We start from the raw sequence: 55860 nt of genomic DNA, 5'->3' as shown, positions 1-55860 counted from the left end.
ACCGCTACGCCGAGCGCGCGCTGGAAGAGCCCGGTTCCGGGCGGTAGTCAGACGCGCCGCGCCAGCTCGGTGGCCTTGCCGACGTAGCTGCCCGGGGTCATGGCGCAGCAGGCGGTCTTTTTCGGGCTGGGGAATGTCCAGGCTGCGGATGAGTTCGTGCAGCGCCTCGGCGGTCACGGTCTTGCCGCGCGTGACTTCCTTGAGTTTTTCGTAGGCGCCCGAGACGCCGTAGCGGCGCATCACGGTCTGGATCGGCTCGGCCAGCACTTCCCAGGACGCATCGAGGTCGGCGGCGATGGCTTCCTCGTTGAGTTCGAGCTTGCCCAGCCCCACACCCATCGAGTGGTAGGCCAGCACCGCGTAGCCCAGGGCCACGCCCATGTTGCGCAGCACGGTGGAGTCGGTCAGGTCGCGCTGCCAGCGGCTGATGGGCAGCTTCTCGGAGAGGTGGCGCAGCAGCGCGTTCGCCAGGCCCAGGTTGCCTTCGGCGTTCTCGAAGTCGATCGGGTTGACCTTGTGCGGCATGGTCGACGAGCCGATCTCGCCCGCCTTCAGGCGTTGTTTGAAATAGCCCAGGCTCACATAGCCCCAGATGTCGCGCGAGAGGTCGATCAGGATGGTGTTGGTGCGCGCGACCGCGTCGAACAGCTCGGCCATGTAGTCGTGCGGCTCGATCTGGATGCTGTAGGGCTGGAAGGTCAGGCCCAGACCGAGCGGCTCGGGCTGTTCGATCACGTTGCGGCTGAACGCCTCCCAGTCGAACTCGGGCCAGGCGCTCAGGTGGGCGTTGTAGTTGCCCACGGCGCCGTTCATCTTGCCCAGCAGCTTGACGCCGGCGATGCGGTCGCGTGCGGCGCTCAGGCGCACCACCACGTTGGCGATTTCCTTGCCCACGGTGGTGGGGCTGGCGGTCTGGCCGTGCGTGCGGCTGAGCATGGGCACGGCCGCGTAGGCGTGGGCCATTTCGCGCAGCTTGTCAATCACCGCGTCCAGCGCGGGCAGCAGCACGGCGTCGCGCCCGCCCTTGAGCTGCAGGGCGTGGCTGGTGTTGTTGATGTCTTCGCTGGTGCAGGCGAAGTGCACGAACTCGGCGGCCTTCTCCAGTTCAGGACGCGCTTCGAAGCGCGATTTGATCCAGTACTCGACCGCCTTCACGTCGTGGTTGGTGACCTTCTCGATGTCCTTGATGGCCTGGCCATCGGCTTCGCTGAAGTTCTTTACCAGGCCCAGCAGGTAGGTGCGCGCGCCGGGCGAGAGCGGCTTGAACTCGGCCAGGCCGGCGTCGGAGAGCGCAATGAACCAAGCGATCTCGACCTGCACGCGGCGGTGCATGTAGCCCTGCTCGCTCATGAAGGGGCGCAGGCTGGCCAGGCGGCCGGCGTAACGGCCGTCGAGCGGCGACAGGGCGGAAATGGCGCTGGGGGCGCCGGGGATGGTGTGGGCGGGCGTGGCGGAAGAAGAGGTGGTCGGGCGCATCCCACGATTGTAGGAGGCCCGTCCGGCGGCGGGCCCACCGCCGGGCGCCGTGTCCGCTGTCCGAGGGGGTGCCCCTGGCGCTGGCTAGAATCGTGTTCCCCAGTCCAACGACCATTCCATTCCCCATGAAACTCATCGGCGCCATCACCAGCCCCTACGTGCGAAAAGTGCGCGTTGTCATGGCCGAGAAAAAACTGGACTACCAGTTCATCCTGGAAGACGTGTGGTCCGCCGACACCACCATCATGACCTCCAACCCGCTGGGCAAGGTGCCCTGCCTGGTGATGGAAGGCGGCGAGGCCGTGTTCGACTCGCGCGTGATCGTGGAGTACCTCGACACCCTTTCACCGGTGGGCAAGCTGATTCCCACGCAAGGCCGAGAACGCGCCGAGGTCAAGACCTGGGAAGCCCTGGCCGATGGCCTGCTGGACGCCGCCGTGCTGGCCCGGCTCGAAGCCACCTGGCCCGGCCGTGGCGATGGCGAGCGCAGCGAGGCGTGGATCGAGCGCCAGCGCGCCAAGATCGACGCCAGCCTGAAGTCCATGAGCCAGGGCCTGGGCGAGAAGGCGTTCTGCTCGGGCATCCACTTCAGCCTGTCCGACGTGGCCGTGGGCTGCGCGCTGGGTTACCTGGACTTCCGCTTCGCCAGCATCGACTGGCGCTCGCCGTACCCCAACCTGGCCCGCCTGGCCGAGAAGCTCAACCTGCGCCAGAGCTTCGTCGACACGAGGCCGGCCTAACCCCCCGCGCCGCGCCTGCGGCGCGTCACCCCCCAGGGGGCGATGCCTGCGGCCTGGCAAAGCCAGTTCCGCGGCATCCTGGCCGAAAGCCGCTCACTCCTGCGCTTTCTTCTTCAGCCAGCGCATCAGCCCGCCCAGCACAGGCAGTTTTTCGTACAGCTCTTCCGCCGCGTCCCAATAGTCGCGGTGGTCGCTGACGCGGCCGTCGGGCGCGAGCCGCAGGTGCGAGCCGCCGCGCACCACCTGCTCGGTCACGGTGTCAAAGCGCTGAAAACGAAAGCGGAACTCCCACACCAGAAAACATTGCGCGCCGTCCACCAGCCGGCCCGTGACGATGAAGCGCGGCGCCGTGAGGCTGTCGAACATGTGTTCGAACACGCGTGTGATGGCCGGGATGCCCTGCACCTCGTTGAACGGGTCCTTGAAGCGCGCGTCCGGCGTGTAGAACTCGCCGAGCCGGGCGAGCGAGCCGGGGGAGAGCGACTCGAACCAGTCGCAGAGGTGGTCGATGGCGGCGCGGTGGTCGGTGGACATGAACGGGTTATAGCCCGGTGACGCGGCGCACCGCCGGAAAGTACGCGCGGTAGGGCAGCAGGCGCAACAGCTTCATCCAGCGCGTGAAGCGCTTGGGGTAGTGGATGTCGAACGCGCCCTGGCCCCAGCCGGCCAGCATGGCCTGGGCCGCCTGTGCAGGTGTGATCAGCGCGGGCATGGTGAAGCCGTTGCGGGCCGTCAGGGGGGTGCTCACGAAGCCGGGATGCACCACGCTCACGCCCAGGCCCAGGGGCTGCAGGTCCAGGTACAGCGTCTCGGCGAGGTGGGTGAGCGCGGCCTTGGTCGGGCCGTAGGCCAGGCTCTTGGGCAGGCCGCGAAAACCCGCCACGCTGCTGATCAGGCTGATGTGCCCATGGCCCCGCGCCGCCATCGCGGGCACGGCGGCGTCGAGCACGTGCAGCGCGCCGAGGTAGTTGATGTCGACGTGGCGCCGAAGGTCGGCGAGGTCCATGTCGGTGGCGCGCATCTCGCGGTAGTGGCCGGCGCAGTACAGCACCAGATCCAGCGGGCCTTGAGCGAGGATCTGGTCGGTGGTGCGCATGACCGCGGTGGCATCGGTCACGTCCAGCGGCCAGGCCTGCGCGGCCGGGTGCGCGGCCACGAAAGCGTTCAGCGCGGGCGCATTGCGAGCCGACAGCAGCACCTGCGCCCCGCGCGCGTGCAGGGCCGAGGCGGTGGCTTCGCCAATGCCGCTGGAAGCGCCGATCAGCCACACGCGCAGACCGCGCCAGTCGGTGATGCGGGGGTTCATGGGACCGAACAGCGAGAAGCCGCGCGCACCGCTCGCCGCCCGAGGGGGCGGCATGGGCGCATCGACGAAGGTCCTGGGGGTGCTCATGGCCGGCGCTTCACGAACGACAGCGTGACCTCGCCCAGGCGGATGCCGAACTTGCTCATCGTGGCCTTGTTGAGCATCACGCGGTCGTCCATCAGGTACATCCAGTCGTCGAACTGCACTTCGTAGGTCTTGCCGTCCACCGGTTGCCGCAGCGTGTAGCCCCATCGGAAGGCGTTGCCCTGCTGCTCACCGAGCGCGGTGCCCACCACGTCGTCGGCGGTGCCGCTGAAGCGGCCGTTGCCCAGGTGCTTCATGCGCCACACGCGCTTCTGTGTCGTGCCGTCCGAGTAGGTGAAGGCCTCGTCGAGCACGCCGTCGTCCCCGTTCCATTGGCAGCGCATGACCACGGTGAAGCGTTTGATCACCTCGCCCGAGCGGTCGGTGAAGACACCGTAGGCGTCGAGCGTGCCGTTGAAATAGCTGCGCAGGTCGAGCACCGGTTTTTCGCCCGCGTACTGCGCGATCTGCGGGCCTGCGCAGCCCGAGAGTGCGGCGGCGCCCGCGATGCCGGCGGCGAGCAAATGGCGTCGTTGCATGGCGGTCTTTCAGTTCGTGGACAGGGAGGGGCGCGGTGGCGCTAGCCTTTGCTCGGGCCGGATGATCAGCGCGTACAGCGTGCCTGCGGCCAGCAGCTTGAGCGCGCACGGCAGCAGGCAGTAGGCGATGGTCAGGGTTTGCAGCGCGGTGGGGTCGCGCGTGCCCGGGGCGTAGCCGAACCAGGCCAGCAGCGGCAGGGCGAGACCCGCGGCCAGCGCGAGGTTGAGCTTGGTGGCGAAGTTCCACCAGCCGAAGTACGCGCCCTCGCGTTGGCCGCGTTCACCCAGCCGGCCGATCAGGCCGGCGAGCATCGCGCCGGGCAGGGCGAGGTCGGTGCCCAGCGCCACGCCCGAGAGGGCGCACACGATCAGGAAGGGCAGCACGTCGCCCGCGCCGAGCAGGGCCGCCGAGACGAACACCGCCACCGCCACGCCCATGCCCGCGAGCCAGGTGCGCGCCAGACCGAGGCGGGCGACCAGCCGCACCCAGAGCGGCATGGACAGCGCGGCGCACAGGAAGTAGGTGGCGAGGAAGGCCGGCTCCACCGCCGCCGGTGCCTGCAGCCGGTCCTGCACGAAGAACAGCACCAGCGTGGCCGGCACGGCGCTGGCGGTGCCGTTGATCACGAACACCGCGAGCAGGCGCCGGAACGCGGGTTGCCGCAGCGGGGAGGGGCCACCCGCCGCGGTGGCATGGACCGGTCGAGCGGGCGCGTGGAGCGGCTCCAGGCCCACCAGCCCAGCGCCAGCAGCACGGCGAAGGCCGAGACCGTGGCGCCCAGTCCCAGCGTGGCGGGCAGCACGGCGGCGATCAGCACGCCCAGCAAGGCCAGGCCTTCGCGCCAGGCCACCACGCGGCTGCGCTGGGCCTCGTCGCCGCCCAGGCGCGCGCCCCAGGCCTGGTGCGCCACCGAGATCACGCTGTAGGCGATGTAGGTGAGGGCCATCAGCCCGCCCGCCCAGCCGAGCAGGGTCGCGCTGCCGGCCTCGCGCACGGCGGCCGGCGGAAACAGCAGACCCCACAGCCCGCCTGCGAGCACCAGCGCGGCCCCGGCCGCCGCGCCCAACACCGCCGCGATCGAGCGCGCGAAGAGGCGGTCGCACCAGCGCCCGATCCAGGGATCGAGCACGGCATCGATCAGCCGCGCGGCCAGCAGCACCGCCCCCAGGGCCGCCAACGGCGCGCCGAACGCGCGCGCGTAGTGGTTGGGCAGGATCACGTACAGCGGCAACGCGACGAAAGCCAGCGGCAGGCCCAGCAGGCCGTAGCGCAGCCCATGGCGCCAGGCGCCTGGCCCGATGAAGCGGGCGGCGGGTTCGCTCATGGCGCGCGCGGCGGACCGCCCAGGGACTGGATCAGGGCCTCGCGCAGGCGCGGCTGCGAGGTCCTGGGCGAGAGCCAGATGCCGAAGAACCGGCGCGAGAAGGCGTCGTCGGCGATCTCGCCGAGCCACTGGCCGTTGACGTAGAAGCGCGCGCCGCTGCCCGGCACGTGCACGCCGGTGAGGCGGTCGCCGCGCCGCACCTCGGGGAACAGGGCGCTCATCGCGGCTTGCCAGCGCTGGGCCTGCGCGGGGTCCAGCCGGGCCAGGCCTTTCATTTCCTCGATGGAGCGCTCGGCGATGTCGGCGCCCTTGAAGCCGCGCAGGTAGCTCAGTTCCAGGCCGAAGCGCTGGACTTCGAAGCGCTGGATGTCAAAGCCTGGCGCGACATACAGGCGCGCGTCGTAGACGTCGAACCCCCAGTACCGTAGGCGGGCGCTGCCGCTGAGCGTCTGGTCTTGCAGCGCCGCGCTCAGCATGGGGGCTGGCGCGGGCTGCGCGCTTGCGGGCCCCCCCACCAGCAGCGCGAGGGCCACGGACAGGTGAAGAGGGCGGGTGGGCATGGCGCGGGCCTCAGGCCGGCTTGCGCAGCGTGTACTGCACGACGTCCACGCTCTGCTGCTCGAACGCCGCCTCGCAATAAGCGAGGTAGAACTCCCAGATGCGCAGGAAGCGCTGGTCGAAGCCCAGTTGCAGCACGCGCTCCTGTTCGCGCAGGAAGTCCTCGCGCCAGATCGACAGCGTGCGCGCGTAGTCCTGGCCGAAGGCGAACTCGTCGACCACTTCCAGCCCCGCCTGCGCGGCCTGGGCGCGCAGCTCGCGTGGACAGGGAAGGCAACCGCCCGGGAAGATGTATTGCTGGATGAAGTCCGTGCCCTTGATGTAGCGGTCGAAATGCGCGTCGGCGATCACGATGCTCTGGATGCAGGCCCGGCCACCGGGCTTGAGCAGGCGGGCCACGGTCTGGAAGTAGGTCGGCCAATACGAGCGCCCCACCGCCTCGACCATCTCGATCGAGCAGATGGCGTCGAACGGCGCGTCGGGGATGTCGCGGTAGTCCTGCAGCCGCAGGTCGGCGCGATCCTGGCGGCCGATGGCCTGCAGGCGCTGTTTCGCGAAGGCCAGCTGTTCGGTCGACAGCGTCACACCGACCACCGAGGCATCGAACTCGGTGGTGGCCTTCTCGGCCAGGGCGCCCCAGCCACAGCCGATCTCCAGCACGCGGTCGCCCGGGCGCACACCGGCCAGGCGCAGCGCGCGGCGCACCTTGGCGTGCTGCGCCATCACCATCGGCTGGTCCGGCGTCTCGAACCAGGCCGACGAGTAGTTCATGGTCTCGTCCAGCCACAGGCAGTAGAACGCATTGCCCAGGTCGTAGTGCGCGTGGATGTTCTTGCGGCTGTTGGCCTTGGAGTTGCGGTTGAGCAGGTGCCGCACGCGGTAGGCCAGGCGGCCCAGCCAGGAGCCATAGACCATGTCCTCGACCTCGCGGCGGTTGCGCACCAGCAGCGAGAGCAGCGAGGTGAGGTGCGGCGTGCTCCAGTCGCCGGCGATGTAGGTTTCGGCGAAACCGATGTCGCCCGATTTCAGCGTGGCGCTGCACACGTTCCAGTTGTGCAGCCTCATGCTCGCGTGCGGTCCGTCGGACTGCCCGAAGCGCTGTACCGAGCCGTCGGGCAGCTGCAGCGTGAGGCTGCCGTGCACCAGGCGCTGCAGCAGTTGCAGGACGGTGCGCGCGGCGGCCGGCGTGTTGCGCGGCAGTTCGAAGTCCACGGGGCGGCGGGAGGCGGTGGTGCTGTTCATGGTTGGCGCGGCTCGGCGGTCACGGTGGGCGCCGAGGGCACGGCGGCGGTCACGAAGTCGCCCGGCGCGGGCGGCTGGCGGAAGAACGGGGCCTTCTGCCACCACAGGCGCAAGGCCTGCCAGTGGATGCGGGCGATCACGCCCAGGGTCATGGCGGGGTGGGACCACAGCGCGCGGCGCAGCGTGCGGGCATCGAGCGGCAGCAGTTCACCGCTCACGCTGGTGTTGAGCAGGGCCGCCTCACCCACGCCATCGAAGTAGTCGATGCGCGCCACGGTGCGGGCGGTGGGGCCTTGCGTGCGCATGAAGACGAAACGGTAGCGCCCGCGCACCGGGCAGAACGGCGAGACGTGGAACACCTTGGCGGTTTCGCAGGGTTCGCCATAGCGGGGCGCGTCGAGCAAATAGCAATGGCGTTCGCCAAAGGTGTTGTTCACCTCGGCGAGCACCGCGCGCAGCGAACCATCGGGGCGATGGCAGTACCAGAAACTCACCGGCTTGAAGCTGTAGCCCAGCATGCGCGGGTAGGTGTGCAGCCAGACCTCGCCCTGCGCGTCGTGGATGCCGTGCTGGTGCAGCACCTCGTCCAGCCAGCCCAGGCTGTCGGCGCGGCCATCGCCGTGGTCGGTGTCGTGAAAGCTCAGCGCGGCACTTCGGTTGCGCGCCAGCGCGCCGGGGCCGTGCGCGCGCAGGCTGCGCATGGGCAGCATCAGAAAGCAGGTGGCGTAGGCGAACGCGTGGTGCCGGGGCCGGTGGCGCGTGTGGCGCACCTGGCCGAAGCCCAGCTGCGCCACGGCCGCGTTCATGCGAACACCCCGGGAAGCGCGGCCCGGCGCAGCTCGCGCTCGTTGGCCAGCGGCACCAGGTGGTGCGCATCGATCAGGCCACGCGCGGCCTGCAGGCCCGACTTGAGCCCGTCCTCGTGAAAGCCATAGCCGGTCCAGGCACCGGCGAACCAGGTGTGGCGATGGCCCTGCAAGGCCGGCACGCCGGCCTGGGCGCGAATGGCACCGAGGTCGAACACCGGGTGCTCGTAGGCGTACTCGCCCAGCACTTGCGTGGGGTTGATCTCGCGCTGCGGATTGAGCGAGACCACCACCGGTTGCGGCACCGGTAGCGGCTGCAGGCGGTTGATCAGGTAATGCAGGCAGACGTTGGCCGATTCCTGATCGGCGCTGGGCGCGCGCTCGTAGTTCCAGGCCGCCCAGGCACGCGGGTTCTCCGGCAGCACCGAGGCATCGGTGTGCAGCACGGCGCGGTTGGGCTGGTAGCGGATGGCGCCGAGCAGCTCGCGTTCGGCCACCGAGGCCTGATCGCCGAGCAGGCGCAGCGCCTGGTCGCTGTGGCAGGCCATCACGATGGCGTCGAAGCGGTCCACATGGCCGGGTGAGACCACGCGCACGCCCTCGTCGTCGCGCAGCACCTGCTGCACCGGCGTGAGGAGGCGCAGGTCGCCCACCCCCCGCAGGATCTTGCTCACGTACTGGCGGGCGCCCCCCGCGACCGTGTGCCACTGCGGCCGGTTCCTGACCTGGATCAGGCCGTGGTTGTGGCAGAAGCGCACCATGGTGGCGACCGGGAAGGCCAGCATCTGGTCGGTCGGGCAGCTCCAGATGCAGCCCATCATGGGCAGGAAGTACCAGTCGCGGAATTCGGCCGAGAAGCGCTGTTCGCGCAGGAAATCGCCCAGTGGTTGCAGCAGGGGGCTGTCGGGCCGCAGGTCGTCGCCACGTTCGGCCAGGCGGGTGGTGACGCGGTTGAAGCGCGCGATGTCGGCCAGCATGCGCAGAAAGCGTGGGTTGGCCAGGTTGCGGCGCTGCGCGAACACGGAAGACAGGTCGCTGCCGCTCCATTCGAGCGCGTCGCCGCCGGGCCCGGCACCCGGCACCTGGACCGAGAACGACATGTCGGCGCGGGCGGTCGGCACCTCCAGCGCGGCGAGCAGGGCCAGCAGATTGGGGTACGTGCGCTCGTTGAGCACCAGAAAGCCGGTGTCGACGCCAAAGGTGGTGGGCACGCCATAGGCATCGGTCAGGGTCACGTCCACCGTGTGGGCATGGCCGCCGAAATGGTCGCCCGCCTCGTACAGCGTGACGTCAGCCAGGCCCTGCAAGGTGTGGGCGGCGGCCAGGCCGGCAATGCCCGAGCCGACGATCGCCACGCGCGAAGGCCGGGAGATGGCGGCGCGCGCAGGAGAGACGGAGGTGGGGAAGAGGCCCGGCTGCATGGACGGACCTCACGGCCGGTGGGCCGCGCACCGACGGGTGCGGCGGCCACGGAGGCCAATACAAAAGACTGCGAAGCGCCCCCAGACGAACAAGGGAGGGAGGGAGGAGGAGGAGAAGCGCCTCGGGATTGCAGCCGGATCACGCAGACCCGGAAGGCTTCGCAGTACAAAACGGAAATCGGCGGCCGGCACGCTGTCCGGCCTGCTGTTTACGACGCCCGGTGCGCGAGAAAAGTTCCATGCCCCGGTCGTCGGGCGCGCAGAGCGGGAATGGCTGGGCAGGGGCATGGTGGCAACTCGCGTTGAAATACTTGTTGGTTTTCATTGTGACTCATCAGTCACAATTTGGTCGATAGAAACTTTTCGATGTCCTTGACGAATGCGGGGTTTTTGGGGTCGACCCCGCTGGCGTAGCTGCGCACGGTCTGGCCGTCGCGCGCGATCAGGTATTTGTGGAAATTCCAGCGCGGGTGGTCGCCCGTCTTTTCAGCCAGCTGGCGGTACAGCGGGTTGGTGTCGCGCCCGACCACGCTGGTCTTGCTGAACATCGGGAATTTCACGCCGAAGGTGTTCTCGCAGAAGTCGGCGATGGCCTGGTTGCTGCCCGGCTCCTGGCTGCCGAAGTCGTTGGCCGGGAAGCCCAGCACCACCAGACCCTGGGACTGGTAGCGCGCGTAGAGCGCCTCCAGGCCTTCGTATTGCTTGGTGAAACCGCAGAAGCTCGCGGTGTTCACCACCAGCACCACCTTGCCGCTGTATTGGCACAGCGACTGGGGCTTTTCGTCCTGCAGGCGGTCGAAGCGGTGCTGCAGCAGCGCGGGGCAGCTGGCGCTCGTGGGCGCGGGCGTGGTCTGGGCCGCGGCGGGCGGCACCGTGGCGAATACCAGCGCGACGGACAGGGCCAGGGCCAGGCCCAGGAATTCAAGGTTCTTCATGCGGCAACTCCAGGGGGTCAAAAAAATTCATTCCAACATGGGCCTGTCGCAAACTCAAGCGCGTCTGATCTCCACTACGCAGGTGGCGGCTGGGTGGATTCAAACCGGTGCCATCGGAACTTTCCGAGGGGGCAAGTCCCGAACGATGGGGTGGTTTGTCATTGCCGTGAAAGCCCGCCGCATAGAATGTCCGCGTTAAGAAAGACCACCATGCTCTATCCTGAACTCTTCAAACAACTCGAATCCGTGCGTTGGGACATGGACAAGGACATCCCCTGGGACAAGTTCGACGCCAGCGCGTTGACCGATGAACAGGCGCAGACCATCAAGATGAATGCCATCACCGAGTGGGCCGCGTTGCCGGCCACCGAGATGTTCCTGCGCGACAACCGCGACGATTCCGATTTCTCGGCCTTCATGTCGATCTGGTTCTTTGAAGAGCAGAAGCACTCGCTGGTGCTGATGGAGTACCTGCGCCGCTTCCGCCCCGAGCTGGTGCCCACGGAGCAGGAGCTGCACGACATCCGCTTCGAGTTCGATCCGGCCCCGCCGCTGGAGACGCTGATGCTGCACTTCTGCGGCGAGATCCGCCTGAACCACTGGTACCGCCGCGCCAGCGAGTGGCACACCGAACCCGTGATCAAGCAGATCTACAGCACGCTCAGCCAGGACGAGGCCCGCCACGGCGGCGCCTACCTGCGCTACATGAAGCGCGCGATCGGCAAGTTCGGCAACGAGGCCCGCTCGGCCTTCGCCAAGGTGGGCGTGCTGATGGCCAGCGCGCGCCGCACCGCGCAGGCGCTGCACCCGACCAACCTGCACGTGAACAAGAACCTGTTCCCCAACGACACCATCCAGAGCCGCCTGCCCAATCCCGAGTGGCTGGAGCACTGGCTGGACAAGCAGATCAACTTCGATGCGGTGTGGGAAACGCGCGTGGTCGATCGCATCCTGCACAACATGAGCCTGCTGATGGAGCAGAGCTTCAAGACCGTGCAGGAGCTCAACCGCTTCCGCAAGGCGGTCTCGGTCACCGCGGCACCGTCGGCGGCCTGAGGCCCTGCGCGCCCCGTGCCTGAAAGCCCGCTACGGCGGGCTTTTTCGTGGGCGCTTCAGCAGGGGTTCCGCCAGCCCCAGCACCACGCCCCAAAAGGCGCCGGTGACGTGCGCGGCCTGCACCACCGACAGGTGGCTGTCGGCGTCCCACACGATGGGCTGGGACCAGCCCCGTTCGAGCAGCACCTTGGTCAGCACCACCACGACCAGCAGCCCGCCCCAGAACCGCGCGCCACGGATGGGCAGGCGGCGCAGCGCGACCTGCACCGCCAGCACCAGAACGCCGGCATGCATGAGGCCGGAGAGGCCGACCGCGTAGCCCACCTGCGGCCACAGCAGCAGCGAGACCTGCGTGAGTTGCGAGGCCAGCAGCCACGCCAGCGTGCAGCGCGCACCGGGCCGCAGCACCCAACCCGCGGCGGCCACGCCGCCCATGGCCAGCACGTTGCCCACGAGATGGGGGCGGTTCAGGTGGACCCAGGCGCTGCTCCACAGCGTCCAGGGCCGTGCCGTCCATTCGCCCGCGCGCCAGGTGAGCGCGTCGGCCACGCCGGGAGGGGACCACCACACCAGAAGGCTGAGCGCGGCATGCAGGCCGCAAAGCCACAACCAGCTGCCGTGCCACGGTGTCACGGCGGGTCGACCGTTCAAGCGGTCGACGCGACGCGGCCCAGCACGTGTTGCCACATCGCCAGCACCGCGCGAGCGGCTTCTTCGACCTGCGCCGCATCGACCTGCGTGGGCGCTTCGTCCAGCCGCGCGGTGTGCTGGATCTGGCGCAGCTCGCGGTAGGCGCGGGCCGCGGCCTCGCCCATGCCGGGCTCGAGCAGGCCCGCGCTTTCGGCGCGCCGCAGCAGGTTGATGTTGCCGGTGTTGGCGCGCAGCTCGGGGTGCGCGCGCGAGTGCAGCAGCACCAGGTACTGCACCACGAACTCCACGTCCACCATGCCACCCGGGCTGTGTTTCACGTCGAAGCGTTCGCCGCGCACCGGGTGCGCCGCGCGCACCTTGCCGCGCATGGCGACGATCTCGGCGGCCAGCGAGGCGGCGTCGCGCTCGGCCGTGATGACCGCCTCGCGCACCGCGTCGAAGCGGCCGGCGAGGGAGAGCCCCCACGCTCCGCCGCTCTGCGGCGGGCGGCCCGGCGGCGGGCTCTCGGCCACACCACCGAGCACAAAACGCGCGCGCGTCATGGCCTGGTGTTCCCAGGTCCAGGCGGTGTTGCTGCCGCGCTGCTGCTGGTAGTTGGCGTAGGCCGTGAAGCTGGTGACCAGCAGGCCCGAGTTGCCGTTGGGCCGCAGCGCGGTGTCGATCTCGAACAGGTCGCCCTCGCCGGTCTTCACCGTGAGCCAGTTGATCATCTTGCGCACGAAGGCGGCGTAGATCTCGGGGGCGTTCTCGTGTTCGTCCTCGTAGACGAAGACGATGTCCAGGTCGCTGCCGTAGCCGAGTTCCTTGCCACCGAGCTTGCCGTAGCCAATGATGGCGAAGCTGGGCTCGTCGCGGTGGCGGCTCTTGAGGCGGGCCCAGCACCAGCGCGCGGTGGTGCGCAGCACCGAGTCGGCCAGGGCGGAGAGGTCGTCGGCCACCTGTTCGACGGTGAGCACCTTCTCCACGTCGCGCGCCAGGGTGCGGAACACCTCGGCGTGGTGCGCGCGGCGCAGCAGGTTGAGCAGGGCTTCTTCATCGTCCTCGCCGGTGGAGCGCAGTGCGGTGCGCCGCGCCTCCAGCTCGTCCTCGAACTGCGCGGCATCGAAGCGGTCGGTCAGCAGCTGCTGGCTGGCGAGTTCGTCGATCACGCCGGGGTGCTTGATCAGGTAACGCGCGGGCCACTTGGCCGCGCCCAGCAGGCGCAGCAGGCGCTCGTGCACCGAGGGCCGTTCCTGCAACAGGGCGAGGTAACTTTCGCGGCGCAGCAGCGGCTCGATCCAGTCGGCCATGCGCAGCGCGGCCTCTTCGCTCACGCGGCCTTCGTCGATCCAGGCCCCGGTGCGCTGCACCAGCCGCACCAGGCGCGCGCGGGTGTCCTCGCGCAGCGCGAGCACGCGTGGGTGTTCGAGCCATTGGCCCACGCGGGCCGCGAAGGCCGGGGGCAGCTGCTCCAGCACGCTTTGCAGGTCGTCGACCGCGCTGCGGCCGTTGGCGCCGTTCTTCTTGCTGCCGCAGCCCTTGCCGTTGCAGCCGCCGTTGGTGGGGCCGCCGAGCAGGGTGTCGAACTCCTGGGCCACCAGCTCGCGGTGCGCATCCAGCGCGTGCAGGAAGGCGCACACGTCGGGGTAACCGAGCGTGGCAGCGAGCCAGGCCAGGTCGTCGTCGCGCGTGGGCATCACGTGGGTCTGCTGGTCGTCCAGGTACTGGATGCGGTGCTCGACCCGGCGCAGGAATTCGTAGGCCTGCGCCAGCGCGGTGGCCGTGGCCGGCGGCATCAGGCCGGCCTTGCACAGGCGCTGCAGCGCATCCAGCGTGGGCCTCGTGCGCAGCTCGGGGAACTGGCCGCCGCGCACCACCTGCAGCAGCTGCACGGTGAACTCGATCTCGCGGATGCCGCCGCGCGAGAGCTTCACGTCGTTCGATCGCCCCGGGTTGCCGGCGGCGCGTTTGGACGCGTGGTCGCGGATCTGCCGGTGCAGCGTGCGCAAGGCATCGAACACGCCGTAGTCGAGGTAGCGGCGGAACACGAAGGGCAGCACGGTGCCGCGCAGCGCGCTGGCGCTGCGGTCCTGCACGCAGGCGGTGGGGGCGATCACGCGGCTCTTGAGCCAGGCGAAACGTTCCCACTCGCGGCCCTGCACCAGGAAATACTCTTCGAGCGCCCCGAGCGAGACCGCGCTGGGCCCGGAGTTGCCGTTGGGCCGCAGGGCCAGGTCGACGCGGAACACGTTGCCGTGTTCGGTGGTCTCGCCCACGGTGTTGTAGATGTGCTTGACGGCCTTGCCGAAGTACTCGTGGTTGCTGATGCGCTGGCGGCCCTGGGCGTTGCCGGCGGTCTCACCGTCCTGGTCGTAGACGTAGATCAGGTCGATGTCGCTCGACACATTGAGCTCGCGCGCGCCCAGCTTGCCCATGCCGATCACCCACAGCTGCGCGCGCTGCAGCTCGCCCTTGGGCGTGGTGAACTGCGGCGCGCCGTGCAGCTCGTCCAGATCGGCACAGGCCAGGGTGCAGGCTTCGTCGAGCGCGAGTTCGGCCAGTTCGGTGACGGCGCGCGTGACCACGGCCAGCGGCGCGCCCTGCTCGCAGTCGAGCACCACCAGGCGCTCCAGCACCAGCTGGCGCAGCACGCGCAGGGCGGCGGGCACCGGCAGGCCGCGCTCGCGCAGCACGCCCAGGCAGGCCCGCATGCTGGCGAGCACGGGTTCTCCCGGGGGAAGGCAGGGCAGTTCAGTGGCGTAGCGGCGGCGCACCCGCTGCACGAAGCGCGAGTGCTCGGCCTGGCGGTCTTGGGCCGAGAGCGGCGGACAGGGGTTCACATTTGATGACAAAACGGGCGCTTCCGCTGTGGAACCTGTGAAATGGCTGGCCGTCATAATTTGCGGTGGACATGAATCAAAGCCCGGCTCCCATCGCCCCTGCCACGCGAACCCTCAAGACACTTTCGGTGGTGGCCCGGCTTTGCTTGTGGCTCGTGTTCCTGGCCTGGGGCCTCTTCGTGCTGACCTGGGCAGCGCTGAATTGGTGGATTGTGCCCCGAATCGGCGAATGGCGCCCTGAGCTGGAACGATGGGCCAGCAGCACGGTGGGTGCTCCGGTGAAGGTGGGCGAGATCCGGGCCGACAACACCACCAGCGGCCTGGGTTTCCTGCCCGCCTTCATGCCGTCTTTCGAGCTGCGCGACGTGCAGCTGTTCGATCCCCATGGCCGCGTCGCCCTGCACCTGCCGCTGGTGCGCACCGCGGTGTCGGTGCGCTCCCTCTGGCACGGCAACTTCGAACAGGTCGTGATCGACCAGCCGGTGCTGGACGTGCGGCGCACCGCGCAGGGCCGCATCGAGGTGGCCGGGCTCGACATCGCGGGCCCGGGCCAGCAGGACGGCCGCGCCGCCGACTGGTTCTTCTCCCTGCGCGAGTTCGTCATCCAGAACGGCACCGTGCGCTGGACGGACGAGCTGCGCGCCCAACCCCCGCTGGCCCTGGGGGCCTTGAGCTTCGTGGTGCGCAACACAGCCCGCACGCACCAGTTCCGGCTCGACGCCACGCCGCCGGCCGAATGGGGTGAGGGCCTGAGCGTGCGGGGGCGCCTGCGCGAGCCCCTGATCGAGCTCGGTGGCCGCGCGCCCGGTCAATCGATCTGGCACAACTGGGGCGGCGAGCTGTACGCGGACTTCAGCCATGTGGACGTGGCGCGCCTGCGGGCCTACGCGGACCTGTCGACCTGGGGCGTTGACGTGCGCGCCGGGCAAGGCGCGCTGCGCGCCTGGGCCGACGTGGTCAACGGGGCCGTGGCGGGCGCTACGACCGATTTGGCGTTGCGCGACGTGGAAGCCCAGCTCGGCCCCGAGCTGCCGGCCCTGGCGATCGACGAACTGCAGGGCCGGCTGGCCGCGCAGTGGTCCGAAGCGGGCTTCAATGCGCCACCGACGACCTGCGCTTCCGCACCCGCGAGGGCGTGGAGTGGCCCAGCGGCCGGCTGCGCCTGCAGCACACGGCCGCCCTGGCCGGGCAGCAGGGCGCGAGCACCGAGCTCAGCGCCGAGCGGCTGGAGCTGGGCGCGCTCGCGGCCCTCGCCAGCCGCCTGCCCCTGCCGGCCGAAGCGCACCAGCGGCTGGAGCAGCTGCGGCCGGTGGGCCGGGTGGACGGCTTTTCGGCCCGCTGGCAGCGCGCGGCCGGCGCGGCGCCGCCGTCGGGCTGGGACCTGGCGAGCTACCAGGCCAAGGGGCGGGTCAGCGGCCTGTCGGTCGCGGGCGAACCCAGCGGCCGCATGTCCATCTCGGGGCGTTTCCCGCTGCCCGGTCGCCCCGGCATCTCGGGCGCCACGGTGGACTTCGACCTCAACCAGGCGGGCGGCCGGGCGCACATCAGCGTGGCGGACGGCACCGTGGAACTGCCCGATGTGTTCGAAGACCCCAGCGTGCCGGTCGATCAGCTGGAGGTCGATTTTTCCTGGCGCGTGCAGGGCGAGCGCATCGAAGCCCAGCTCGACAACGTGCGCCTGAGCAACGCCGATGCCGAGGGCACGGCCCAGGTGCGCTGGCAGACCAGCGAGGTGCCGGCCGGCTCGGCCGCCTCGCGTTTTCCGGGCGTGCTCGACCTCACCGCCACGCTCACCCGCGCCGACGCCACGCGCGTGCACCGCTACCTGCCGCTCACCGTGAATGCCGATGCGCGCCACTATGTGCGCGAGGCGGTGCGCGGCGGCAGCTCGAACCGGGTCGAGTTCCGCGTGCAGGGGCTGGTCGATCACGTGCCCTTCGAGAAACCCGGCGAGCGCGGCGAGTTCCGCATCAGCGCGCCGCTGCGCAACGTGGACTTCGACTACATCCCGGCCTACCTGCAGAAAGCGGGCGAAGCGGCCTGGCCCGCGCTGCGCGGTGTCTCGGGCGAGCTGCTGCTCGATCGCGCCTCGCTCAAGCTCAGCGCGCTCGAAGGCGGCGTGGCGAACGCGCCCGGCGTGCGCCTGAGCAAGGGACAGGTGGGCATCGAGCACCTGGGCCACGACGGTGTGTTGCAAGTGAACGCCCAGGCCCAGGGGCCGGCGAACGAGGCACTGGGCTTCGTGCAGGGCTCGCCGCTCAACGCCATGACGGGCCAGGCGCTGGCGCGGGCCCGCACCGGCGCCGGGGCAGCGCAAGTGGGGTTCGCGCTCCAGCTGCCGCTGGCCGACCCCCACGCCACCAAGGTCAGCGGCACCGTCAAGCTCGACGGCAACGACCTGCAGATCAGTCCCGATGCGCCCCTGCTCGGGCGCGCCAGCGGCAACCTGGCCTTCAGCGAAACCGGTTTCTCGGTCAAGGCGGCCCAGGCCCGGGTGTACGGCGGCGACCTGCGCTTCGAGGGCGGCATGCAGGTCGATGCCAAGGGCGCGGCCCAGGTGCAGTTCCGGGGCCAGGGCCTGGCCAGCGCCGACGGCCTGCGCGAGGCCGGGCTGGGTTTTGTCTCGCGCCTGTTCCAGCACGCCAGCGGCAGCACGGCCTACACGGCCCAGCTCGGCTTTCGCGCGGGCGTGCCCGAGCTGCAGGTGACGAGCAACCTGCAGGGCCTGGCGCTGAACCTGCCGGCGCCCTTGAACAAGGCGGCCGAGGCCAGCCTGCCGCTGCGCTACGAAAACCACGTGCTCAACGTGGCGGGTGAGAGCGCGCGCACCGACCGGCTGGCGATTCAGCTCGGCTCCTCGCTGGCGCCGGTGGCCTCGCTGCAGTACGAGCGCGAACTCGGCAGCGGCGAGCCGCGGGTGCTGCGCGGCGCCATCGCGGTCGGCGTGGAGGGCGACAACACCGCCGCGTCCCTGCCGCCCGAGGGCGTGGCCGCCCATGTGCAGCTCGCGCAGCTCGACACCGATGCCTGGGAGCGCGCGTTCAACACCACCACGGGGGTGGACGTGCGCACGGCGGCCACGGCCGGCGCCACGGTGCTGCCGCGCGTGGGCCCGGTCAGCGACCAGAACGCCAGCCTGGCCTACCTGCCCACCACGCTGGCGGTGCGCGCCGACCGCCTCACGGTGCGCGGGCGCCAATTCCACCGCGTGGTGCTGGGGGGCTCGCGCGAAGGCGCGCAGTGGCAGGCCAACATCGACGCCAACGAGCTCAACGGCTACGTGTCGGTGCGCCAGTCGGGCCCGGGCACGGCGGGCAATGTGTACGCGCGCCTCAAGCGCCTGCAGCTGGAGCCCTCGGCGGCGACCGAGGTCGAACAGCTGCTGGAGCAGCCCACCACCAGCGTGCCCTCGCTGGACATCGCGGTGGACGAGCTCACCATCGCCGGCCGCAACCTGGGGCGCGTGGAGGTCGAGGCCATCAACCGCGGCGGGCCGCTGCGCGGCAGCGAATGGCGCCTGACCCGGCTGCGCGTCGCTTCGCCCGAGGCGCGCCTGAGCGCCACCGGCAACTGGGTCGCCGCCGGGGCCGGTGCGGCCGGCCAGCGCCGCACCGCGCTCAATTTCCGGCTCGACATCGACGACTCGGGCCAGCTGCTCACCCGCTTCGGCCGCGAGGGCCTGGTGCGCGGCGGCAAGGGGCGGCTCGAGGGCAACATCGGCTGGATCGGCTCGCCGCTGGCGATCGACTACCCCAGCCTGTCGGGCCAGATCCACGCCGACATCGAGCGCGGCCAGTTCCTCAAGGTCGACCCCGGCGCCGGGCGCCTGCTGGGCGTGCTCAGCCTGCAGGCCCTGCCGCGCCGCCTGGTGCTCGACTTCCGAGATGTGTTCTCCGAAGGCTTCGCCTTCGACTTCGTGCGCGGCGACGCGCGCCTGGAGCGGGGCGTGCTGCACACCAACAACCTGCAGATGAAGGGCGTGAACGCGGCCGTGCTGATGGAAGGCAGCGCCGACATCGCGCGCGAGCAGCAGGACCTCAAGGTGGTGGTGGTGCCCGAGATCAACGCCGGCACCGCCTCGCTGATCGCCACCGCCATCAACCCGGCCATCGGCCTGGGCACCTTCCTGGCGCAATTCCTGCTGCGTCAGCCGCTGCAGTCGGCGACGACGCAGGAGTTCCGCATCACCGGCAGCTGGGCCGACCCGCAGGTGGACAAGGTCGAGCGGGCTTCACCGGCCGCCGCGGCACCGCGCGACCCCACGCCCGTGCTGCAGTAAGCTGTCAGGCTTCACCGAAAGGACACCGCATGAAAGTCGCCGCCATCCAGATGGTTTCGGGCATCAGCCTGGACGTCAACCTCAGCGAAGCCCTGCGCCTGCTGCGCCAGGCCGCCGCGGGTGGGGCCGAGCTCGCGGTGCTGCCCGAGTACTTCTGCTTCATGGGCGCCAGGGACGAGGACAAGCTGGTGCTGGCCGAAACGCCCGGCCTGGGCAAGGTGCAGGACTTCCTCTCCGACGCCGCGCGCGACCTCAAGATGTGGATCGTCGGCGGCACGTTGCCCATCGCGACCGACGACCCCAGCCACGCGGCCAACGCCTCGGTGGTCTACGACCCGCGCGGCGAGAGCACCAGCCGCTACGACAAGATCCACCTGTTCCGCTACGACAACGGCACCGAGCACTACGACGAGGCCACGGTGCTGGTCGCGGGCGACACGCCCACCGTGTTCGAGTGCCGCGACCACGCAGGCCAGGACTGGCGCGTGGGCCAGAGCGTCTGCTACGACCTGCGCTTTGGCGAGCTCTACCGCATGCTCGCCGCCGACATCCTGCTCGTGCCGGCGGCCTTCACCTACACCACCGGCCGCTCGCACTGGGAGGTGCTGCTGCGCGCCCGCGCGATCGAGAACCAGGCCTTCGTGATCGCCAGCGCCCAGGGCGGCGTGCACGAGAACGGCCGCCGCACCTGGGGCCACAGCATGGTGATCGACCCCTGGGGCGAGGTGATGGCGCTGCAGGCCGAAGGCCCCGGCGTGGTGCTGGCCGACCTGGACATCGAGCGCCTGCGCAGCGTGCGCGAACAACTGCCTTCGCTGCAGCACCGCCGCCTCTGACCCTGTCGACCATGGAGCGCCCGCACTTCATCCGCGCGTGGCGCGAAAGCCTTCGCTCGCTCCGCTGGCGCCTGTGGGCGGCGCTGCTGCTGCTGGTGGTGACGCTGCTGGGGGTGCTGATCTTCCTGGCCGCGGAGTACGAAGAGTCGCGCGACCAGACCGCGCTGGAGCAGGACGCGGCCTCGCTCGTGAGCGACATCCGCAGCAGCCTGGTGCGCAACGTGCAGACCCTGCAGTCGCTGCACAGCGTGGCGCCCACGGCCGATTCCTGGGCCTTCCCGGCGGCCGAGCTGATGGCGCAGCACCGGGAAATCGTTCGGCTCGAATGGCGCGACAACGCGCAACAGGTGACCGCCGCGCGCGACACGCCCTTCATCCCCGAGCTGTTCGGTTACCTGGACCGCGACCAGGCCCTGCCCGAAGTGCGCCTGGCCTGCGACCACGCGCGGCGGCTGTCCGGGCCGGCCTACTCGAGCAGCTACTTCTGGCCGCTGCGCCACGGCAAGGGCCTGGAACTGATCGAGATGTGCCTGCCGGTGGCGCGCGCCGGCCTGCCCAATGGGTTCCTGGTGCGCAGCCTATTCGCTGCCCGGCCTGCTCTCGGAGCTGACCAACCGCGACCTGCTGCGCGGCCGGGGGCTGGCCTTCAACGAGGCCGACGGCACGCGCCTGGCCCTGCACAGCATCGTCACCGGCACGCGCCGCACCCTCACCGCGCGCCAGGTGCTCGACCTGCCGGGCCACACGCTGATCCTGCAGTTGCAGAGCCCGCGCCTGTTGCGCGGCCTGTTCCCCAACGTGCTCACCGCCATGGTCAGCGCGCTGTCGCTGGCGTTGCTGTCGGTGCTGTTCCTGCTCGGGCGCGACATCCGCCGCCGCCAGCGCGCCGAGATGGAGGTCGCCAAATCCCTGGCGTTCCGCAAGGCGATGGAAGACTCGCTGGTGACCGGCCTGCGCGCGCGCGACATGCAGGGCCGCATCACCTACGTGAACCCGGCCTTCTGCGACATGGTGGGCCTCACGGCCGAACAGCTCGTCGGCACCGGCCTGCCGGCGCCCTGGTGCGCACCCGAGCTGGTGGACGAGTACCAGCAGCGCCAGATGGTGCGGCTGGCCGGGCAGGTGCTGCCGCGCGAGGGCTACGAGTCGGTGTTCCAGCGGCCCGACGGCACGCGCTTCCCGGTGCTCATCATCGAGGCGCCGCTGATCGATGCGCAGGGCAAGCAGACCGGTTTCATGAGCGCCATCCTGGACCTGACCGAGCAGCGCCGCGTGGAAGACCTCAACCGCGCCTCGCAGGAGCGCCTGCAGGCCACCGCGCGCCTGGCGCACCATGGGCGAGATGGCCTCGCTGCTGAGCCATGAGCTCAACCAGCCGCTGGCCGCGATCTCGAGCTACGCCAGCGGCACGCTCAACCTGCTGGAGCAGCCCGAGGGCTCGGGCGCGGCGGTGGCCGACCCGGTGCAGGCCGACCTGATGCAGGCCGTGCGGCGCATCGGCGAGCAGGCCGAGCGCGCGGCGCGCGTCATCAAGAGCGTGGCCGACTTCGTGCGGCGGCGCCAACAGGTGCGCGAGGCGGTCACGCCCAAGAGCCTGATCGACGCCATCCTTCCGCTGCTGAGCCTGCAGGCCAAGAAGCAGGGCATCCGCCTGCAGATCCAGGTCGCGCCCGAGTGCCCCTCGGTGCTGTGCGACCGCACCATGGTCGAACAGGTGCTGCTCAACCTCGCGCGCAACGGCATGCAGGCCATGCCGCTGACCGATCCGTCCTCGCGCATGAGCCTGCGCGTGCTGCGCCTGGAGGTGGGGCAGGCGCGCCTGCATTCGGGCCTCGCGCCGGGCGGCCTGCCGCAGAAGACCTGGGTCGCCTTCGCCGTCACCGACCATGGCCTGGGGCTGAGCGAGGAGGTGCAGGCCAAGCTGTTCACGCCCTTCTTCACCACCCGCGCCGAAGGCATGGGCCTGGGGCTGAGCCTGTGCCGCACCGTGATCGAGCAGCACGGCGGCGCGCTCACCCACGAGCCCAACGAGCCGCGCGGCACCGTGTTCCGCTTCACCCTGCCCGCGGCGCCGGTGCAGGTCGCTCCTCTATCATCGGGCGCATGACGCAGCATCCCGACGCGAAGATCTACCTCGTCGACGACGACGCCGAGGTGCGCCAGGCGCTGGCCTGGCTGCTGCGCACGCGCCGCCTGCTCAGCGAAGGCTACGACCATGCCGAGGCCTTCCAGGCCGAGGCCGCCGTGTGGACCCAGGCGCCCGAGGCGCCGTGCTGCGTGGTGCTCGACGTGCGCATGCCGGGCATGAGCGGGCTCACGCTGTTCGAGCGCATGCAGCAGCTGCCCTGGAAGGCTGCGGTGCCGGTGATCTTTCTCTCGGGCCACGCCGACGTGCCCACCGCGGTCGACGCCGTCAAGCGCGGCGCCTTCGACTTCTGCGAGAAACCGTTTTCGGACAACGCGCTGGTCGACCGCGTCGAGCAGGCGCTGGACCGCTCGGCGCAGGTGCTGGCCCAGCAGCGCATCCAGCGCGAGCTGCAGCAGCGCCTGGACAGCCTGACCGATCGCGAGCGCGACGTGATGGACCTGGTGATCGCCGGCCTGCCCAACAAGCTGGTGGCCGACCAGCTCAACATCAGCGTGCGCACGGTGGAGGTGCACCGCTCGCGCGTGTTCGACAAGATGGGCGTGAAGTCCGCGGTCGAACTGGCGAACGTGCTGCGCCCGCCGTGAGCGGCGGCGTTCGCCTCAGTCGCGCCGGGATGGCGGGGCTTCGTCCTTCTCGCGTGGCGCCGCTTCCTCGGGCAACTCGCCTTTCTTGCGACCCGAAAACATGGTCCACCACACGATGAACACCAGCAACACCAGCGCGCCAAGCGCTTCAAGCAACAACAGGGTCATGGGAAGGAATGGCGTTTCTGCGAGGGGTGGAAAGAACGGCAGCGGCCAGAGGGCGCTGCGCTGGATCGGGAGCGCCCTGATTGTAGGAAGCCTGGCGTCCTGCGCGATCGACCCCCGCACCTATCCCCCCATGCCGCCTCCGGTCACCGGGGTGCCCCCGGTGGTGGCGGCGCCCGACGACACGGTGCTGCCCGCCCCGATGCAGCGCGGCAAGAGCCGCTGGGTGCCGGTGCGCTGGAGCGAGCTGCCCGGCTGGGGGCAGGACAGCCTGCACGAGGTGTGGAACGCCTGGGTGCGCGGCTGCGAGCGGCCGGTGGCGGGCCATGCGGGCCTGTGCGCCGAAGTGCGCCAGCTCTCCATCGCCACCGCCGCCGAGCAGCAGGCCTGGGTGATGCGCCGCTTCCTGCCCTACCGCGTCACCGAGGTCGATGGCAGCCTGCCGGCCGGCCTGCTCACCGGTTACTACGAGCCCATCATGGCCGCCAGCCGCGTGCCCACCGCCACCTACCGCGTGCCGCTCTATGGCCCGCCGCCGGGGCTGCGGCCCGGCCAGCCCTGGCACAGCCGCCAGGAGATCGACACGCTGCCCGCCGCGCAGGCCGCGCTGCAGGGGCGCGCCGTGGCCTGGCTGGCCGACCCCATCGACGCGCTGATCCTGCAGATCCAGGGCTCGGGCCGCCTGAACATCGCCGAGGCCGACGGGCGCACGCGCCAGGTGCGGGTGGCCTTCGCGGCGCACAACGGCCATCCGTACCAGAGCGTGGGCCGCTGGCTGCTCGACCAGCGCGCCATCAACGAGGCCTCGTGGTCGGCCATCAAGGCCTGGGCCCTGCAGAACCCGCAGCGCCTCAACGAGATGCTGTGGAGCAACCCGCGCACCGTGTTCTTCCGCGAAGAGGCGCTGTCGGAGCTGGACGCGCGCTTCGGCCCGCGCGGTGCGCAGAACGTGCCGCTCACGCCCGGGCGCTCGATCGCGGTCGATCCGCAGAGCATTCCCTATGGCACGCCGGTATGGCTGCGCACCCAGGGCCCGACGATGAACGCGCAGCGCCTGGTGATGGCGCAGGACACGGGCGGCGCCATCGTGGGCGCGGTGCGCGCCGACCTGTTCATGGGCTGGGGCGGCTGGAGCGACGAGGCCTATCTCACGGCCGCCGCGCTCAAGCAGCCGCTGCAGCTGTGGGCCTTGTGGCCGCGCTGACGCAGTGACAGCAGGTCGTTGGCCAGGTTGATCCGCGTGGCCGCGCCGGCGGGCCAGCGTTCGCCCGCGGCTTCGAAGTCCGGGTGCGTCAGGCGGATCATCAGCCGGTAGTGCTCGCGCAGTTGCGCCGGCTCGAAGTCCGGCGTCAGGCCCAGCAGGGTGTAGGGGTCCGAGCCCGGGCGCAGCATCACCGTGCGCACGAAGAAGCGCGCCGCGCGGCGCAGCTCGGGGTTGTGGGCGGCGGCCGCCGGCAGGCCCTCCACCGGGCGCCCGGCGGCCAGGCGCATCACGCTGTCGATGTGCGCGAACAGCGGGCGCGGTTCGCGCAGCGCCACGGGGTAGCGGCCGGGCGCGCGCTCGAAGGCCAGCAGGGCCGGCAGCAGGCGTCTCCCGTCGGGCGGGGTCATGTCAGGCGGCGGATGGGTCCAGCGTGGGCTCGATGCGGGTGCCCGGCGGCAACGCGACGGGGGCCGGGCTGCGCACCGGTGCCGGCTTGGGCGCGGGCGGGGCGCCGTGGCCGTAGTAGGCCGCGTAGGCGTGGTCGTTGCTGTACTCGTTGCGGGCGTGCGTGAGCACCACGCCCATGGGGGCGAGGCCGGCGGTGCGCAGGCGGCGCAGCGCGTCCTTCATGCTGTCCTTGCGCGTGCCGCCGGCCTTCACCGCCAGCACGATGTTGGGGATCTGGTTGCCCAGCACGATCGCGTCCGCCAGGCCCAGCAGCGGCGGCCCGTCGATCACGACCTGCGTGTAGCCCAGGGCCTGCGCCTGCTCCAGCAGGGCGCCCAGCCGGGGCCCCATCAGCAGCTCCACCGGGTCGGGCGGCGTGGGGCCCGCAGTGATGACCCCCAGGTTCGCCACCGCCGTCTCCTGGATCACGCCCTGGATCGCGCGGTCGGCCTCCAGCAGGCTGGACAGGCCGCGCTCGTTGGACAGCTTGAGCATCTTGTGCAGCCCGCCCTTGCGCATGTCGGCATCGATCAGCAGGACCCTCTGGCCGAGTTGGGCGAAGTTGATGGCCAGCGCGAGCGCGGTGGTGCTCTTGCCCTCGCCGTTGCCACAGCTGGTCACCATGAAGCGCTGGGGCGGGCCGTCGGGCGAACCGAACTGCAGCACGGTGCGCACCGAGCGGTAGGACTCGGCGAAGGTGCTGCGCGGCTCGCGGTGCGCCAGCAGGGCCACCGGTTCGCGGCGCACCCGGGGGCCCCGGGTGAACGGGATCAGGCCCAGCAGGGGCAGCTGGTAAGAGCCCTCGATGTCGTTGGCGCTCTTGACCGAGTCGTCCATCTGCTCGCGCAGCAGGGCGGCCAGCATGCCCAGGAACAGGCCCAGCACCAGGCCCAGCCCGATGTTGATCTTCAGGTTGGGCGAGGCCGGGAAGCGCGGCACCGCCGCCTGATCGACGATGCTCACGTTGTTGGTGGTGATGCCCGCGGTCACGCTCACCTCGCGCAGGCGCTGCAGCAGGCTGTCGTACACCTGCCGGTTGGTGTCCAGCTCGCGGCTGAGCAGGTTCATGTCCACGCTGCGGTCCTGCACGGTGAGCACCTCGCTGCGGCTGGCGGCCACCTTGTTCTTGAGCTGCTCTTCGGCCTTCACGGCGGCCATGTACTGGCCCTGGATGCTGGAGAGGATGTTGTTCACCTCGGTCTTGATGCGGCCATCGAGCTCGGCGATCTGGGCGCGCGCCTGCACCATGGCGGGGTAGTCCGGCTTGAACACGCTGCGGTTCTTGGCGTAGTCGGCCTCGAGCCGGGCGCGCTGCTCCTTGTAGGCGCGGATGGCCTCGTTGACCACCGCCTGGGGCGCGCTCTCGGGGTTGAGCCGGACCTGGTTGTACAGCGTCTCGGCCTTGATGCGCTCCTGCTGCGCCTGGGTCAGCGCGGTGGAGAAGTCCACGAAGGTCTGGGTGGTGGCGCTGCCCTTGTCGCCCAGGTTCAGGATCTGGTTCTTCTTGGCGTACTCGTTGATGACGCGCTCGCTTGCTTCCAGCTTGGCCTTGCTCTGGCGGATCTGCTCCTCCAGGAACTGGCGCGCGTAGATCGACGAGTCCAGCCGGCGCTCGATGTGCATGGCAATGAAGGCTTTGGCGATGGTGTTGGCGATGGCGGCGGCCAGATCCGGGTCGGCGTTGCGCACGCTGACCTGCACCAGGCGCGAGTTGCGCACCGGCTCCACGGTGACCGCCTGCTGGAACTGCGCCAACGTGCCCGCCCGGCTGAACGACTCGGGGCTGGACGGCACCGGGGCGATCAGCGCGTGCAGCTGGCTCCACGCTTGGCGGGCCAGGGCCGCGGCCTGGTCCAGCAGCCCGGTGCCGCTCACCACCCCGGCGGCTTCGGCGACGTCCGGTGAGGGCGGTGAACTCATGGCGCCCGGCTTGTGCAGGCCCATTTCATCGATCACGCGCTCGGCCAGGCTGCGGCTCTTGAGCAGCTCCACCTGGGTGCGCAGCTGCAGCTGATCGGACAGCGGGCCCTCCTCCACCTCGACCTCGGTGTTGAAGCCCACCACCTTCTGCGCCGCGCGGTCGATCTGCAGCATGGCCGAGCTCTCGTACTGCGGCGTGAGGCTCAGCGTGTACACGCCGGCGGCCAGGGTGCCCAGGACGGCGATGCCCAGGATGGTCCCTTTGCGCCGCACCAGCGCGCGGTAGAGGGTCCGCAGGTCGATGCGGTCCTCGGTCAGCGCGATGGCTTCGCCGCGGGAGCGCGCCCGCTCGGACGGCGCGGCCTCGCGGTGCGGGCCCAGCGCGTCCCTCGGGTCGGGCACGAAGGGCAGGGGGTGTTGGTCGGTGCGCGATGGCGGATCTCCCGTCACTTGAAAGGGTTGAGCGTGCTCAGGATGTCGCTGAAGAGCGAATCCCTCAGCGCGGTGCGCCGGGCGTTGCGCTGGACCACGATCACGTCGTCCGAGCGGATGTTCGGGTCCTTCTCCTGGCCCGCGCGCACCTTGTCGAGGTCGTAGGTGAACTGTTCGCGCGCGCCGCTGCTGCCGTGGCGGTAGACGACGATCTGGTTGATGTCGGCGTAGGGCGCGAAGCCGCCCGACAAGGCCAGGGCGCGCAGCAAGGTGAGCTGGCCCGTCACCGGGTAGATGCCCGGCCGGATCACCGCGCCTTCGATGGCGACGCGCTGCGTGGTGAACTCCTTGATGAAGAGCGAGACCTGCGGGTCCTGCAGGTACTTCTCCTGGTAGCGCTGGGCGATCAGCCGCTCCGCGGCCTGCGCCGTGAGCCCGGCCACCGGCACCTGGCCAATGAGCGGCAGCGAAACCTCGCCCGAGGCGTTCACGCGCACATCGCGCTTCATGTCGGGCACGCCGAACACGTCGAAGGCCATCAGGTCGTTGGGCGAGATGCGGTAGTTCGCGTCCACGCCCTCGGCGGGTGAGGGCGTGGGCCCGAGGGTGGCCCCGTTGGGGTCCAGCGGCGCGCTGGCCGGCACGGCCTGCGCCTTCGCGGCGTCCGCCGCCACGGGCGTCTGGGTCTGGGCCTGCAGCGGCCCGGCCGCGGCCAGGATCAGCATCCCGGTGGCCCAGAACACCCAGGGCCGGAGGGTCATGAAGAGCTGGTGGCGCATAGCGTTTCCCCTTTCTGGCCCAAGGCCAGCAATTGCATTTCGAAGCGGCGCAGGACCACGTCCTGGCTCAACTCGGCCTCCGCGTAGCGGCGGCCGTTGGCGCCCCATTCGGCGCGGCGCACCGGGTCGGCCGCGAGTGCGCGCAGCGCGTCGGCCAGGGCGGCCGGGTTCTCGGGCGGTACCACGAGGCCGCAGGCGGCGTCCTGCACCACCACCCGGCACAGCTCGGTGCCGGGCAACGCGGTGGCGAGCACGGCGCGGCCGCTGGCCAGCATGCCGGTGAGCTTGGACGGCATCACCAGGTCCGCGGCATCGGCGCGCTGGGGCAGCAGGTGCACGTCGGCCAGGCCCAGCCAGTCGTTCAGGCGGTCCAGCGGTTGCAGGTCCAGGAAGCGCACGTTGGGCAGGCCCGCGCAGCGCGCCTGCAGATCGGCCCGGCCGGAGCCGTTGCCCCCCAGCACCAGCTGGATGCGCGGCTCGTCCTGCAGCAGGCGGGCCACCTCGGCCAGGGTCTCCAGGCCTTGCTTGTTGCCCATGTTGCCGGAGTAGAGGGCCACCACGGCGTCGGGCGCCAGGCCCAGCTCGGCGCGGTAGGCGCTGGGCGCGGCCAGCGGCGTGATGCCGCTGATGTCGACCCAGTTCGGGAAGTGCAGCACCCGCTCGGCCGCCACGCCCTTGCGCCGCGCGCGGTCCACCATGCGGCCCGAGATGGTGGAGACGCGGTCGAAGCGGCGCATCAGCCAGCGCTCGGCGCGCTCGACCCAGCGGCGCAGCGTGGGGCCCTGGATCAGACCCAGGTCGAACGCGGCGTCCACCTCGTAGTCCTGGATGTGCAGCCAGCTGCTGGCGCCGCGCAGGGACGCGAAGGCCACCGCGGCGGGTGCGCACATCAGGGGCGGCTCCACCACCCACACCACGTCGGGTTTCCAGCGCCACTGCGCGCACAGCACCGGCAGGCTGCTCAGGGCGAAGCTGCCCAGGTGCAGCAGGCGCTTGAGGCCGCCGGGCTGGTGCGGCACCCACAGCGGCGCGCGCATCACCCGAACACCCTGCCACGACTCGGTGCGGTAGCGCCGGGCGCTGTGGCCCTCGCCCACCTTCCAGGCCGGGTAGTAGGGCGGCGCGGTGATCACACGCACCTCGTGCCCCGCGGCGGCCAGCCACTGCGCCATCTCGCCGGTGTACTTGCCGATGCCGGTGAGTTCGGGCGCGAAGTTGATGCCGTAGATGAGCAGCTTCACGGCCGGCCTTTCGCTTTCGATGCCACCGCGCCACCCACGAAGGCGCGCACGCCCATGAACTTCATCTGGTAGTGGCTGACGTTCTTGTGGCTTTGCGCGGAGACGATCAGGTAGAAGTTCTGCCGCCGGGCGATCTCGGGCACGTAGGGTGGGCCCGCTTCCAGCACCTGCCGGCCGTTGAGCCACCAGCGCACGGTGAGGGTGTCGGGGGAATAGGAGACGCCGAAGACGTTGGGCTGGGTGCGGTCCAGCGGTTCCTTCGACGTCGGGTTGGGGTTCTGGATCTTCTTGTAGTTGGGGTAGATGCCGGTCCAGGAAATCGCGGTGTGGTGGCCGCCGGGTCCGAAGCCGCCTTCGTCGATGTCCAGCTCGAACCAGCGCTCGAAACTTTTCGGATCGCCTTCGTACACGTCCTCCATGCGCAGGTTGTGCTCGATCGGCATCAGCCAGATGGCCGGGAAGTTGTCACGGTGGTTGGACGAGATCGCGACCTGCGCCTCGATGTAGAACGGCCGGTCGCCGCGCAGCAGGGGGAACTGGCCGGGGTGCGAGCTCATCTTCGCGGTCGGCCATCACGCCGCCGCGCTGCAGCACCACGCCATCGTCGGCCTGCTCGTAGAGGCTGCGGTCTTTCGGCGGCGTGAAGTACAGGCCGTTGTAGTACTTGCGCCCGTCGGCCCGGCCCGTGAAGTCCACGTCGTCGACCCGGGGGCAATCGCGGAACAGCGGTTGCAGCGCGCCCACCTGCGTGGCGCCCTCCGGCGTCGAGGCGTCCTGGCAGATCAGCGCGTCGTTGGCGTGCGCCCAGGCGGGCCACGCCAGGCACAGGGCGGTGATGAACTGGGACGGGGTGGGGGTGTGCATGCCGGTCCTTTTCAAAGTCGGGGGGCGAGCTGCGGGTCGCGCACGTCGGTGGGCGCCACGGTGTCGCTTCGGGCCACCAGCTTGTGCCCGGTCAGTCGGCTCAATTCGGCGCAGATGGCGGCCTTGTCGTCGTGCAGGTGGGCCACGGCCCGTTCCAGCTCCATGACCTTGGCGCCCACCAGGAAGCGGTACCAACAGCCCTGCAGGAAGTGGTAGACCAGGCCGCTGCGGCCGTCCAGAAAACCGAGCTGGACGATGTAGCGGTACAGGAAATACAGCGTGGCGCTGACGGTGAACGGGATGCGGTTGTAGACACGCTCCTTGACCCATCGCTTGAACGAGGCCTGGAACGAGGCGCTGCGCGCGCTGAGCGCCTCGTCGCGGGCGAACAGGCCGAGCCGCTGGTTGAGCACCTCGATGGCCTCGCGCGTGGCGTACTTGTTGTGCTTGTCGGTGAAGTAGCTCAGGTCGTGCAGGTTGTGGTCGGCGAAGCCGCCGTCGAAGGTGACGGTGCGCCCGCCCCAGACCACCACGTGCTCGTCCATCCAGCGGTCTTCCACGCGGCCCTTGCCATGGCGCCAGAGCCGCAGCATCACGAGCGGGTAGCGCCCGCCGTGGCGCACCCAGCGGTCCATGAAGATGTGCTTGCGCTTGAGGTTCACGCCCACCACCTCGGCCGGCAGCCGCGGCAGTTTTTCGCCGATCTCCCGCGCGAGGTCGGGCTCGATGATCTCGTCGGCGTCCAGGCGCAGCACCCACTCGCCGCGGATGTCGAGCGTGTCGAGCGCCCACTGGAACTGCCGGGCCTGGTTGACGAAGGCGTGCGTGTGGACCTCGGCCCCGAGCCGTTGCGCGATCTCGGCGGTGCCGTCGCTGGAGCCGGAGTCGACCACCACGATCTGGTCCGTGGACGCCTGGATGGAGCGGATGGCGCGCTCCAGGTGGAGGGCTTCGTTGTAGGTCAGGATGACGGCGGTGATGCTCATCGGGGGGGCTCCTCAGGCGTGAAGGGTGGCGATCTCCGCCGCGGGCCTGCGCGGCGAGAAAGCCACCTTGGTGTCGGGCGCCACCGGCTCGCCGAAGGCGATCATCATGATCAGCCGCTCGCCCGCCGGGATGCCGCCGGTGCGGCGGATCGCGGCCTCGGTCTTGTGGTCGATCGCCAGGTTCAGCGGGCAGGCGCCCCAGCCCATGGAGCGGCAGGCGAACATCAGGCACATGGCGAACAGCGCGCCGTCGACGTAGGCCTGGTTGCGTTGCCCGGGCCCGCCCCAGGCGCAGATCTCCGAGCTCACCACGAACAGGTTGCCGACCGTTTCCGCAAAGCCGCGCGAGCCGCCCTGCAGCGCCAGCAGCTGCTGGATGAGGGCGGGGTCCTGGTAGGCATGGACCCGCGAGGACTGGCGGTTGCATTGCGAGGGCGCGAGCTGCGCGAGCGCGATCGCCTCCAGGATGCGGTCGGGGTGCTGCGGCGTGGACCGCATCGTGCGGATGCTCGAGCGGCTGGCGATCAGCTGCTGCAGGTTGTTCAGCGGCTGGCCCAGGAAGGAGTAGTCCCGCGTGCCGCCCTTCCAGGGCCTGGGCAGCTTGGCTTCCCAGGCTTTCAGGTAGCCCGAGATCTCGTCGAGCAAGGGGTCGCTCAGGCCCGCCTTGGCGTGGAAGTTCACGTAGGCGTCCAGCGCGCCCAGCGACATGTGGGCGGGAATCGGTGAGTGCCGGATGTCGTAGCGCGACAGCGCGTTCATGACGAAACGGATCTTGTCCTTGCCGAACAGCGGTTTCGGGTTGGGCAGGGACAGGCCCTTCTCGATCGTGTGGGCTTCGATGAGGATCTTGTAGAACGCGCGCCGGGACGGGTCCACGAAGGGCGAGTACGAGTTGAAGCGCAGGAACAGCACGGCGTCGCGAAAGGCCTCGCTGAAGATGCCGGCCACCTTGAGCAGCTTGTCAAACATGGTGGCGCTCCCTCACCACGCGGTCCTTGAGCTTGCGGCACGGGTGGCCGGCGCAGACGGACCAGGCCGGCACCTCCTTGGTCACGACCGAGCGCGCGCCGATGACGGCGCCTTCCCGGATCACCACGTTCGGGTGCACGAAACTTTCGGCCGCGATCCACACGTGGTCTTCGATCGTGATGGGGCCGGTGATCAGGGGCCGGGACAGGGAGCGGATGTCGTGCGAGCCGGCGCACAGGAAGGTGCGCTGGCTGACCGCGACCTTGGAGCCGAGGGTGATGCGGTCCATGCTGTAGCAGTCCACGCCGTCGCCGAGGGCCGAGAACTCACCCATGCTCAGGTTCCACGGCGCCCAGACTCGGCACGAGGGCGCGATGCGGCAACCGGTGCCGACCTGGGCCCCGAACGAGCGCAGCAGGAAGCGCCGCCAGCCGTGCAGGGCCCAGCGCGGCGTGGGCCGGAACCCGAGCAGCCACACCAGCTCCCAGGCCCAGCGCCGCAGCTTGTCCGTGGAGCTGAACCGGTTGCGGTACCTCAGCGCGCCGAAGTCGCTCATGGGGTTCATGGCGCCACCGCCTTCAGTTGCCCGTTCAGAAATTCGTTGCCGGCCTGCCGCAGGTCCGCCAGCCGCTGGTCCACGGCGGCCCAGTCGATCGCCGTGGCCATCAGGGCCTCGGTCTGCTGCGCCGAGAACGACGCCGCGAAACGGTTTTCCAGACCGACGGCCCGCAGCAGGTGGATGGCGCGGGCATTGGCGGCGGCCTTGTCGCCGGTCAGCCCGGCCACGATGAAGGGCTTCTTGAACAGCAGCGAGAACACGGTGCCGTGGAACGAGTTGGTCACGACGAAACGCGCGTTCTTGACCAGGGCCACCCACTCGGCCGGATCGGGATAGACCGTCTGGCCGATCTCGACCCAGCGCCGGTGCGGGTTGTGCGGCGAGAGGATGGGGCAGCTCAGTTGGCTGGCCACGAGCTCGGCGGTCTGGCGGATGTTGTCGGGCGAGCGCAGCCCGTAGCAGAAGAGGTAGGGCTCGGTGCCGGGGCCGGCGGTGGGCGCCGGGTCGGTCAGTTCCGCGTAGCTGTTGAGCAGCAGGGTCGGGTCGGGCACGTTGGCGGGGCGCTGCCCGGTGGTGCGCTCGACCAGCGTGGCGCCGGAGGCCTCGCGCACCGAGATCGCGTCGAAGTGGTGCAGCAGCTCGGGCAGCTGCGCGGCCTCGTCCGGGGACACGCGGTCGCGGCCGAAGCTCGCGGCGTATGAAATCTTGCGGGCCCGGAACGACTGCGCGAAGGCCAGGAAGTAGTTCGGGTCGAAACCGAAATGCTGGGACGGGCTCCAGATCTGGTCGCTGCCCGCCACGATCAGGTCGTAGGCCTGCGCCGCGGCGAGCGAGGCGCCGTTGTCCGTGGGCGCGGCATCGGTGGAGATGCCCAGGAAATGTTCCCGGAAGCGCACGAACTTCTCCCGCTGGCCCCGGTGGCCGAAGTGCTGGTGGAGGAACGAGGACACCGCCAGGTAGACCACCTTCAGGTCGGCCTTGAGCTTGGCCGGCGAGGTGGGCACGCAGAGGCGCCCGCCGCGCTCGATGTGCGCGGGCCGGTAGTCGATGAAGCTGGCGCGGTGGCCCCGCTCCGTCAACCAGCGGCGCAGGGCATAGGCCTGCAGCGCGGCACCGTAGTTGTCGCTGAAATGGAAGGTGAGAATGCCGATGTTCATTGGGACACCTCCGGTTTCCAGGCCAGGCTGGCCGGCTCGGCGGCCAGCAGGCGCAGGACGTTCTTCTGAAAGCGCGCGGCCACCGCGGCACCGCCCAGGCGGGTGGACTCGGCGGCCGCCAGCGCGGCGCGGTTCCAGTGGAAGTCCTGGCAGATGCTTTGCAGGCGCTCGCGCAGCGAGCGGGCGTTGCCGGCCTCGAACACGTAGCCGTTGCGCCCGTTCTCGATCACGTCGCTGGCCCCGCAGCGGTTGCTGCAGATCACCGGCGTGCCCACCATCAAGGCCTCGTTGACCACCGCGCCCCAGCCGTCGAAGCGGCTGGGCAGCACCAGCACGTCGGCGGCGGCCATGGCCGCGACGGTCTCGGCGTTGGGCAGGGCCGGCGAGAAATCCACCCGCTCGGCGATGCCGAGTTCATGGGCGAGCTGCTGGAGGTTCGCGGCCTCCTGGCCCTGCCCGATGATGCGCAGGTGGGCCGAGGGCACGGCGAGCTGGCTGAACGCCTGCAGCAGCACATCGATCCGCTTGCGCGGAATCAGCTGGCCCGCGTAGAGGATCTCCTTGTGCCCGCGCCGCACCGGCGCGTGCCGCACCGGCGTGCAGTCCACCACGTGCACGAAGGGCACGATGCGCTCGCGGGGGTAGCCGCAGGCGGAGAAGAAGCGCGCGCCGCCGTAGCGGCCCGAGTGGCCGATGCAGAACACGCCGCTGAGGTGGCGGCGGTAGCGCAGCGCGTCCCAGGTGTAGGCCAGCCAGCGAGGCAGCAGGCGCGCGCCCGGCTCGTAGCGGTTCTCCGTCATCAGGAAGCGGTGCACCGGCGCGCCCAGGCTGGCCTGGAAGGCGGCCAGCGGCAGCGCGAAACCGCGCAGGCCGAAGAACACCTGCACCGAGCCGGGCAACGAAGCGAGCTCGGCGGTCTGGGCCGGCGTGGGCGCCCGGTGCACCTGGACCTGGCCGGTGTCGGGCACCGGGTAGCCGCGGTCGCGGTAGTAGGCGGGCAGGTCCTGCGTCACGCACCAGTGCACGGTGTTGCCGGGCAGCTCGGCCAGGGCACGGATGTACGCGGCCTGGTGGAACATGAGGTAGGAATGCCAGAAGACGTAGGTCATGGTGAGAATCCCGCGGGGTGGCGCAGGACGGGGCCTGGCGATGGAGGAAGGGCCGCGGCGCGAAGCCGGGGCGGGCCGAGGTTGAGTTGCAGGAGCAGCAACAGGATCAGCAGCGAGAAGGGGTTGCCGACCGCGATCAGGTAGCGGTTGAAGACCGACTGCACCAGCGCGAACAACAGCATCGAGCCGCTGAGGAAGAGGGCCGGGTTCATCGCGCCGGTGTCGAAGCCGCGGCGCAGGGCGCGCCATGCGGTGAACAGGAAGGTCAGGGCGATCAGCCCGCCCAGCACCACGCCGTGTTCGAGCGCGAGGTTGATGTAGGAGCTCTCCACCGGAAAGCCGATCACCTCGGGGCCGGCGGCGCGCACGCCCCGGCCGGTGAAGAACAGCACCGGGTCGGAGAACACGAGCTCGATGCCGTCGCGCCACAGGTCTTCGCGGCCCGTCGCGCCCGAGGCCGTGCCGCGCGTGGGCGAGTCCAGGTCCAGGATGGTGCTCAGGTAGCCGGCGATGGCGCCCGCCTTGGCCAGGCCGAGGGCCAGCGCGCCGACGGCCGCGAGGCCCAGGGCGGTGCGCGCGCGGCGGGAGCCGCGCCAGGCGATGAGCAGCACGGCGACGGCGCCCGTGACCCCCAGGGCCAGCAGGCTGGCCCGCGCGGACGCGGCCAGCACCATGCTCAGGCACAGCCCGGACATCGCCAGCGCGAACAGCTTCTGGTGGGCGCGCGTGCTGCCGAGGAAGTGCTGGAAGAACAGCAGGCTGCCCCCACCGTACACCAGGCCGGCGAGGTTGGGGTGCATGCCCAGCGGCGTGAAGCGCACCAGCCCCACGCTGCGCTCGACCGTGCCCACCACCGAGGTCAGGTAGTCGGCCGGCTGGACCACCAGCACGGAGGCGATCAGGGCGATGTAGACGCGCCGGAACACCTGGTCGACGCTGGGCCCCCAGGGCTGGCGCGCCAGCACCGCGGCCGAGACCAGCACCATCAGGAACATGGCGCCGTAAGCGACCGACATCGTGTTCTCGCGCGCGAAGGCCACCAGCATGGCGAACAGGAAAGCGCCGCCCACGATGTACTCGGCGGTGCTGAGCTCGATGCGGCGCGTGTCCCCCGCCAGCAGGGCCAGGAAACCGGCGCCGATGAACAGCGCGACCGAGCCCATCTGCACGGCCTGGAACGCCGGGCCTTCCACGTACCAGCCGCCCAGGTAGACGGCCAGGCCGAGCAGCCACAGCGAGAGCAGGCGCAGCAGCGGGTTCATGGCGCGGGCGCCCGCTTGAAGGCGCAGTGCAGGGCCGACATGGCGGGCAGCCATTCGGGCGAGGCCGTGATGTGCCGCAGTTCGTCGACGGTGCGGGTCAGGCGCTGCGGCTGGTGCGTGGAGATGAGCAGCCGGCTCTCGAAGCGGGCCAGCGCATAGGCCAGGGCGAGCGATCCGGTGGCACTGGCCGGGTCGGTGCCCTCGGGCAGCAGGCTGGCCAGCCGGGCCTTGAGCTGGGGGTCGCGCGCCATCGCGGGCCCGATGGCCGGCGCCACGAAGCGCAGGGCGCCGTGCAGCACGTCGTCCGCGGCCACCGGTGTCCACTCGGCGCCCGGGGCCGGGCTGCGGTATTGCGACACGGCGCCGAAGCGCACGAGCTGGTTCATCGGTTCGCCGGTGGAGCTGCCGTAGGCACCGAGCTGCCCCTGGGCGACGTAGCGATCGAGCAGCTCCCGCAAGGGGGCCAGCGTGTGGTGCGGCTGCGCCTCGTGCAGCAGCAGGCAGTCCACGCGCTCGCGCTGCAGCTGCCTCAGGCTGGCCTCGAAGGACTGGGCGATGAACCCGGTGTCGAAGTTGCCGGCGGGGGCGCGCCGGGCCATGCCCTTGAGCACGGCCTGGCGCAGGCCGGGCACCCAGCGGGCCAGCGGCTTGACCACGGCCCGGGCCTTCTGCATCAGGCCGGGCGAGGCGGGGCGGGCCAGCCCGGCCTTGGTCACCACGGTCACGTCCTCCTGCCGGCCCTTGAGGGCCTCGCCCAGCACGGATTCGGACGCGCCGAGCCCATAGGGCGGCGCGGTGTCGAAGTGGCGGATGCCCTGGTCCAGCGCGGCGTGGATCAGGCGCAGCGAGGTCGCCTTGTCGGCGCCGCCGTTGAGGCGGCCGCAGCCGAAGCCCAGCCGCTGGGTCATCAGGTCGTTGGCGGTGAGGTTCATACAGGGACCTCCGGGCGCAGCTGCTCGGCCAGCCGGGCCGTGAGCGCCATGGCGGTGAAGGTGGGATTGGCGTAGCTGGAGGTGCGGAACACCGCGGCCCCGGCGACGTAGAGGTTGTCCGTGCCGAACACGCGCAGCCCGCGGTCGACCACGCCGTCGCGCGCGTGGTGGCCCATGCGGGCGCCGCCGCACTGGTGGTAGGTGTCGGTGGCCTGGTCCAGCGCGCGCGCGTCCTCGTTGGCGAGCAGCGCGTCGATCTCCACCCGCGCCAGCCCGGCCGCCTGCAGGCTGTCGCCGATGCGGCGCATGAAGCCGGCCATGGCGCGCAGCTCGGGCTGGCCGCCGATGCGCCAGTCCAGCTTGGCCAGCGGCATGCCGAAGCGGTCCTTGCGCTGCGGGTCGAGGGTGATGCGGCTGTCGTGGCGCGGCAGCTGCTCGGCGTGCATGACGAGCCAGACGCCGCGGTCGGCCGGGTTGTGGATGCGGTGGTGCCGCAGGTACTGCACGACCATCGGCAGCCAGGCGCTGCCCATGCCGCGCAGGTGGCGCAACAGCTCGCCCAGGCCCTGGCGCGGCAGCGCGCCGCGCCGCAGCGACCTGGCCATCACCTTCAGGTGCTGCAGGTGCTCGGCGATGCTGGACTCGAACGCGAAATAGCCGGTGACCTGCAGCGCCGGGTCGGCGGCGAGGGCGCCCGCGCCGGCGCTGGCGCTGGCCAGCCGCAGCTTGGGCTGGTACTTGTGGCCGCCGAGCACGATGTTCTGGAAGGTGCGCAGGAAGCGCGGCTTGTCCAGCGGGTGCACGCGCCCGCCGCGCATTTCCAGGTGGTCCTGGAAGCCGGCGCCCACCCAGGGGTTGCCGACCCAGGGAGCCTGGGGCTGCTCGGCAGCGCTGGCCAGCAGCAGGCGGGCGATCTCGATGGTGCCGTTGGCCAGCACCACGCGCTGGCCGGCGATGGCGGTGAGGCTGCCGTCGGGCCGCGCCACGCGGACCGTGCTGACGCGCTCGCCGTCGGGCGACAGGTCCAGGCCCGTGGCGTGGGCGTGCAGCAGCACCGTGAGCTTGGGCGCGTTCTGCAGGCGCTCGCGGAAGTGGCGCGCCATGGCGGGCTCCTTGAGCCAGCGCGTGAGGAACAGCGTGAACCCGGGAATGTCGGGGTAGCCGCCGCCGAAGAGCTTGCGCGCCTGGGGCGTGTGCTCGTCGAGCGCGTCGGCCAGCCGCAGTTCCTTGGCCACGGCCTCGTACCAGGGCAGCAGTTCCTCGTAGGTGATGGGCCAGGGCGCGTCCGACACACCGGCGCGGGCCTCGAAATCCGAGGGCACGAAGCCGGTGAGCTGGCCGCCCCAGAGGTTGGAGGTGCCGCCCAGCGCGCGCCCGCGCGCCACGGCGATGCCGCTGTGGGCCCGACCGACGACGGTGGCGTCGTTGAGCGCCTGGGCCGGCGTTTCGAAACCGCCGCCGCCGCTCTCCAGCACCGTCACGCGCTGGCCCTGGCGCTCGAGCAGCACGGCCAGCAACAGGGCCACCGTGCCGCCGCCGACGATGACGACGTCCTGCGCGGTCTCCGGTGGCGGGGCGTGGTTCAGGTCGATGATCATGCGGCGACCCCTGTGGCCGGCGGGCCCTGAAGCCGGTGCTGGCGGTGCAGGCGGCGCACGGCGCGTGTGGCGGTGAGCCAGACCAGGGCCTCGCCCAGCACCATGGCGGCCACCACGCCCGTCATGCCGGCGCTGCGCCAGACCAGCCAGGCCACCACCAGCGAGACCACGGCGGCCATCAGGCTCTGCGCGGCCAGGCCGGCATGGCGGTTGATGGACATGAGCACGACGCGCGGGACCTGGGTGGCCGAGCACACGGCGGCGTAGAGCAGGAACAGCGCCATGCTGGTGGCGGTGAAGGGAATCTGGCCGTGCGTCCAGACCTCGAGCAGCCAGGGCGACACCAGGTACACCAGCAGCGCGCCCGCGGCGGCGATGAGCAGGCCCAGGTGCTTGGCCCGGCGGTAGAGCTTCCAGAAGGCGTGGTCGTCCTGCTGGCCTTTGAGGGCGGTGAGCTCTGGCCAGAGCGGGTTGCTCAGCGCGTTGGTGACCTGCACCACGACCCGGGCGACGGTGCGGTAGGTGTTGAACACGGCGGTGGCGGCGGGGCCCAGCGTGGCCGCCACCAGCAGGGTGAAACCTTGCAGGCTGAGCGCGTTGGTCATCGAGATCGAGAAGAACAGCGCACCCGGCGCGGCGGTCTGTCGCACGTCGGCCCAGCTGGCGCGCGCCACGCCCCAGCGCAGGAAATCGGTGCGCCGCTGGCTCAGGCCGATGCTCAGCGCCGTGTAGCCCAGCCGGGCCAGCAGGGCCGAGCTGGCCACGCCGATGAAGGTCTGCGTGAGCACCAGACCGGCCAGGCCACCGGCCCATTCGACCAGGCGCCCGGTGGTGACGAGGTAGGTGCCCGCCGCGTAGCCGCCGGTGGCCTTGTAGACCACCTCGGCCAGGCTGCAGAACAGGCTGAGCACCACGCTGAGGGACAGCAGCATGAGCACGGCCTTCCACTGCGGCGCCTGCAAGGTGGTGTCGGGCAACAGCAGCAGCGCGGCGCCCACCGCGAGCAGGGCCAGCAGCGAGACGCTCAGCAGAAAGGCCACGGCGCTCTGGAACACCCCGGCCGCGCGCGCCTTCTGGCCCTGCGTGATGAGACCGATCATCCGGTTGCACGAGGCGGTGGAGATGCCGGCGTCGGCCATCGACAGGTAGAAGGGCAGTGCCGTCAGGGCCAGCCAGTAGCCGTAGGTGGCATGTCCCAATGGTGGAGGAAGACCGGCAAGGCCACCAGTTGCGTGCCGATGCTCACCGCCTGCGCATAACCGTAGGCGCCCGCGCCCGAGGCCATGCGGCGCGCGATGGACGCGCGGCGGGTGGGGGCGGTGCGCAAGGGGGCGGACATGGGGATCGGCACCGGGTGCTCAGTGTTCGCTGGAGACGGCCACGGCGTAGCCGTGGTGCTTGAGCAGGGCGTGGCGCTGGGCGTCGGCCAGGTCGGAGACCACCATCTCCGTCACCATGTCCTGCAGCGCGATCCGGGGCACCCAGCCCAGCGTGTTCTTCGCCTTGGCCGGGTCGCCCAGCAGGGTTTCCACCTCGGTCGGGCGGAAGTAGCGCGGGTCCACCTTCACGATCACCTGGCCCGGCCGCAGCGCCGGCGCCTTGTCGCCTTCGACGGCCTGCACGATGGCCTGTTCGTTCACGCCCTGGCCCTCGAAGCGCAGGGTGATGCCCAGCTCGCGCGCGCTCATCTCGATGAACTGGCGCACGCTGTACTGCACGCCGGTGGCGATGACGAAATCTTCGGGTTGTGCCTGCTGCAGCATCATCCATTGCATGCGCACGTAGTCCTTGGCATGGCCCCAGTCGCGCAGCGAATCCAGGTTGCCCATGTAGAGGCAGGGCTCCAGCCCCTGGGCGATGTTGGCCAGGCCGCGCGTGATCTTGCGGGTGACGAAGGTCTCGCCGCGGCGCGGGGATTCGTGGTTGAACAGGATGCCGTTGCAGGCGTACATGCCGTAGGCCTCGCGGTAGTTCACCACGATCCAGTACGCGTAGAGCTTGGCCACGGCGTAGGGGCTGCGCGGGTAGAAGGGCGTGCTTTCCTTCTGCGGGATTTCCTGCACCAGACCGTAGAGCTCGGAGGTGCTGGCCTGGTAGAAGCGGGTCTTCTTCTCCAGCCCGAGGATGCGGATCGCTTCGAGCAGGCGCAGCGTGCCCAGGCCGTCCACGTCGGAGGTGTATTCGGGGCTTTCGAAGCTCACCGCCACATGGCTTTGCGCGCCGAGGTTGTAGATCTCGTCGGGCTGGGTCTCCTGCACGATGCGGATCAGGTTGCTGGTGTCGCTCAGGTCGCCGTAGTGCAGGTGGAAGCGCGCGTCGTCGATGTGCGGGTCCTGGTAGATGTGGTCCACGCGCTGGGTGTTGAACTGGCTGCTGCGGCGTTTGATGCCGTGCACGATGTAACCCTTTTCGAGCAGCAGCTCGGCGAGGTAGGAGCCGTCCTGCCCGGTGACGCCGGTGATGAGCGCGACCTTGGGCTGGGTGTGGGGGATGGGCGGGTTCTGGGTCATGGTGTTGGGCTCGCGAAGGTCAGTGGGCGGCGGCGTGCTGCAGGAAGTCCTGGTACGTGAGGGCCAGGCCGGCGGGGAGATCGACCTTGGCCTGCCAGCCCAGGCTGTGCAGGCGGCTGCTGTCCATCAGCTTGCGGGGCGTGCCGTCGGGCTTGCTGGCATCGAAGCGGATGCCGCCCTCGAAGCCGGTGATGCGGGCCACGCTGTGCGCGAGCTCGGCGATGGTCAGGTCCGACCCGGAGCCCACGTTGATGTGGCTGAGCATGGGCTGGGTGTGCTGCTCGTAGTCGGCCTTGGCCAGGTTCATCACGTGCACGCAGGCGGCGGCCATGTCGTCGACGTAGAGGAACTCGCGCATCGGCTTGCCGCTGCCCCAGATGGCGACCTCGGGCGTGCCCGCCATCCGGGCCTGGTGGAAGCGGCGGATCAGCGCGGGGATGACGTGGCTGTTCTCGGGGTGGTAGTTGTCGCCCGGGCCATAGAGGTTGGTGGGCATGACGCTGCGGTAGTCCACGCCGTGGCTGGCGCCGAACTGGCGGTTGTAGCTTTCGCAGAGCTTGATGCCGGCGATCTTGGCCACGGCGTAGGGCTCGTTGGTGGCTTCCAGCGGCGCGGTGAGCAGGGCGTGCTCGCTCATGGGCTGCGGCGCGAGCTTGGGGTAGATGCAGCTCGAGCCGAGGAACAGCAGCTTGCGCACGCCGTTGCAGAAGGCGGCCTCGATCACGTTGGCCGCGATCATGAGGTTCTGGTAGATGAAGTCGGCGGGGAACACGCTGTTGGCGTGGATGCCGCCGACCTTGGCCGCGGCGAGGTAGACCTGTTGCGGTTTGGTGCGCGCGAAGAAGGCGCGCACGGCGGCCTGGTCGGTCAGGTTGAGGTCGGCGTGCGTGCGCGTCACGATGTGGCTGGCGGGATGGCCGGCCGCGCGCAGCTGCCGCACGATGGCCGAACCGACCATGCCGCGGTGACCGGCGACGTAAATGGTGTCAGGGGTGTTCATCAGCAGGCTCCTTCTTGTCTGAGGACCACGCGCACGGTGCGCAGCATGATCACGAGGTCGTACCAGAGCGACCAGTTGCGCACGTACCAGAGGTCCATGTTGATGCGGTGCTGGAACGTGCTGGTGCTGCGGCCGCTGATCTGCCACAGGCCGGTGATGCCGGGGCGGGCCTTGCCGTAGGCGGCGATGCTCTTGCCGTACTCGTCCAGCTCGCGCGCCAGCAGCGGGCGCGGGCCGACCAGGCTCATGTCGCCGCGCAGCACGTTGATGAGCTGGGGCAACTCGTCGATGCTGGTGCGGCGGATCAGGCGGCCGATCTTCGTGATGCGCGGGTCGTTGGCGAGCTTGAAGTTGCTGGCCAGGTACTGCACGTAGAGCTTTTGATTCTCGGTCTTCCAGCGCTCCAGGGCGCCGTCGGCGTCCATCACCATGCTGCGGAACTTGATGAAGTCGAACAGCTGGCCGTCCACGCCCACGCGCTTCTGCACGAAGAAGGCGGGCCCCGCGTCGTCGCGTTTGATGCGCCAGGCGACCCAGGCAAACAGCGGCGCGAGCAGCACCAGCAGGGCGGTGGCGCCCACGATGTCGAGCGCGCGCTTGAGCACCTGCGGACCGCGCCGGTTGAGGTTGTTGCGCGCGCGCAGCAGCAGCACGTCGTGGCTGAAGAAGTGCGAGACTTCCATGCCGTAGATGGGCAGGCCGCCGAGCGCGGGCACCATGACGAGGTCGTCGCGCGTGAGCATGAGTTCCTCGGCGAGTTCGCGCAGCCAGTTGTTGTCCCGGATGCCGAGCACGCCCACCAGCTGGTGGGGCCCGGGCCGGGCGAGGAACTCGCGCACGCCCGGCGTCAGCGCGGTCGGTGCGGCGACGTGCCCGCCGCCGAGCTGGACCAGCCGCGCGCCGGGGTCGGGACAGACCACAGCCACCGGCTTGTAGCCCAGCAGCGGCTCGCTGGCCAGGGCGGCCGCGGCCTTCTCCACGTCGTCGGGGTGGCCGATGAGCACATAGGGTTGCGCGAGCAGGCCCGCGCGCAGCAACCCGTGGCGCACGGCCAGGCGCGACAGCGGCAGCAGGACGAGCACCAGGCCCCAGGTGGCGCCGGTCCACAGGCGCGAGAGCGGCCACTTGGCGAGGTAGATGACCATGGCATCGAGCAAGGCCGCGAGCACGATCACCTGGATCAGCTGGCGGGTCTCGTCCCACCAGGGCTTGCGGCGGTGCGCCGAGTAGTGGCCCTGCACGGTCCACATCCAGCTCACCATGGTCAGCGCGACCGCGGCGAACAGCGTGAGGCGCAGGTGGCCATTGGCGGCCCACCACACGTTCATGGCCTGCGAGAGGCTGATCTCGTCGCGCAGCCACGCGGGCAGGCGGCCCGCCACGAAACACAGCGCGAGCACGCACAGATCGGTGAGCACCAGCCAGGCCTTGACCTTCTGCTGGCGCCGCGCGAGATCGGCCCAGGGGGTGAGGCTGCGGGCGAGGTCGTGTTCGTTGTAGAGCGGGACGACGACGCCCGGGCCGGCTTCGGTGGGCGCGGGCGAGGGTGACGGCCTCTCCCGGGGATGGGTGCGCGCGCGGGCCATGTCAGTCAGCGCCCGCTGAAGATGGAACGGGCCGATGGCGGGGCCCCATGCCGGTGCATGGAATGCACTCGGAAAGCGCGCGCGGCGCACAGGAATAACGGGTGACTGAAGCACGGCATAGGTGCACTCCCTGGGTTCGTTGACGGTTCGCAGGCATGCAGCGCTGCGTTCGCCTTTTCTTTTTAGGCCACGAAAAAGCGCGAGATGTAACGAGCTTTGAGTTAAGCCACGAGGCTTGTGTAGGACTGAACCTTGCTTCGATGCGAGGCCAAGTGCCGTGCGAGGGGTGTGCGCCTTAATTGATGGAACTTATGTTCTTGAGCGGACTCACAATGCGCCAGGAGGTGAAGCGATGCGAGTGGCCGAAGCGATCGAGCTGGATGCAAAAACCGAGCGTGCCTTGCGCACGCTGGCCCAGGGACGGCGGGTCGAGGCCCGCGTGAAGCAGCGCGCCAGCGTCATCCTGCTGGCGGCGCAAGGGTGGCAGAACAAGGACATTGCGGACGAGGTCAAGCTCGATCGGCGGCAGGTGGCCTTGTGGCGGCGGCGCTTCATCGAAGGCGGCCTCGAGGTCCTGCTGCAGGACGCGCCGCGTTCGGGGCGCACACCGAGCGTGACGTCGGCGCTCGAGTCGCATATCGTGAGCACGACGCTGCACGAACAACCGGCCGAAGCCGCGCAGTGGAGCACGCGCACGCTGGCCTCTTACCTGGGTCTGGGCGCCACCACCATCCGCCGGGTGTGGCAGCGTAATGGCATCAAACCGCACGCGGCGGAGTGATCAAGTCATAAGTGCAGACCAAAATGGCGCAGTGCAGCAATTGACCTGTTGAATGGCCGTTTGCGCGCGGATGAGGGGTTTACATCCCGAAACCCGTTTTCGTGGACCAGCGGCCACGACGAACGGTTAAATGGCCGAGATGTCGGTCTGCACCGGCCAGTGAAGCGCGTTGGCGCGGCTGTCGCCGGTGCCGAAGCGGTGCTGCAGCAGCACGGTGTATTGCCCCGGGCGGGTGCCGCAGAGGCGGTAGCCGTCGGCCACCGGGCTGAGCTGAACGCCGCTTTGTGGGGCGGTTTGCAGCTCCCAGGTGCCGAGTTGGGGCGCGGCGCGCCGCAGCGAGACGCAGAAGCCCCGTTTCATGTTGGACATCACCACCAGGCGTTGTTCGGCGCTGGCCTTGCCGTCGGCGGTGTCGAGCAGTTGGGGGGTGGCTGTTTTCAATGACCCGCATGATGGGCGGGATGACGATGCGGAAGTCGAGCGAGGCGCCGGCCTTGCCCTGAGGCACCAGCACGCTCTCGCCGATGCTGGTCGCGGGGACCAGCATCAGGGCACTGGCGGCCAGTGCGGGGAGGGCGAGGCGGTGGGGGGGCATGACCCACTATCGGCCCACTTCCTCCAAACTTAATACCCCTGCTCGGGGAAGGCTGGCGCGCCGCAAGGGCATGCCCGGCGCGGGTTCACTCGCTGCGCTGCACCGGAATGCTGACAGAGGCGCTTTCCCGCAGGCGCACGTCGACCTTGGCCTGGCCCTGGTCCACCACGTTCCAGGGCAGTGGCAGCGTCTCGCCGCGCACGCTCACGGTGCGCGGGCCGCCGGCCACGAAGGGGAATTCGAAGCGGCCCTGGCTGTCGGTTCGCACGGCGTAGCGGTTGTCCAGGTAGACGGTGACGTTGGGCACGCCCTGTTCGCTGGCTTCCTGGGTGCCGCTGCGGTTGGCGTCGAAGTACACCGTACCGACGATGCGGCCGCCGCCGTCGCTGGCCCGGCCGCCCAGCGGCACGTTGCGGCTGCCGGCTTCGAGCTCGTAGCGCAGCACGGCGTAGAAGGAGCGGTCCGACTCGGGGATCACGATGGCCAGCGGCGGCGCCAGCGGGTCCAGCGAGGGGTTGAAGCGGCTGCGGCCGGTGGAGCGGTTGTAGTTGGCCTCCACGCTCCAGCGCGGGTCGATGCGCCAGTGGCCGCCCAGGTTGAGGCTGTGGCGCGATTGCCCGGTGTTGCTGTGTTCGGTGTTGAGGTTGCCGCGCAGGCTGGCCTTGTTCGTGATCGGCGCGGACACGCTGAGCGCGGCGCTCCAGACCGATTCCCGGGGGCGGCCCTGGTAGGCGTCGTAGGCGCCGGTGCCCAGGCTGGTGGAGACGGCCCAGCTCTGCGGCACCAGCCATTCCTGGTCCCAGGTCAGCCAGCGCGAGTTGGCCTCGTTGTCGCTGTGCACGAACTCCAGGCGCAGGCCGCTGTGGCCCCAGCCGTTCTGGAAGCGCCAGTCGCCGTAGCTGCTCCAGGCGTCGCCGTCGAAGCGGCGCACCGTGGTGCCGGCGCCCACGGTGTGGTCGCGGTTGAGGCGCCAGCGCGCCGAGCCGGTGGCGAAGAAACCGCTGCCGCTGCGCCCGCTGATCGAGTCCAGCCAGTCCACCGAGCCCTCGGCCGACCACTGGCGCGTGCGCCAGCTGGTGCGCGCGTAGGCGCCCACGAGGTCGTTCGCCAGCGGCAGGTTGGCCCAGCTCAGGTCCTGCTCGAGCCGGTAGGCGCCCAGGCCGTGCCGGCGCGGGCCGTCGTCCCATTCGCCGTCGACCCAGAAGCCGCTGCGCGCGCCGTTCAGGTTGTTGGCCTGGGTGCGCAGCACCTGGCCCTGGATGCGGTGCTCGGCACCTTCGTGCCGCAGCGCCAGCAGGGTGGAGTTGGCGTCGACGATGTCGCTGGCCTGCAGCGGCACGTCCAGGTTGGAGACCTTGCGCGCGTCCTCGTGCTGCAGGGCGAGCGTCCAGCCCTGGTGGGACAGGGGGTTCGCACCGTCCGCGTTGAGGCGCCATTGCCCACCGAACGAGGTGCGCTGGCCCGGAAGCTTGCGAAAGCCGTTGGCCGGGAGGAAGTCCAGCCGGCCGGGTTCACCGGTGCTGGCCTGCAGTTGCAGACCGGCACCGGGGTTCTCCCACTCGGTGCTGATGCCCTGCACGATGGCCGAAGGCAGGTAGATGCGCGCGGGCAGGCGCAGGATGCCGGGCGTGGGCGGGTTGATCACGCCCAGCTCGTTGCTCATCAGCCAGCCGCCGGAGAGCGGCATCGCGCGCTGGCGCAGCGTGAGCGTGCCGCTGCTGTCGCTGGGCGCGTAGGTGCCGTCGATGGAGAGGGAGCCGTGGTTGGGCGTCTCCAGCAGGCCGTAGATGCCATAGCCGATGCGGGTCTTGCGCGCCGCGTCGAAGGGCTGGGTGCCCAGGCGGGTCTCCAGGCGCAGAAAACGCGGCCAGCCCTGGCGGTCGTAGGCATAGGCCTCGGCGTCCTCCGCCGGTTCGGGCGGCAGGCCCTCGATCACCCGGTCTTCGTAGGCGGGTGCGCTGGTGGGGGAGGGGGGAGGTGGGGCCGCGCTCTGCGCCCAGGCCGCCAGCCAGGGGGTCGATGCACCCAGGAGCGCCAGCAGGCAATGGGACGGGCGCGGCACCAGCCCCCTCATGGAGCGAAGCTCGCGTCCAGCGGCAGGCGGTTCTTGCCCCATTCGAGGTTGCCCTTGACCGTCAGCGGAAAGCGCACCGTGGGCGTGGGTTTGCCGTTCTCGGCGACCGGCGTGATCGCGATGCGCCGCGTCTCGCCCGGCAGGATGGGCAGGTCGGCCGGCGCCATCTCGAAGCGCGCGCCGCTGGCGTCGGTGCCGTTGACGAAACCTTCGAGGCGACCGTGGGCATTGCCCAGGTTGCGCACCTCGACCACGGCGCTGGGCTGGCCATCCACCTGGGCCACGCGGGTGCCGGTGATCTCCAGCTTCGGGGTGGCGTCGCCGATGGTGGCGTACACGATCACGCCGATGCGGCCACCCACGGGGAAATTGAGGTCGCCCTGCACGCGCGCGGGCTCCAGGCCCTCGATCATCAGCGCGAAGCGGCACTCGCGCGCCGGCGTGCCCGGCGGGGGCGTGATCTCGAAGCGGTAGCGGTAGCGCGCGCCGGGCTCGATCGTCAGCTCGCGCCGCTCGACCGCGACCCAGGGCCGGCAGCTGTCGGCGGCGAGCGCGTCGCTGAAGGCCACCGAGTTGTCGGGCAGGAAGGTCCAGTCGTTGGTGTAGATGCGGTAGTTGCCTTTTTGCTGCCCCACGTGCTGGATCTCCACCACCTGGCGCAGGTTCTGACCGGGCGCGACCTGCACCTCGAAGCGCGGGGGCGTGATGTAGGCCGCGAAGCCCTGCGCGAACGCGCCGTGGGAGGCGCTGGCCAGGGCGAGGGCGCCCAGCGCGAGGGCGGGGCAGCGAAAGAGGCTCAGGAATGCAGGGCGCATGGCGGAATCAGTCGGCATCCAGTTCGAAATGGAAATTCAGGCGGCGGCTGTTCGACTGCCAGTCGGCGTTCGAGCGCAGGCGCACCTGCAACTGGTCTTCCAGCGTGGGGGTGGTGATCGGGCCGGCATGCACCAGCGCGCGCTCGCCCGACACCAGCCGGCCCGCCTGCAGGCGGCCCTGGGTGGTCCAGACCGCTTCCACGGTGGAGGCCTCGTCGCGCGGCAGCACCATGTAGATGCGCCCGCTGCGCCCGATCCAGTCGCGCGTGTCGATGCGGATGTTGACGCGCAGCCAGGCTTCCATGCCGCCCGCGAAGGGCTGGCCCGATTTCAGGGGCAGCCACTGCATCTGCACGTTGGGTGGCACCGTGTGGCTCAGCGAGTCGTCCAGGCGGTGCGGGTTGGCCCAGGCGGTACTGGTCAGCAGGCCACACAGCGTCGCCAGGGCGAAGCGTCGGAAAGCCGTCATGGGCTGCTCAGGGTGTAGGTCACCCGGCCGTTGTAGGTGCCGGCTGCCCGCACCGCGTTGTTGGCGTAGACGTAGGAGTGGCAGTTCTCGAAATACGTGTTGCCCGGGACCGTCGCCAGCGTCTGCGTGCCGCCGTTGAAGGTGCCGGCCGGGATCACGTTGGGCGCGCCGCTGCCCGGGGCCGACACGGTCCAGCTGATCTCGGTGAAGGGAATGGTGTCGCCGCCCGCGTTGGTCAGGCTGGTGGGCGAGGAGACGGTGAGTGTGGCGTTGGCCGAGCCGCTGTTGCGGCGGTAGCCGGCGCCCACCATGACCTGGCTGGCGGGCGTGGGGCAGGTGGTGTAGCCGTCGGCGTACAGGCTGGTGGACTGCGTGCTGTCGCTGGTCATGGCCAGGTCCGTGCCATTGCCCAGCTGCGCCGCCGGCACGGTGACCTGCACCAGGTTGACGGGCCCGCTGGTGCCGGCCGTGCCATTCAAGGTGCCGCTGGTGCCGCTCATGGCGCCGTTGCCCACGTGCAGGAACAGGCGGCGGCTGCCGGAGGTGATCGTCAGCGACCAGGCGTGCGCGGCGGCCATTTCCGCCAGACACAACAAAGCCAGGCCGGCGGCCGCCGCGAGGCGGGCCTGGCTGGATCGGGTTGTCGTGCGCTTCATGGTGTCTGGCTGACCGTGGCTGTCCGAAAAAGCTTGGCGCCTGAAATGGCGACGGAGGGTTGCACGGGGCAAACCCTCCGGGAGGCCGATGGCGGCGGTGGGGCCGCCCTCTCAAGGTCTGCCGCGCAGACTCAGGGCATGGAGGCGGTGTAGGTCACGCGGCCGTTGGTCGTGCCGTAGGTGCCGGGTGCCACCACGGCCGAGTTGGCGTAGCTGAAGGTCCAGTTGGCCGTGCGGTCGGTGATCTTGGTGCCCGAAGACAGCGTGACGTTGGAGGCCGCGCCCGCGCCGGTGTTCGGAATGGCCGGGCTGGGCAGCGCGGCCAGGTTGCTGGTGGCCGAGATCTCGGACCAGGGAATGGTGTCGGCCGTGCCGTTGGTCAGCGCGCCGGTGGTGGACGCGGCCAGGGTGACCTGGCCGTTGTTGCCCACCACGCGGACCGGCACCACGTTGCCGGTGACCGCGCCGGCGGTCGCACCCGTGCCGACGGCGGCCGGGTTGCTGGTGTAGTCGAAGGTCACGGTGTCGATCGTGGTGTTGGTCGCGAAGGCGCCGGCACCGGTGCCCACGGCCAGGAACAGCACCCGGGGAATCGTCACGCGGAAGTCCAGGCGGGCCACCGCGCTGCCCGCGCCGGTGACGAGCTGGGATTCGGCCGAAGCCATCAGCGGGGTGCGCAAGGCCAGCGCCAGGGCGGATTGGAGCAACAGGGCTTTTTTCACGACGTTTCCTTCAGGACGGTGCAGAAGTGGGGTCTGAGCACTTTTAGGTACGCGGCCCACGGGTGGGTGATGGGCGGATGTTACGGAAAGTCACTTCGCGGATCAATATGTGGCCGAGGAAAAATTTCACACTTTTCAAGCACTTACGGCGACTTTGTTAACCGGCGGTAAAAAAACGAAGACGAGCGGCGAAAAAAGTGCTCAAGTTCACGCACCTTTTGCCGTGTTCGTACTTCTGGTTACCAGGTGCTGCAACGGAAGTGCACTGCCGGACTTCACCTCGCCCAGGGAGAAGCTGGTGTGCAGGTCTTTCACGTTGGGCAGGTTGAGCAGGACCTCCCGGGCAAACTGGCTGAAGTGGTTCAGGTCGCGGCTGACCACCTGCAGCTCGAAGGTGCCGGAGCCGCTGATGTAATGACAGGACACCACCTCGGGGATGCGGCGGATCGCGTTTTCCAGGGTGCGCGTGACGTCGCCGCTGTTGCGGTCGGCGTCCAGGCGCACGAAGGCCAGCACGCCCAGGCCGATCTTTTCGCGGTCGATCTCCGCGCGGTAGCCGCGGATGAAGCCCGACTCCTCGAGCGCCCGCACGCGCCGCCAGCACGGTGCGGCCGACAGGCCCACGCGTTGCGCCAGCTCGGCGTTGGTGAGGCGGCCGTCGCTTTGCAGTTCTTGCAGGATGGCGATGTCAAACTTGTCGAGTGTTTCCATGATGGCCTGTTTTGAGAATGAATCTTTCTCGATCATCGTGAAAACAGGCATGAAACGCAAACACCTATCGCGCACTGGGGCATACACTGTGCGCCACACTGGAGGCGTGCATCTACCCGTTGCACACCCCGTTCACGACCCGCCCACGAAGCAGGCCCCACATCCCCACGGAGACAAGCCGATGAACGCCCCCCTGCCCGACCACATCCGCCGCGCGCTCGAGACGGTCACCCTCGACGACAAATACGCACTCGATCACGGTCGCGCCTTCATGAGCGGCGTGCAGGCGCTGGTGAAGCTGCCCATGCTGCAGCGCCAGCGAGACGCCTTGCTGGGCAAGAACACCGCGGGCTTCATCAGCGGCTACCGGGGTTCGCCGCTGGGCGGCTACGACCAGGCGCTGCAGAAGGCGGCGCCGTACCTGAAGGCGCAGAACATCGTGTTCCAGCCCGGGGTGAACGAGGAACTGGCCGCCACCGCGCTCTGGGGCACCCAGCAACTGGGCTTCGCGCCAGCGGGCAGCAACCGCTTCGACGGCGTGTTCGGCATCTGGTACGGCAAGGGCCCGGGCGTGGACCGCTGCTCCGACGTCTTCAAGCACGCCAACATGGCCGGCACCACCCCCTGGGGCGGCGTGATCGCCGTGGCCGGCGACGACCACGTGGCCAAGAGCTCCACCGCCGCGCACCAGAGCGACCACATCTTCAAGGCCTGCGGCCTGCCGGTGTTTTTTCCGACCTCGGTGCAGGACATCCTGGACCTGGGCCTGCACGCCCTGGCCATGAGCCGCTTCAGCGGCGTGTGGGCCGGCATGAAGACGATCCAGGAGATCGTCGAATCCAGCGCCACGGCCGAAATCGATCCCGGGCGCGTGAACATCGTCATTCCCGAGTTCGAGATGCCCCCCGGTGGCCTGCACATCCGCTGGCCCGACCACGCGCTCGACCAGGAAGCCCGCCTGTTCGACTACAAGTGGTACGCCGCGCTGGCCTATGTGCGCGCCAACAAGCTCAACCACAACGTGATCGCCGGGCCGAACGACCGCTTCGGCCTGATCGCCAGCGGCAAGGCCTACAACGACACGCGCCAGGCCCTGCTGGACCTGGGGCTGGACGACGAGACCTGCCGCCGCATCGGCCTGCGCCTGCACAAGGTGTCGGTGGTCTGGCCGCTGGAGGCGCAGACCACGCGCGAGTTCGCCACCGGCCTGCGCGAGATCCTGGTGGTGGAAGAGAAGCGCCAGGTCATCGAGTACCAGCTCAAGGAAGAGCTCTACAACTGGCGCCCCGACGTGCGCCCGAACGTGCTGGGCAAGTTCGACGAGGTCGAGGGCGACTTCAGCGGTGGCGAATGGAGCATGCCCAACCCCAGCGCGCGCACCCTGCTGCGCGCCAACGCCGACCTCTCACCGGCCATCATCGCGCGCGCCGTGGCCAAGCGCCTCAAGAAGATCGGCGGCGTCCCTGAGGACGTGATGGCGCGCATCGATGCCCAGCTCGCCATCCTGACGGCGCAGGAGCAGTCGATGCAGACCCTGCTCACGCAGGGCGTGGCCGGCGCCGAGCGCCAGCCGTGGTTCTGCTCGGGCTGCCCGCACAACACCAGCACGCGCGTGCCCGAGGGCTCGCGCGCCATGGCCGGCATCGGCTGCCACTTCATGACGATCTGGATGGACCGCGCCACCGTGGGCTTCACCCAGATGGGCGGCGAAGGCGTGCCCTGGGTCGGCCAGCAGCCTTTCAGCCACGACCAGCACATGTTCGCCAACCTGGGCGACGGCACCTACTTCCACAGCGGCCTGCTGGCGGTGCGCCAGAGCATCGCGGCCGGTGTGAACATCACCTACAAGATCCTCTACAACGACGCCGTTGGCGATGACCGGCGGCCAGCAGGTGGGCGAGCGCCCTGAAGGCCACAGCGTGGTCCAGATCGCGCAGAGCATGCGCGCCGAAGGCGCGGTGAAGATCACCATCGTCACCGACGAACCCGAGAAGTACGACAGTGTGAAGGGCCTGCCCGAGGGCATTGCGATCCAGCACCGCGACACGCTCGATGCCGTGCAGCGCGAGTTCCGCGAGATCAAGGGCACCACGGTCATCATCTACGACCAGACCTGCGCCACCGAGAAGCGCCGCCGCCGCAAGCGCGGCACCATGGTCGACCCGGACAAGCGCGTGGTGATCAACGAGCTGGTGTGCGAAGGCTGCGGCGACTGCGGCGTGCAGTCCAACTGCCTGTCCGTCGAGCCACTGGAGACCGAATTCGGCCGCAAGCGCACCATCAACCAGAGCACCTGCAACAAGGACTATTCCTGCGTGAAGGGCTTCTGCCCGAGCTTCGTCACTGTCGAAGGCGGCCAGTTGCGCAAGAAGGAAAAAGGCGGGGCCAAGCTCGAATGGACCGGTGGCGCGTTGCCGCTGCCCGTGCTGCCCACCCTGGACGCGGAGGCCTGGGGCATCATCGTCGCCGGCGTGGGCGGCACCGGTGTCATCACCATCGGCCAGCTGCTGGGTGTTGCCGCGCACCTGGAAGGCAAGGGCATCGTGACGCAGGACGCGGCGGGTCTGGCGCAGAAGGGCGGCGCGACCTGGAGCCATGTGCTCATCGGCGCACGGCAGGACGACATCCGCACCACCCGCGTGTCGGCCGCGTCGGCCGACCTGATCCTGGGCTGTGACCCGATCGTCAGCGCGAACAAGGAAACCTGGGCCCGCCTGCGCGCCGGCCGCACGCACGTGGCGCTCAACGTGAACGCCACGCCCACCGCGGCCTTCGTCAAGAACCCCGACTGGCAGAACCCGGCGCAGGCCTGCGTGGACGCGCTGGTGCACAGCCTGGGGGGCCGATGCGGTGGGCACGTTCGACGCCGAGACGGCGGCCACGCGCCTGATGGGCGACAGCCTGTACACCAACCCCATGATGCTGGGCTACGCCTGGCAGAAGGGCTGGCTGCCGCTGGAGCTGGCTTCGCTGATGCGCGCCATCGAACTCAACGCGGTGCAGATCGACAAGAACAAGGCGGCCTTCGAATGGGGCCGCCGCGCCGCGCACGACCTGCAGGCCGTGGCCGCGCTGTGGCAGAAGGCCGGGGCGGGCGAGCAGGTGATCCAGTTCAAGAAGCGCGACTCGCTCGACGACCTGATCGCCCGCCGCGTCGACTTCCTCACCGGCTACCAGAATGCCGGCTACGCCGACCAGTACCGGCACTTCGTGAACCGCGTGCGCGCGTCGGAAGCCTCGCTGGGCAAGACCACGCTGACCGAAGCCGTGGCGCGCAACCTGTTCAAGCTCATGGCCTACAAGGACGAGTACGAGGTCGCCCGCCTGCACAGCGACCCGGCGTTCCACGCCCGCCTGGCCAGCCAGTTCGAAGGCGACTACAAGCTCAAGGTGCACTTGGCCCCACCGCTGATCGCCAAGAAGAACGAGCGGGGCGAGCTGGTCAAGCAGCCGTTCGGCCCCTTCATGTTCAAGGTGTTCAAGCTGCTGGCGCGTTTCAAGGGCCTGCGTGGCACCTCGCTGGACATCTTCGGCCGCACCGAAGAGCGCCGCACCGAGCGGGCCCTGATCGGGCAGTACCGCTCCGATGTCGAGGCCCTGCTGACCGGCCTGACCAGCACGAACCACGCCCTGGCGGTGGAGATCGCGCGCCTTCCCGAGCAGATCAAGGGCTTTGGCATGTGAAGGAGCGTCACCTCGCCGCCGCGCGCAGCCGCCGGGAAGGCCTGCTGCAGCAATGGCGCCAGCCCGAAGCGGCGCCGAACCTGGCCCGCGTCGCCTGATCCGCGGAACCACCCCGGCATACAATCGACGGTTGAGTCCGGAGTGCCCGGCGTCGCCTCATCCAGGCGGCCCCGGGCCTTTGGCGTTGTCCTGACCCCGAACCTGTTGGAGACCTCCCGTGTTCATTTCCTCCGCTTACGCCCAAGCCGCAGCCGCTGGCGACACCCAATCCACCCTGCTGGGCATGTTGCCCCTGGTGCTGATGTTCGTGGTGCTGTACTTCGTGATGATCCGCCCCCAGATGAAGCGCCAGAAAGAGCACAAGGCCATGGTCTCGGCCCTGGCGCAAGGGCGATGAAGTCGTCACCGCCGGTGGTTTCCTGGGCAAGGTGTCCAAGATCGGCGAGATTTATGTGGGCGTGGAACTTGCCGACGGCATGGAAGTCCAGATGCAACGCACCGCCGTCGTGCAGGTGCTGCCCAAGGGCACGATCAAGAGCGTCTGAGCAAGCCGGCCCGGCGCCGCTGTGTCGGACCGGGCCCTTGAAATGCGCTTTCGCCTCCGCTGAACAACTCCAGGCCTCAGGCCCGGCTTCACCATGAACCGTTACCCGCTGTGGAAGTACGCGATCATCCTGGTCGCCCTGCTGATCAGTGCGCTTTATGCGCTGCCCAACCTGTTCGGGGAGTCGCCCGCCGTGCAGGTCTCGGCGGCCCGGTCCACGGTGCGCATCGAGCCCAGCACGGTCATTCGGGTGGAGCAGGCGCTGGCGGCGCAGAACGTGCAGAGCACGCGCATCCAGCTCGATGCCAATTCGGTCAAGGCCCGCTTCGACAGCACCGACGATCAGCTCAAGGCGCGCGATGCCCTGGAGAAAGCGCTCAACCCGGATCCGGCCGATGCCAGCTATGTGGTGGCCCTCAACCTGCTGCCCCGCACACCGGCCTGGCTCGCTTCCCTGGGCGCCTCGCCCATGTACCTGGGCCTGGACCTGCGCGGGGGCGTGCACTTCATGCTGCAGGTGGACATGCAGGCCGCCCTGCAGCGGCGCGCCGACGTGCTCGCCACCGACCTGCGCACCCTGCTGCGCGAAAAGGGCCTGCGGCATGGCGGCATCAACCGCAGCGGCCAGACCATCGAGCTGCGCGCCGGTGACGCCCAGACCCTGGGCGCGGCACGCGACCTGATCCGCACCCAGTTCGCCGACCTGCAGGTCACCGAGACGGCCGACTTCCGGCTGGTGGGCACCATCAGTCCCGAAGCCGCGCGGCGCGTGCAGGAGCAGGCGCTCAAGCAGAACATCACCACGCTGCACAACCGGATCAACGAACTCGGCGTGGCCGAGCCGGTGATCCAGCAGCAGGGCGCCGACCGCATCGTCGTGCAACTGCCGGGTGTGCAGGACACGGCCAAGGCCAAGGACATCCTGGGCCGCACCGCCACGCTGGAAGTGCGCATGGTGGACGAGAGCATGGAAGCCCAGGCGGCCGCGCGCGGCACCGGGCCGGTGCCGTTCGGTGCCGAGCGTTATCCGGAGCGCGGCGGCCAGTCGGTGGTCGTCAAGCGCGAAGTGCTGCTGACTGGCGAGAACCTCACCGATGCCCAGGCCGGCTTCGACAGCCAGACCCAGGAAGCGGCCGTGCACCTCACGCTGGACGCGAAGGGCGCGCGCGTGTTCCGCGACGTCACGCGCGAGAACGTCGGCAAGCGCATGGCCATCATCCTGTTCGAGAAGGGCCGTGGCGAGGTCGTCACCGCGCCCGTGATCCGCGGCGAAATCGGCGGTG

At 69.9% G+C, this 55860-nt stretch carries 48 protein-coding genes and 5 pseudogenes (2 of these 53 only partly in view); 12 read left to right on the top strand and 41 right to left on the bottom strand.

Annotated features, from left to right (window positions below; genetic code table 11):
* Window positions 1-47 carry the 3' end of a DUF3717 domain-containing protein gene (locus ACFJI0_RS21980; RefSeq protein WP_291111565.1) on the top strand. Its footprint begins 376 nt before the window's first position, so only the last 47 of its 423 coding nucleotides appear in the window; the start codon falls outside the window, past its left edge; its stop codon occupies window positions 45-47.
* On the opposite strand, the pseudogene purB reads toward ACFJI0_RS21980, so the two are convergent.
* A pseudogene (purB, locus tag ACFJI0_RS21975) lies at window positions 48-1476 on the bottom strand (adenylosuccinate lyase). It abuts the gene before it with no gap.
* A gap of 125 nt (window positions 1477-1601) precedes the next feature.
* Between purB and ACFJI0_RS21970 the strand changes: the two are divergent.
* Window positions 1602-2216 carry a glutathione S-transferase N-terminal domain-containing protein gene (locus ACFJI0_RS21970; RefSeq protein ID WP_382322308.1) on the top strand — a complete coding sequence of 205 codons (615 nt, stop codon included), beginning with the start codon at window positions 1602-1604 and terminating at the stop codon, window positions 2214-2216.
* A 93-nt stretch (window positions 2217-2309) separates the two neighbouring features.
* Here the strand turns inward: ACFJI0_RS21970 and ACFJI0_RS21965 are convergent, their stop codons facing one another.
* The 10 genes from ACFJI0_RS21965 to ACFJI0_RS21920 form a co-directional block, all read right to left on the bottom strand.
* Window positions 2310-2750, bottom strand: coding sequence for a nuclear transport factor 2 family protein (locus ACFJI0_RS21965; RefSeq protein ID WP_382322307.1), 441 nt, complete (start codon window positions 2748-2750; stop codon window positions 2310-2312).
* Window positions 2751-2757: 7 nt separating this feature from the next.
* Window positions 2758-3522: an SDR family NAD(P)-dependent oxidoreductase gene (locus ACFJI0_RS21960; RefSeq protein WP_382325777.1), complete on the bottom strand. Its 765-nt coding sequence runs from the start codon at window positions 3520-3522 to the stop codon at window positions 2758-2760.
* 83 nt (window positions 3523-3605) lie between these two features.
* Window positions 3606-4145 carry a DUF3833 domain-containing protein gene (locus ACFJI0_RS21955; RefSeq protein WP_382152960.1) on the bottom strand — a complete coding sequence of 180 codons (540 nt, stop codon included), beginning with the start codon at window positions 4143-4145 and terminating at the stop codon, window positions 3606-3608.
* Window positions 4146-4154: 9 nt separating this feature from the next.
* Complete coding sequence (locus ACFJI0_RS21950; RefSeq protein ID WP_382322306.1) at window positions 4155-4772, bottom strand: MFS transporter; 618 nt, start codon at window positions 4770-4772, stop codon at window positions 4155-4157.
* Window positions 4769-5470: an MFS transporter gene (locus tag ACFJI0_RS21945; RefSeq protein WP_382322305.1), complete on the bottom strand. Its 702-nt coding sequence runs from the start codon at window positions 5468-5470 to the stop codon at window positions 4769-4771. The genes ACFJI0_RS21950 and ACFJI0_RS21945 overlap by 4 nt, the downstream gene beginning before the upstream one ends.
* The gene (locus ACFJI0_RS21940; protein ID WP_382322304.1) at window positions 5467-6030 is read right to left on the bottom strand and encodes a chalcone isomerase family protein; all 564 of its coding nucleotides are present in this window, start codon (window positions 6028-6030) and stop codon (window positions 5467-5469) included. Before ACFJI0_RS21940 ends, ACFJI0_RS21945 begins: the two co-directional genes overlap by 4 nt.
* 10 nt (window positions 6031-6040) lie before the next feature.
* Window positions 6041-7270, bottom strand: a complete 1230-nt coding sequence (locus tag ACFJI0_RS21935) for a class I SAM-dependent methyltransferase (RefSeq protein WP_382322303.1) — start codon at window positions 7268-7270, stop codon at window positions 6041-6043.
* Window positions 7267-8076, bottom strand: coding sequence for a DUF1365 domain-containing protein (locus tag ACFJI0_RS21930; RefSeq protein ID WP_382322302.1), 810 nt, complete (start codon window positions 8074-8076; stop codon window positions 7267-7269). Before ACFJI0_RS21930 ends, ACFJI0_RS21935 begins: the two co-directional genes overlap by 4 nt.
* Window positions 8073-9497 carry an NAD(P)/FAD-dependent oxidoreductase gene (locus tag ACFJI0_RS21925; RefSeq protein ID WP_382322301.1) on the bottom strand — a complete coding sequence of 475 codons (1425 nt, stop codon included), beginning with the start codon at window positions 9495-9497 and terminating at the stop codon, window positions 8073-8075. Before ACFJI0_RS21925 ends, ACFJI0_RS21930 begins: the two co-directional genes overlap by 4 nt.
* A 338-nt stretch (window positions 9498-9835) precedes the next feature.
* A complete protein-coding gene (locus tag ACFJI0_RS21920; RefSeq protein WP_382322300.1) occupies window positions 9836-10432 on the bottom strand; it encodes a glutathione peroxidase in 597 nt (198 codons plus the stop codon).
* 210 nt (window positions 10433-10642) lie between these two features.
* Here ACFJI0_RS21920 and ACFJI0_RS21915 point away from each other — a divergent pair, with 210 nt between their 5' ends.
* A complete protein-coding gene (locus ACFJI0_RS21915; RefSeq protein ID WP_291111587.1) occupies window positions 10643-11488 on the top strand; it encodes a ferritin-like domain-containing protein in 846 nt (281 codons plus the stop codon).
* 30 nt (window positions 11489-11518) lie between these two features.
* On the opposite strand, the gene ACFJI0_RS21910 is transcribed toward ACFJI0_RS21915, so the two are convergent.
* Genes ACFJI0_RS21910 through ACFJI0_RS21900 form a run of 3 tightly spaced genes read right to left on the bottom strand, consistent with a single transcriptional unit; the run spans window position 11519 to window position 15818 of the window.
* Window positions 11519-12121, bottom strand: coding sequence for a rhomboid family intramembrane serine protease (locus tag ACFJI0_RS21910; protein WP_382322299.1), 603 nt, complete (start codon window positions 12119-12121; stop codon window positions 11519-11521).
* Window positions 12122-12135: 14 nt separating this feature from the next.
* A complete protein-coding gene (glnE, locus tag ACFJI0_RS21905; RefSeq protein ID WP_382322298.1) occupies window positions 12136-15015 on the bottom strand; it encodes a bifunctional [glutamate--ammonia ligase]-adenylyl-L-tyrosine phosphorylase/[glutamate--ammonia-ligase] adenylyltransferase in 2880 nt (959 codons plus the stop codon).
* Window positions 15012-15818: a hypothetical protein gene (locus ACFJI0_RS21900; RefSeq protein ID WP_382322297.1), complete on the bottom strand. Its 807-nt coding sequence runs from the start codon at window positions 15816-15818 to the stop codon at window positions 15012-15014. Before ACFJI0_RS21900 ends, glnE begins: the two co-directional genes overlap by 4 nt.
* Before the next feature lie 275 nt (window positions 15819-16093).
* On the opposite strand from ACFJI0_RS21900, the gene ACFJI0_RS21895 reads away from it, so the two are divergent.
* The 4 genes and pseudogenes from ACFJI0_RS21895 (at window position 16094) to ACFJI0_RS21880 (ending at window position 22806) form a co-directional block, all read left to right on the top strand.
* Entirely contained in the window at window positions 16094-19237 is a 3144-nt protein-coding gene (locus ACFJI0_RS21895; RefSeq protein ID WP_382322296.1) for a YhdP family protein, read from the top strand.
* A 29-nt stretch (window positions 19238-19266) separates the two neighbouring features.
* The gene (locus ACFJI0_RS21890; protein ID WP_382322295.1) at window positions 19267-20073 is read left to right on the top strand and encodes a carbon-nitrogen hydrolase family protein; all 807 of its coding nucleotides are present in this window, start codon (window positions 19267-19269) and stop codon (window positions 20071-20073) included.
* A gap of 11 nt (window positions 20074-20084) precedes the next feature.
* A pseudogene (locus ACFJI0_RS21885) lies at window positions 20085-22180 on the top strand (nitrogen regulation protein NR(II)).
* Entirely contained in the window at window positions 22177-22806 is a 630-nt protein-coding gene (locus tag ACFJI0_RS21880) for a response regulator transcription factor (protein WP_382152994.1), read from the top strand. Before ACFJI0_RS21885 ends, ACFJI0_RS21880 begins: the two are co-directional and overlap by 4 nt.
* A gap of 15 nt (window positions 22807-22821) precedes the next feature.
* On the opposite strand, the gene ACFJI0_RS21875 is transcribed toward ACFJI0_RS21880, so the two are convergent.
* Window positions 22822-22974 carry a hypothetical protein gene (locus tag ACFJI0_RS21875; RefSeq protein WP_382152996.1) on the bottom strand — a complete coding sequence of 51 codons (153 nt, stop codon included), beginning with the start codon at window positions 22972-22974 and terminating at the stop codon, window positions 22822-22824.
* Here ACFJI0_RS21875 and ACFJI0_RS21870 point away from each other — a divergent pair.
* Window positions 22907-24175, top strand: a complete 1269-nt coding sequence (locus tag ACFJI0_RS21870; protein WP_382322294.1) for a murein transglycosylase A — start codon at window positions 22907-22909, stop codon at window positions 24173-24175. The genes ACFJI0_RS21875 and ACFJI0_RS21870 overlap by 68 nt on opposite strands.
* Here ACFJI0_RS21870 and ACFJI0_RS21865 read toward each other — a convergent pair.
* From ACFJI0_RS21865 to wbaP, 19 genes are read right to left on the bottom strand one after another with little or no spacing between them, the layout of a single operon-like run.
* Window positions 24115-24582 carry a DnaJ family molecular chaperone gene (locus ACFJI0_RS21865; protein WP_382153001.1) on the bottom strand — a complete coding sequence of 156 codons (468 nt, stop codon included), beginning with the start codon at window positions 24580-24582 and terminating at the stop codon, window positions 24115-24117. The two genes, ACFJI0_RS21870 and ACFJI0_RS21865, sit on opposite strands and share 61 nt — an antisense overlap.
* 1 nt (window position 24583) lies before the next feature.
* Complete coding sequence (locus ACFJI0_RS21860) at window positions 24584-26944, bottom strand: GumC family protein (RefSeq protein ID WP_382322293.1); 2361 nt, start codon at window positions 26942-26944, stop codon at window positions 24584-24586.
* 44 nt (window positions 26945-26988) lie between these two features.
* Window positions 26989-27753 carry a polysaccharide biosynthesis/export family protein gene (locus ACFJI0_RS21855; RefSeq protein WP_382322292.1) on the bottom strand — a complete coding sequence of 255 codons (765 nt, stop codon included), beginning with the start codon at window positions 27751-27753 and terminating at the stop codon, window positions 26989-26991.
* Complete coding sequence (locus tag ACFJI0_RS21850; RefSeq protein WP_382322291.1) at window positions 27732-28994, bottom strand: glycosyltransferase WbuB; 1263 nt, start codon at window positions 28992-28994, stop codon at window positions 27732-27734. Before ACFJI0_RS21850 ends, ACFJI0_RS21855 begins: the two co-directional genes overlap by 22 nt.
* Window positions 28991-29551, bottom strand: a complete 561-nt coding sequence (locus ACFJI0_RS21845; protein WP_382322290.1) for a hypothetical protein — start codon at window positions 29549-29551, stop codon at window positions 28991-28993. The genes ACFJI0_RS21850 and ACFJI0_RS21845 overlap by 4 nt, the downstream gene beginning before the upstream one ends.
* Window positions 29460-29858 (bottom strand): hypothetical protein, encoded by a 399-nt coding sequence (locus tag ACFJI0_RS21840; protein ID WP_382322289.1) that lies wholly within the window; start codon window positions 29856-29858, stop codon window positions 29460-29462. Before ACFJI0_RS21840 ends, ACFJI0_RS21845 begins: the two co-directional genes overlap by 92 nt.
* Before the next feature lie 11 nt (window positions 29859-29869).
* Complete coding sequence (locus ACFJI0_RS21835; RefSeq protein WP_382322288.1) at window positions 29870-30844, bottom strand: glycosyltransferase family 2 protein; 975 nt, start codon at window positions 30842-30844, stop codon at window positions 29870-29872.
* Window positions 30845-30856: 12 nt separating this feature from the next.
* Window positions 30857-31813, bottom strand: coding sequence for a nitroreductase family protein (locus ACFJI0_RS21830; protein WP_382322287.1), 957 nt, complete (start codon window positions 31811-31813; stop codon window positions 30857-30859).
* On the bottom strand, window positions 31806-32378 hold the full coding sequence (locus ACFJI0_RS21825) for a putative colanic acid biosynthesis acetyltransferase (protein WP_382153018.1): 573 nt from the start codon (window positions 32376-32378) through the stop codon (window positions 31806-31808). Before ACFJI0_RS21825 ends, ACFJI0_RS21830 begins: the two co-directional genes overlap by 8 nt.
* On the bottom strand, window positions 32375-33529 hold the full coding sequence (locus ACFJI0_RS21820) for a polysaccharide pyruvyl transferase family protein (RefSeq protein ID WP_382322286.1): 1155 nt from the start codon (window positions 33527-33529) through the stop codon (window positions 32375-32377). The genes ACFJI0_RS21825 and ACFJI0_RS21820 overlap by 4 nt, the downstream gene beginning before the upstream one ends.
* Window positions 33526-34638 carry a glycosyltransferase gene (locus ACFJI0_RS21815; protein WP_382322285.1) on the bottom strand — a complete coding sequence of 371 codons (1113 nt, stop codon included), beginning with the start codon at window positions 34636-34638 and terminating at the stop codon, window positions 33526-33528. Before ACFJI0_RS21815 ends, ACFJI0_RS21820 begins: the two co-directional genes overlap by 4 nt.
* On the bottom strand, window positions 34635-35900 hold the full coding sequence (locus ACFJI0_RS21810; protein ID WP_382322284.1) for an O-antigen ligase family protein: 1266 nt from the start codon (window positions 35898-35900) through the stop codon (window positions 34635-34637). The genes ACFJI0_RS21815 and ACFJI0_RS21810 overlap by 4 nt, the downstream gene beginning before the upstream one ends.
* Entirely contained in the window at window positions 35897-36832 is a 936-nt protein-coding gene (locus ACFJI0_RS21805) for an aldo/keto reductase (RefSeq protein ID WP_382153030.1), read from the bottom strand. The genes ACFJI0_RS21810 and ACFJI0_RS21805 overlap by 4 nt, the downstream gene beginning before the upstream one ends.
* A complete protein-coding gene (locus tag ACFJI0_RS21800; RefSeq protein ID WP_382322283.1) occupies window positions 36829-38430 on the bottom strand; it encodes a GMC oxidoreductase in 1602 nt (533 codons plus the stop codon). The genes ACFJI0_RS21805 and ACFJI0_RS21800 overlap by 4 nt, the downstream gene beginning before the upstream one ends.
* Window positions 38427-39629 (bottom strand): lipopolysaccharide biosynthesis protein, encoded by a 1203-nt coding sequence (locus tag ACFJI0_RS21795; protein ID WP_382322282.1) that lies wholly within the window; start codon window positions 39627-39629, stop codon window positions 38427-38429. The genes ACFJI0_RS21800 and ACFJI0_RS21795 overlap by 4 nt, the downstream gene beginning before the upstream one ends.
* A complete protein-coding gene (locus tag ACFJI0_RS21790; protein ID WP_382322281.1) occupies window positions 39593-39769 on the bottom strand; it encodes a hypothetical protein in 177 nt (58 codons plus the stop codon). The genes ACFJI0_RS21795 and ACFJI0_RS21790 overlap by 37 nt, the downstream gene beginning before the upstream one ends.
* A gap of 19 nt (window positions 39770-39788) precedes the next feature.
* Window positions 39789-40940, bottom strand: coding sequence for a GDP-mannose 4,6-dehydratase (gmd, locus tag ACFJI0_RS21785; RefSeq protein WP_382322280.1), 1152 nt, complete (start codon window positions 40938-40940; stop codon window positions 39789-39791).
* Window positions 40941-40959: 19 nt separating this feature from the next.
* Window positions 40960-41940 carry a GDP-L-fucose synthase family protein gene (locus ACFJI0_RS21780; protein ID WP_382322279.1) on the bottom strand — a complete coding sequence of 327 codons (981 nt, stop codon included), beginning with the start codon at window positions 41938-41940 and terminating at the stop codon, window positions 40960-40962.
* Window positions 41940-43526 carry an undecaprenyl-phosphate galactose phosphotransferase WbaP gene (gene wbaP, locus ACFJI0_RS21775; RefSeq protein WP_382322278.1) on the bottom strand — a complete coding sequence of 529 codons (1587 nt, stop codon included), beginning with the start codon at window positions 43524-43526 and terminating at the stop codon, window positions 41940-41942. Before wbaP ends, ACFJI0_RS21780 begins: the two co-directional genes overlap by 1 nt.
* Window positions 43527-43884: 358 nt before the next feature.
* Between wbaP and ACFJI0_RS21770 the strand changes: the two genes are divergently transcribed.
* Window positions 43885-44307, top strand: a complete 423-nt coding sequence (locus tag ACFJI0_RS21770) for a helix-turn-helix domain-containing protein (RefSeq protein WP_382322277.1) — start codon at window positions 43885-43887, stop codon at window positions 44305-44307.
* A 126-nt stretch (window positions 44308-44433) separates the two neighbouring features.
* On the opposite strand, the gene ACFJI0_RS21765 is transcribed toward ACFJI0_RS21770, so the two are convergent.
* The 7 genes from ACFJI0_RS21765 to ACFJI0_RS21735 form a co-directional block, all read right to left on the bottom strand.
* The gene (locus ACFJI0_RS21765) at window positions 44434-44748 is read right to left on the bottom strand and encodes a hypothetical protein (RefSeq protein WP_382322276.1); all 315 of its coding nucleotides are present in this window, start codon (window positions 44746-44748) and stop codon (window positions 44434-44436) included.
* Window positions 44749-44987: 239 nt separating this feature from the next.
* On the bottom strand, window positions 44988-46964 hold the full coding sequence (locus ACFJI0_RS21760) for a hypothetical protein (protein WP_382322275.1): 1977 nt from the start codon (window positions 46962-46964) through the stop codon (window positions 44988-44990).
* Window positions 46965-46972: 8 nt separating this feature from the next.
* Complete coding sequence (locus ACFJI0_RS21755; RefSeq protein ID WP_382322274.1) at window positions 46973-47791, bottom strand: hypothetical protein; 819 nt, start codon at window positions 47789-47791, stop codon at window positions 46973-46975.
* Between the two features lie 7 nt (window positions 47792-47798).
* Complete coding sequence (locus tag ACFJI0_RS21750) at window positions 47799-48260, bottom strand: hypothetical protein (RefSeq protein WP_382322273.1); 462 nt, start codon at window positions 48258-48260, stop codon at window positions 47799-47801.
* Window positions 48257-48916: a hypothetical protein gene (locus tag ACFJI0_RS21745; RefSeq protein WP_382153060.1), complete on the bottom strand. Its 660-nt coding sequence runs from the start codon at window positions 48914-48916 to the stop codon at window positions 48257-48259. Before ACFJI0_RS21745 ends, ACFJI0_RS21750 begins: the two co-directional genes overlap by 4 nt.
* A gap of 131 nt (window positions 48917-49047) precedes the next feature.
* The gene (locus ACFJI0_RS21740; protein WP_382322272.1) at window positions 49048-49638 is read right to left on the bottom strand and encodes a hypothetical protein; all 591 of its coding nucleotides are present in this window, start codon (window positions 49636-49638) and stop codon (window positions 49048-49050) included.
* Between the two features lie 207 nt (window positions 49639-49845).
* Entirely contained in the window at window positions 49846-50349 is a 504-nt protein-coding gene (locus ACFJI0_RS21735; RefSeq protein WP_382325775.1) for an Lrp/AsnC family transcriptional regulator, read from the bottom strand.
* 181 nt (window positions 50350-50530) lie between these two features.
* On the opposite strand from ACFJI0_RS21735, the pseudogene ACFJI0_RS21730 reads away from it, so the two are divergent.
* The 3 pseudogenes from ACFJI0_RS21730 to secD all read left to right on the top strand — a co-directional run.
* Window positions 50531-54131 (top strand): annotated as a pseudogene (locus tag ACFJI0_RS21730) (indolepyruvate ferredoxin oxidoreductase family protein).
* A 119-nt stretch (window positions 54132-54250) separates the two neighbouring features.
* Window positions 54251-54578 (top strand): annotated as a pseudogene (yajC, locus tag ACFJI0_RS21725) (preprotein translocase subunit YajC).
* 93 nt (window positions 54579-54671) lie between these two features.
* Window positions 54672-55860: pseudogene (gene secD, locus ACFJI0_RS21720) on the top strand (protein translocase subunit SecD); it runs 687 nt beyond the window's last position.

Source organism: Hydrogenophaga sp. UC242_53 (genome assembly GCF_042696965.1).
Lineage (GTDB): Bacteria > Pseudomonadota > Gammaproteobacteria > Burkholderiales > Burkholderiaceae_C > Hydrogenophaga.
This window is presented reverse-complemented; position numbering and strand designations above follow the sequence as displayed.

What these genes read in the sequence shown, in the direction of transcription:
- ACFJI0_RS21825 (WP_382153018.1), bottom strand. Translation starts at nt 32,378, where the DNA reads ATGAACCCCATGAGCGACTTCGGCGCGCTGAGGTACCGCAACCGGTTC.
- ACFJI0_RS21915 (WP_291111587.1), top strand. Translation starts at nt 10,643, where the DNA reads ATGCTCTATCCTGAACTCTTCAAACAACTCGAATCCGTGCGTTGGGAC.
- ACFJI0_RS21955 (WP_382152960.1), bottom strand. Translation starts at nt 4,145, where the DNA reads ATGCAACGACGCCATTTGCTCGCCGCCGGCATCGCGGGCGCCGCCGCA.
- ACFJI0_RS21960 (WP_382325777.1), bottom strand. Translation starts at nt 3,522, where the DNA reads ATGAACCCCCGCATCACCGACTGGCGCGGTCTGCGCGTGTGGCTGATC.
- ACFJI0_RS21965 (WP_382322307.1), bottom strand. Translation starts at nt 2,750, where the DNA reads ATGTCCACCGACCACCGCGCCGCCATCGACCACCTCTGCGACTGGTTC.
- ACFJI0_RS21830 (WP_382322287.1), bottom strand. Translation starts at nt 31,813, where the DNA reads ATGTTTGACAAGCTGCTCAAGGTGGCCGGCATCTTCAGCGAGGCCTTT.
- ACFJI0_RS21925 (WP_382322301.1), bottom strand. Translation starts at nt 9,497, where the DNA reads ATGCAGCCGGGCCTCTTCCCCACCTCCGTCTCTCCTGCGCGCGCCGCC.
- ACFJI0_RS21940 (WP_382322304.1), bottom strand. Translation starts at nt 6,030, where the DNA reads ATGCCCACCCGCCCTCTTCACCTGTCCGTGGCCCTCGCGCTGCTGGTG.
- ACFJI0_RS21875 (WP_382152996.1), bottom strand. Translation starts at nt 22,974, where the DNA reads ATGACCCTGTTGTTGCTTGAAGCGCTTGGCGCGCTGGTGTTGCTGGTG.
- ACFJI0_RS21790 (WP_382322281.1), bottom strand. Translation starts at nt 39,769, where the DNA reads ATGTCCGCCCCCTTGCGCACCGCCCCCACCCGCCGCGCGTCCATCGCG.
- ACFJI0_RS21920 (WP_382322300.1), bottom strand. Translation starts at nt 10,432, where the DNA reads ATGAAGAACCTTGAATTCCTGGGCCTGGCCCTGGCCCTGTCCGTCGCG.
- ACFJI0_RS21815 (WP_382322285.1), bottom strand. Translation starts at nt 34,638, where the DNA reads ATGACCTACGTCTTCTGGCATTCCTACCTCATGTTCCACCAGGCCGCG.
- ACFJI0_RS21900 (WP_382322297.1), bottom strand. Translation starts at nt 15,818, where the DNA reads ATGGCTGAAGTCCGCGTACAGCTCGCCGCCCCAGTTGTGCCAGATCGA.
- ACFJI0_RS21835 (WP_382322288.1), bottom strand. Translation starts at nt 30,844, where the DNA reads ATGAGCATCACCGCCGTCATCCTGACCTACAACGAAGCCCTCCACCTG.
- ACFJI0_RS21735 (WP_382325775.1), bottom strand. Translation starts at nt 50,349, where the DNA reads ATGGAAACACTCGACAAGTTTGACATCGCCATCCTGCAAGAACTGCAA.
- gmd (WP_382322280.1), bottom strand. Translation starts at nt 40,940, where the DNA reads ATGACCCAGAACCCGCCCATCCCCCACACCCAGCCCAAGGTCGCGCTC.
- ACFJI0_RS21845 (WP_382322290.1), bottom strand. Translation starts at nt 29,551, where the DNA reads ATGAGCTCGCACCCCGGCCAGTTCCCCCTGCTGCGCGGCGACCGGCCG.
- ACFJI0_RS21890 (WP_382322295.1), top strand. Translation starts at nt 19,267, where the DNA reads ATGAAAGTCGCCGCCATCCAGATGGTTTCGGGCATCAGCCTGGACGTC.
- ACFJI0_RS21935 (WP_382322303.1), bottom strand. Translation starts at nt 7,270, where the DNA reads ATGAACAGCACCACCGCCTCCCGCCGCCCCGTGGACTTCGAACTGCCG.
- ACFJI0_RS21880 (WP_382152994.1), top strand. Translation starts at nt 22,177, where the DNA reads ATGACGCAGCATCCCGACGCGAAGATCTACCTCGTCGACGACGACGCC.
- wbaP (WP_382322278.1), bottom strand. Translation starts at nt 43,526, where the DNA reads ATGGCCCGCGCGCGCACCCATCCCCGGGAGAGGCCGTCACCCTCGCCC.
- ACFJI0_RS21810 (WP_382322284.1), bottom strand. Translation starts at nt 35,900, where the DNA reads ATGAACCCGCTGCTGCGCCTGCTCTCGCTGTGGCTGCTCGGCCTGGCC.
- ACFJI0_RS21840 (WP_382322289.1), bottom strand. Translation starts at nt 29,858, where the DNA reads ATGCACACCCCCACCCCGTCCCAGTTCATCACCGCCCTGTGCCTGGCG.
- ACFJI0_RS21755 (WP_382322274.1), bottom strand. Translation starts at nt 47,791, where the DNA reads ATGCGCCCTGCATTCCTGAGCCTCTTTCGCTGCCCCGCCCTCGCGCTG.
- ACFJI0_RS21780 (WP_382322279.1), bottom strand. Translation starts at nt 41,940, where the DNA reads ATGAACACCCCTGACACCATTTACGTCGCCGGTCACCGCGGCATGGTC.
- ACFJI0_RS21945 (WP_382322305.1), bottom strand. Translation starts at nt 5,470, where the DNA reads ATGAGCGAACCCGCCGCCCGCTTCATCGGGCCAGGCGCCTGGCGCCAT.
- ACFJI0_RS21865 (WP_382153001.1), bottom strand. Translation starts at nt 24,582, where the DNA reads ATGACCCCGCCCGACGGGAGACGCCTGCTGCCGGCCCTGCTGGCCTTC.
- ACFJI0_RS21855 (WP_382322292.1), bottom strand. Translation starts at nt 27,753, where the DNA reads ATGCGCCACCAGCTCTTCATGACCCTCCGGCCCTGGGTGTTCTGGGCC.
- ACFJI0_RS21805 (WP_382153030.1), bottom strand. Translation starts at nt 36,832, where the DNA reads ATGAACCTCACCGCCAACGACCTGATGACCCAGCGGCTGGGCTTCGGC.
- ACFJI0_RS21970 (WP_382322308.1), top strand. Translation starts at nt 1,602, where the DNA reads ATGAAACTCATCGGCGCCATCACCAGCCCCTACGTGCGAAAAGTGCGC.
- glnE (WP_382322298.1), bottom strand. Translation starts at nt 15,015, where the DNA reads ATGACGGCCAGCCATTTCACAGGTTCCACAGCGGAAGCGCCCGTTTTG.
- ACFJI0_RS21930 (WP_382322302.1), bottom strand. Translation starts at nt 8,076, where the DNA reads ATGAACGCGGCCGTGGCGCAGCTGGGCTTCGGCCAGGTGCGCCACACG.
- ACFJI0_RS21800 (WP_382322283.1), bottom strand. Translation starts at nt 38,430, where the DNA reads ATGATCATCGACCTGAACCACGCCCCGCCACCGGAGACCGCGCAGGAC.
- ACFJI0_RS21745 (WP_382153060.1), bottom strand. Translation starts at nt 48,916, where the DNA reads ATGAAGCGCACGACAACCCGATCCAGCCAGGCCCGCCTCGCGGCGGCC.
- ACFJI0_RS21750 (WP_382322273.1), bottom strand. Translation starts at nt 48,260, where the DNA reads ATGACGGCTTTCCGACGCTTCGCCCTGGCGACGCTGTGTGGCCTGCTG.
- ACFJI0_RS21820 (WP_382322286.1), bottom strand. Translation starts at nt 33,529, where the DNA reads ATGAACATCGGCATTCTCACCTTCCATTTCAGCGACAACTACGGTGCC.
- ACFJI0_RS21870 (WP_382322294.1), top strand. Translation starts at nt 22,907, where the DNA reads ATGGTCCACCACACGATGAACACCAGCAACACCAGCGCGCCAAGCGCT.